Below are 56,448 nucleotides of genomic sequence, written 5' to 3'. Positions count from 1 at the left end.
CCGTCGTCGCGGGTCAGCACGCTGGTCTGCAGCTCGATGCGCCGCCGGTCGCCGTCGCCGGTGAGCCAGTCGACCTCGCCGGGGATGGCCGGGCGGCCGGAGACCACCATCGCCATCGCGGCCCGGGCGAGCTCCACCTCCTCGGGCAGGGTGACCACCTCCCAGAACGGGCGGCCGACGAGCTCCTCGCGGGGGCGCCCGGCGAAGCGCTGCAGCGCCGGGTTGGCCAGCAGGACCCGGCCGCCGTCGTCACAGACGAGGACCAGGGCGGCGGTGGCCTCCAGCGTGGCGCGGGCCAGGCCGTCGAGGGCGGTGGGGGTCACGGAGACCGTCGCCGTCCGCGGGGGGCAGCCCGACGGGGACGGCCGTCGGGATGCGTGCACGGTCGGTCTCCTCGGGAGGGGGTCTGTCCCCCTCTGCATCGGCTCGGGGGACCGGTTCCTCGAGCGCGCATCCCCCGTCGGGGGTGCCCGCGCCCTACGGTGGCGGCGTGCTCGACGGCCCGGTGGGCTTCCGCCCGCTGACCCGCGCCGACCTGCCGCTGCTGGGTCGCTGGCTGGAGGAGCCGCTGATGGCCCGCTGGTGGGTTCACGAGACGACACCGGAGGCGCTGGAGGCCGACTTCGGGCCGTGCATCGACGGCACCGACCCCACCGAGGTGCTGCTCGCGCTGGCCGACGGCCGGCCGTTCGGGCTGGTGCAGCGGTACCGGATCGCCGACTTCCCGGAGTACGTCGACGAGCTCACGCCGGTGGTGGCGGTGCCTCCGCGCGCGCTGTCGATCGACTACCTCATCGGCGAGCCCGGCGTCCGCGGCGGGGGTGCGGGCGCGGCGATGCTGCGGGCGTTCGTGGGGGAGAGCTGGGCGGCGTACCCGGAGGCCGACGCCGTCCTGGTGCCGGTGGCCGCGGGCAACGTCGCGTCGTGGCGGGCCCTCGAGCGGGCCGGGTTCACCCGCGTCGCGGAGGGCCCGCTGACGCCGGACAACCCGGTCGACCCGCCCGACCACGTCGTCTACCTGCTGCGCCGGCCGCCTGGGCTGCGGGGTGCCTGAGCTGAGGGGTGCCTGGGCTGCGGGGTGCCTGAGCTGAGGGGTGCCTGAGCCGGCTGGTGCGGGCGTCGGGGTCCTCAGACGGGCTGGCGCTCCGCGGGCCGGGGTGCGGGGACGGCGGGGGCCACCGGGGACAGGGCCTCCGGCGGGCCCGGGCGGCCGAAGAACCAGCCCTGCCCGAGGTCGACGCCGAGGTCGCGCAGCCGCGCGGCCTCCTCCGCCGTCTCGATGCCCTCGGCGACCACCTTCACGCCGCACCCGTGGCCGAAGTTGACCAGCGACTCGACGAGCTTGGACAGCACCGGGTCGGCGTGCAGGCCGCTGACGATGCTGCGGTCCATCTTGATGACGTCGGGGTTCGTGACCACGATGTGCCGCAGCGAGGAGAAGCCGGCGCCGACGTCGTCGATGGCCAGCCGCATCCCCGCCGCGCGGAACGGCATCAGCGCGGTGGTCAGCGCGTCGTAGTCCTCGACCGGGTCGTGCTCGGAGAGCTCGAGCAGGATGCGGTCCAGCGGCAGGTCGGCCAGCAGCGCCGCGAACCCCGGCGTCAGCAGGGTCTGCGGGGACACGTTCATCGCCACGTAGCCGCCCACCCGGTCCAGGTGCGCGGCCGCGCCGCGGAGCGCGAGCAGTTCGACCTCGTGCCCGCGGCCGACGCTGTGCGCCTCCTCGAAGACGACGTCGGGGCCCTTCCCCCACTCGCGCGGGAAGCGGCTGAGCGCCTCGGCGCCCACCCGGACGCCGGTGTCCAGGTCGACGATCGGCTGCAGGACGACGCTCGGGCCGCCGGCGGCGACCAGCGGGTCGAGCCGGGCGTCGATGTCGTCGCGGCGCTGCTGCTCGCGGATCTCCGGCTCGATGATCACCGAGGCGGCGGACGCGAGGACCTTCATGAGCGCCTCGTCGCGGCCGGTCAGCTCCTTGTCGGAGGTGAAGCCGAAGGCGCAGAAGGTGCCGTAGAGCGAGCCGTCGGACAGCGTCACCGGCGTCGAGACGTAGCTGCGGATGCGCGGGAGGCGCGCCGACGGCAGCGACATCGCCAGCGGGTAGCGCTTCACGTCGTCGATGACGGCGGGCAGCTTCCCGTCGAGGATCGCCTGGCAGAACGAGGTGTCCTGGGCGACCTTCGCCTTCTCCTGCACGAGCACCGGCACCCGGGTGTCGACCACCTCGAGGTGCTGCGTGGTGCCGTCGAGCCGGCTGAGGAACGCCACGCTCATGTGCAGCGACTTCCTCGCCGTGTGCAGCAGGTCGGCGATCTGCTGCTCGGCGTCCGTGCGCTGTCGGGCCATCGGTGCTCCTCGTCCGTGAGGGGTGACGTCCCCCCATCGGCACCGGTTGCGCCCAACTGGAGCGCACGCCCCGGGACCCGCCCGGACCTCACCCGGACCGATGAGTCGCGGCCCCGGCCGCCGTCTGTCCCTCCGACAGCCCCGCTCCCCAGGAGGACCCGATGCGCGCGCTCACCGTCACCACGTTCCTGACCCTCGACGGCGTCGCCCAGGCGCCGGGCGGTCCGGAGGAGGACACCTCCGGCGGCTTCCCGTACGGCGGGTGGCTGGTGCCCTTCTTCGACGAGCGCCTCGGTGCGCAGATGGACGCCTGGTTCGCGCCCGCCGAGGACTTCCTGCTCGGCCGCGGGACGTACGAGATCTTCGCCCAGCACTGGCCGCACGTGGACCCCACCGGCGACGCGGTCGCCACGGCGCTGCAGACCAAGACCAAGCACGTGGCGTCGCGGACGCTGACCTCGCTGGAGTGGTCCACCGCCCGGCTGCTCGACGGCGACGTGCCCGCCGCCGTCCGGGCGCTCAAGGCCGCCGACGGCGGGGAGCTGCAGGTGCACGGCTCGATCGGGCTCGTGCAGACCCTGCTGGCCGAGGACCTCGTCGACGAGCTGCGCACCGTCGTGTTCCCCGTGGTCCTCGGGCGGGGCAAGCGGCTGTTCGAGGGTGGCGCGGCACCGCGGACGTGGCGGACGGTCTCGTCGGAGGTCACGACCACCGGGGCGGTCATGTCCGCGCACCGGCGGGACGGCGAGGTGGCCACGGGCGCCTTCGGGCTCGAGTACGAGGACGCCACGTCGGTTTGATCCTCGTACCGACGGGTGTACGGTCCTGACGCGTCGGTTGGACGGTCCAACCGAAGCCTCAGGAGGAACCGTGGACCTCGCCGCCACCACCGCCCTCGTCACCGGCGCCGACCCGCGGTCCGGCCGGACCGGCGCCGACGTGACCGCAGGCCTCGGCGCGCCGACGTCCGCCCCGGCCGGCGCCGCGGCGGCGCTGGTGGTGGACCCGAGCTGGCGGTCCTTCTCGCAACTGCAGGGCGGGCTCGTCACCGGGCACCTGCTGGCCGCGGCGGCCGACGCCACCGGCGCCGCGCCGCGGACCGTCTCCGCCCACCTTCTGGCCGGCGTCGAGCCGGGCGTGCCGGCGGTCGTGGGGGCGGGGCTCGACCGGGCCGGCACGACCGGGAGCGTGCGCGCCACGCTGCACCAGGCGGGCCGGCTCGCCGCCGTCGCCCAGGTGCTCACGGTCGCCCGGCCGCCGGTCCCGGGGCCGTCCGTGCCGGTCCCGCCGGTGGCCGAGGGGGTGCCGTTCGCGCTGCCGCGGGACCTGGTGCCGATCGCCGACCACACGGCGATCCGCGCGCTGGGGACGTCGCGCCCGCTCGCCGGCGGGGACGAGCCGCGCCTGACCGCGTGGGTCCGCATCGACGGCGACCTCCCGCCGCTGGTGCAGCTCGGCGTCCTGCTCGACGCGCTGCCTCCGTCGCTGTTCGCCGTCCGCACGGCCCCCGCGGCGATGCCGACCGTGGAGCTCACCGCGCACCTGGCCGGCCCGCCGCCGGCGACGGGCGCGTGGGTGCTGGTCGACCAGGTGACCACGTGGGCCGACAACGCCGTCGCCGTCGACGAGGCCGAACTGCGCACGGAGGACGGCGCGCTGGTGGCCCGCGCCCGCCAGACCCGGCGGCTGCTCTCGCGCTGACCGGGCACGCGGTGAGCGGGCTCGCGCCGAGCGGGGCTCAGCCCCCGAGCAGGCCGGCCTCGTGGGCGAGGATCGCCGCCTGCGTCCGGTTGGCCAGGTCGAGCTTGGTGAGGAGCCGCGAGACGTAGGTCTTCACGGTGGCCTCGCTGACGAACAGCCGGCCCGCGAGCTCGGCGTTGGAGCCGCCGCTGCCGAGCAGGACGAGCACCTCGCGCTCGCGGTCGGAGAGGGCGGCCACCCGCTGCAGCGCCTCCGCCCGCCGCGGGGTGGCCCGGCTGCCGACGTAGGAGGCGATGAGCCCGGCGGTGACGGCGGGGGAGAGGGTCGCCGTCCCGTCGGCCACCGCCCGGACGGCGGCCGCGATCTGCCGCGGCGGGGTGTCCTTGAGCAGGAACCCCGCCGCCCCGGCGGCCAGCGCCGCGTAGACGTACTCGTCGACGTGGAAGGTGGTCAGGACGGCGACCTGCGGCGGGTCGGGCAGGGCGAGGATCGCGCGGGTGGCGGCCAGCCCGTCCATGCCGGGCATGCGGACGTCGGTGAGCACGACGTCGGGCCGCAGCTCGCGCGCCGCGGCCACCCCCGCGGCGCCGTCGCCGGCCTCCCCGACGACGTCGATGTCCCCGGCGGCCTCGAGGACCGTGCGCAGGCCGAAGCGCACCAGCTCCTCGTCGTCGACCAGCAGCACCCGGATGCGGCGCCCGTCCCCGGTCACGCGGGCAGCTCCGCCTCGACGCAGAAGCCGCCGTCGAGGCGCGGCTCGGCGCGGAGCCGCCCGCCGAGGGTGCGCACCCGCTCGCCGAGCCCGATCAGGCCGAAGCCGCCTCCGGGCACCGGCTCCGCCGCGCGGGCGGGCGGGCCGTTGACCACCCGCACGTGCAGCCCGTCCGGACGGCGCTCGACGGTGAGCTGCACCGGCGCGTCGGGGGCGTGCCGCCCGGCGTTGGTGAGCGCCTCCTGCACGATGCGGTACGCCGCCCGGCCGACGACGGGGTCGACCGGAGCGGTCCCCTCCGCGGGGCCGGTCCAGCCCACCTCCATGCCGGCCTCCCGCGCGGAGGCCACCAGGCGCGGCAGCTCGGGCAGGCCCGGCTGCGGTCCGAGCGGCGCGGCCTCGTCGACCTCCCCGGCGCGCAGCACCCCGACCATCTGCCGCAGCTCCTCCAGTGCCTGCCGCCCCGCCGTCTGCACCTGCCCGGCCAGCTGCTCCACCCGGTCCGGGTCGGCGGCGGCCACCTCGATCGCGCCGGCCTGCAGCACCATCAGGCTCACCCGGTGCCCGACGGCGTCGTGCATCTCGCGGGCGATGCGGGTGCGCTCGGCCAGCACCGCGGCCGACGCCAGCCGCTCCCGCTCGGCCTCGGCGCGCGCGGCCCGCTCGCGCAGCGCGGCGAGCAGCTGGGCGCGGGTGCGCTGCCAGATGCCGAGCGCCGCGGGCAGCACGAGGGCGATGGCCACCCCGCCGAGGGCGCCCACCGCCTCGTCCGGCGTCCCGATCGCCCAGGGCTGCACGAGCGCGACCGTCCCGAGGACGCCGGCGGCCGCGCGCACCGGCCAGCGGCCCTCGTAGCGGCCGACCGCGTAGGCGGTGAGCAGCATGCCGACCACCAGCGCCGGGACCAGCACCCCGAGGACCGCGCTGACGACGAAGGGCACCACGGGCGCCGACCGGCGGAACAGGAACAGGGTGGCGACCAGCAGCAGGCCGCCGACGAGCAGGACGGCGTCCGCGGTCAGCCGCGCCTCCGGGGTGACGACGCCGACCGTCACCGTGCCCGCGCCCAGCAGCGCGACGAACGCCTCGAAGCCGATGCTGCGCGCGCGCAGGCCCGGCCACACGCGCTGCCGGGACCCCATGGGCGGAGCGTAGGTCGGCCGGTGGCGTCCGCGGGTCGTCCGTCCGGCGCGGTGCCGTGTCCACTTCCGGACGACACGGCGACGCCGTCCGTCGACCCGGATCGGCTGCCTCCGGCCGACGCGGGGACCCGCCCCCGGGCGGCAGGTTCTCCGGTGACCGCAGCGAGAGCCCGGAGGCAGTGATGATCGAGGTCAGCGGACTGACCAAGCAGTACGGCGCCCGGACCGTCGTCGACGACGTGTCCTTCACCCTCGAGCCCGGCACGGTGACCGGCTTCCTCGGGCCCAACGGCGCGGGCAAGACGACGACGATGCGGATGATGACCGGCCTCGTGCCGGCGACCGCGGGCAGCGCCTCCTTCGACGGACGGGCCTACGCCGGCCTGCCGAACCCGGGCGCCGTCGTCGGCACCCTGCTCGACGCCTCCGCCGTCCACCCCGGGCGCACCGGCCGGACGCACCTGCGGCTGCTCGCCTCGGTCGTCGGCGTGCCGGTGGCGCGGGTGGAGGAGGTGCTCGGGATGGTCGGGCTCACCGCGGCGGCCGGCCGGCGCATCGGCGGCTACTCGCTCGGCATGCGGCAGCGGCTGGGCATCGCCGGGGCGCTGCTGGCCGACCCGCCGGTGCTGGTCTTCGACGAGCCGGCCAACGGCCTGGACCCCGAGGGCATCCGCTGGATGCGCGACCTGCTGCGCGGCCACGCGGCGCGCGGCGGCACGGTGCTGCTGTCCTCGCACCTGCTCGGCGAGGTGGAGTCGACCGTCGACCGGCTGCTCGTCATCGGCGCCGGGCGGGTGGTGGCCGACGGCCCGGTCGGCGACCTGCTCGGCGGCGACGGCGCCGCGGTGCGCGCCACCGATCCCGAGGCGCTGGCCCGGGCGCTCGAGACGGCCGGGTTCCACGTGCAACACGGGTCCGACGGCGCCCTCGTGGTGCCGGGCGCCGAGCCGGGCCAGGTCGGCGCGGTCGCCGCGGCGGCCGGCCTCGTGCTCACCGACCTGCGCCCCGTCCGCCGTGGCATCGAGGACCTGTTCTTCCAGCTCACCGCCGCGGCCTGAGCCCTCCTCCCGCCCGTCCCGACTCCTCCCGCGCTGATCCCGACCCCTTCCGCGCCCGACCCGACCCCCTCCCTGGAGACCGTCATGGCCACCGTCCTGCCCGCCGACCTCCCCGCCCGGGGCGCCCCTCCCGCCGCGTCCCCTCCCGCCGCGTCCCCTTCCGGCGTCCGTCCGCCCGTCCGCTCCGGTGCGCCGTCGGCCGCCACGCTGGTCGGCGTCGAGGTCCGCAAGTCGCTGTCCACCCGCTCGGGCCGGTCGCTGGCCGCGGCGGCCGCCCTCCTCGCGCCGGCCGCGACCGCGCTGATCGCGTCCGCCAGCACCGAGGACCTGGGGTCGGTGACCGGACCGATCGGCGTGATGGGGATGCTCACCGGCCTGGTGCTGGTCGCCCTCGGCGTGCTGTCCACGGCGGGGGAGTGGAGCCACCGGACCGTGCAGACCACCTACCTGCTCGTCCCGCGCCGGGGGCGGGTGCTGGCGGCCAAGGCGGCCGTCGGGCTGCTCGGCGCGGTGCTGGCGGCGGTGTCCGCGGCGCTCGTCGCCGGCGCGCTGGCGCTGCTCGCCGGCGACGTGTCCTGGGACGGCGCCGGGCGCGCGCTCGGTGTGGTCGTCGCCGCGGGCGCGGTGTTCGCGCTGATGGGCGCCGGTTCCGGCGCGGCGCTGGCCAACACCCCGGCCGCGCTGACGTCCTTCTACCTGGTCGTCCTCGGCGTGCTGCCGCTGGTGCGCACCTTCAAGCCGGAGGTCGGCTCGAGGCTCGACCCGGCCGAGGCCGTGCTCACCCTCGCGCAGGGCGGGACCCCGACGCAGTCCCTGCTGGTCCTCGCCGGCTGGCTGGGAGTCAGCCTGGCCGCCGGGGCGGTCGTCACCCGCCGCCGCGCGGTGGCCTGACCGACGACGTCCCGTCCAGGGTGGCCGGAGCCGCTGCTCCGGCCACCCTGGACGCGTCCTCGTCCGGGTCCCCGCGGGCTCCGGCGCGATGTGCGAGCCGGCGTTCCCGCGGGAACGCCGGGCGGGTCAGGCCGCCCGTCCGCCGCGTTCGGCTGCGAGCCGGCGCTCCAGGTCGCGGTTGCCGAGCAGCACCCCGACGACGTAGCCCAGGTCCATCCGCTCCCCGCCGACCGCGAGTGTCGCGGGCAGCTGCCGGTCCCCACCGGGCTGCAGCCGCAGGACGGTCCCGTGCCCGGCGTCCGAGGTGGCGACGTCGGGGAGGTCGACGCCCGTCTCGACGCCCGCGGTGAAGGCGGTGTCGCCCCGGGTCCACACGCGGCGGCCGTCCGGTGTGACGGCGACCAGCTCGCCGCCGCGCCGGCTCATCCGCAGGTCGAGGTCGTGCGCGAGGCCGTGGTCGGCGTCGCAGAGGAGCGCCATGTTGTCGATGTCGGTGCTCCCGCCGGCGGACCAGCGCCGCAGATGGTGGGCGTGCAGCCGCTCGGGGCGGGTCTCGGGGCAGCCCGGCCGGATGCACCCGCCGTCGCGCCGCACGAGCGCTCGCCGCTGGGCCCGGGTGGCCAGCCGCCGCGCCCGGCCGACGGCCAGCGGTTCCCGGTCCCGCTCGAGCATCGTGACCACGGTGGCCTCGCAGAGCATCCGGCGGACCTGGCTGCCGTGCAGGGCCGGCCCGTTCTCCAGGTAGGCGCGGCCCGCCGCGGCGTCGTCGGCGAGCACGGCGGCGTCGACGTGCACGACCACCTCCCGCCGTGGCGGGTCGCCGGCCCGGCGGTCGGCCTCCGGTGCGGCGGCGCCCAATCGGGCCACGGCGGCGCACCGGCGCTCGGCCGTCCGCTCCCGCGCCAGCGCGACCTCGTCGAGCGGCTCGTCGTCGGTCCGGCTCCCCGCGCTATCGGAGGTCCCGCCGTCCGGGGTGGCGCCGTCCGGAGTGATGCCGTCCGGAGTGATGCCGTCCTCCGCGGTGGTGGCCGCCGCTGCGGCGGCCGCTCGCTCGGCGGCTTGCTTCGCGGCGGCCCGGTCGCGGCGCGCGTCGCGCTCGGCCAGCGAGTCGATGCCGGTGAGGAAGGCCGCGCCCTGCTCGGGGTCGAGGCGCATGTGCACGACGAGCATCCCGTCGTCGTCCCACCAGTACTCGAAGCGCCGCTTCTCGCGGACGGTGCCGGCCTCGACCGCGTCAGAGCGGCGCCACCCCCGGACCACCCGCTCCACCTGCGCGGCTGTGGCCTCGCGCGCGAGACCGAGCAGGGCCGCCTCGGTCTCGGGGGCCGCGACGCGGGTGATGGCGCGGACCTTGGAGTAGGACAGCCGGCCGGCGGTGAAGGCGCCGCGGATCCCGGGCAGCGTGGTGAGGGCACGGGCGACCCGGACGTGCTCGCGCGCGGTGCCCGGGGACAGCCCGCACTGCCAGGCCAGCCAGTGCGCGCACGACCGGAGACCGTGGCCCGCCCAGCCCTCGCGCCGGTCGAACTGGGCGATGAGCAGCAGCCACTCCGCCGTGGCGGCGGCCAGCCGGACGGCGGCGCCGGTGATGCGCTCGGCGAGCTCGTCGAGCGGCAGTTCCGTCTCGGCGGCGGGATGGTCCTCGGGCACGGCGTCCTCCTCGAACGTGTGTTCGGGACGCTAGACCCGGCCACCGACAGAACCGCAGGTCAGCGGCCTGAGGGCGTTCCCGCGGGAACGCCGTCGGGTGGGACCGTGCTGCGGACAGGCGTTCCCGCGGAAACGCGCTGAGTTCCCGCGGGAACGCGCTGAGCCCCCGACGTCAGGAGGCGAGGGGGCCGAGCGTGGCGGTGCCGGTGATCGACGCCGGCCCGCCGACCGCGCCGGCCGACAGCGACCACCGCTCCCCGTCGGCCCGGCCGGTCGCCCGGACGGCCGCGCCCGCGTACACCGGGCGGGCCAGCCGGTGGGCGAAGGACGTGAGGGACCGGTCCGGAGCGGACCCCTCCGACATGGCGCGGCGCGGGACCTCCAGGAGCAGCAGCGCCAGCAGCGGGCCGTGCACGACCAGTCCGGGATGGCCCTCGACGCCGGTGGCGTACCGCGCGTCGTAGTGGATGCGGTGCGCGTTGTAGGTGAGCGCGCTGAACCGGAACAGCAGCGCCTCGTCGGGGACCAGGTCCACCGAGGCGCCGCCGTCCACGCCCGGCACCCCGGCACCCGCCGGCGCCGGTGAGGACCCGCCCGGCTGGGAGCGGTAGACGACGTCCTGCTCCTCGGTGAGCAGCAGCAGCCCCGCCGAACGGAACTCGCTGCGCACCGTGACCAGCAGCATCTCGCCGCTGCGCCCGGCCTTGACCTCGCAGCGGGCCAGCGACGACGTCCGCTCCACCGTCGAGCCCATGACCAGCGGCGCGGCCACCTCGAACCGGCCACCGGCGATCATCCGGCGCCGGTGCGGCAGCGGCGGGAGGAAGTGCCCGTCGCGCGGGTGGCCGTCCTCGCCGAGGTCGGCGGTGGCCGGCCGCTCCACGAAGGTGAACCAGTGCCAGCCCAGCGGCAGCGGGTCACCCTCCGCGGGCGCGTCGGCGGGGCGGTCGAGCAGCGCCGCGAAGGCCGCCGCGGGCCCGGGCGCGACGACGGCGGTGTCGGTGACCGGGACGGGCGACCAGCCCGCGACGGCGGCGGCGAGCGGGCTCACCGGCCCATCGTGCCGGGTGTGACGCCGCCCGCACCCCGGAAGAACGCGGCCCCGCGCGGTGTCGGAACCTCCCGTGGACCTGTTCTCCCCCGTGACCCTCGGCGACCTCGAGCTCGCCAACCGCGTGGCCATGGCGCCCCTGACCCGCATGCGCTCCGGCAGCTCCGGTGTCCCCGGCGACCTCGTCGTCGAGCACTACGCGCAGCGCGCCTCCATCGGCCTGATCGTCACCGAGGGCACCTATCCCGTCCACGAGTCGCAGGCGTTCGTCGGGCAGCCCGGCATCGTCACCGACGAGCAGGTCGCCGGCTGGCGCCGCGTCGCCGACGCCGTGCACGCACGCGGCGGCCGGATCGTCATGCAGGTGATGCACGGCGGCCGCGTCACCCACCCCGACGTCAACGGCGGCCGCCGCGTCGTCGCCCCGAGCGCGATCGCCATCCAGGGTGAGGGCCACACCGAGAAGGGCAAGCAGGCCTACCCGGTGCCGCACGCGCTCACCACGGACGAGGTCCGCGACGTCGTCCGCGCCTTCGCGCGCGCCGCCGAGCGGGCCCGCGAGGCCGGCCTCGACGGCGTCGAGATCCACGGCGCCAACGGCTACCTGCTGCACGAGTTCCTCTCGCCGCCCTCCAACGTCCGCGACGACGTGTACGGCGGCTCCCCGGAGAACCGCGCCCGGCTCGTGGTCGAGGTCGTCACCGCGGTCGCCGAGGCGATCGGCGCCGGGCGCGTCGGGCTGCGCATCTCGCCTGAGCACGACATCCAGGACGCCCTCGAGACCGACCGCGACGACGTCCTCGCCACCTACGGCGCGCTGCTCGACCAGCTGCGCCCGCTGGGGCTGGCCTACCTCTCCGTGCTGCACCGCGAGCCGACCGGCGACCTGGTGCAGGAGCTGCGCCGCCGCTTCGGCGGGCACCTCATGGCCAACAGCGGCTTCGGCAGCGTGACCACCCGCGAGGAGGCGCTGGCGCTCATCGAGGCCGCGCACGCCGACGTCGTCGCGGTCGGCCGGGCGGCCATCGCCAACCCCGACCTGGTCGAGCGCTGGGCCGGCGAGCACCCGGAGAACGAGATCCGGTCGCACCTGTTCTACGCGTCCGGCGCCGAGGGCTACACCGACTACCCGGCGCTGCGCGCCGGCTGACCTCCCGCCGCGTCGCCACCGTCGCCGGCCCCGACCACCCGGCCGTCCGACAGCCGCACCACCCGGTCGGCCGCCGCGACGACCAGGGGGTCGTGGCTGGCGACGAGCACCCCGGTGCCCGCGTCGGCGCACGCCCGCAGCACGCCGAGCACGTGCACCGACAGCTCCTGGTCGAGCCGGCCGGTCGGCTCGTCGGCGACGAGGAAGGCCGGCCGGAGCACCAGCGCCCGCGCCAGCGCGGTGCGCTGCTGCTCGCCGAGGGAGACCTCGTCGGGCAGCCGGTCGGCCAGGGCGCCGAGCCCCAGCTGCTCCAGCCCGTCGAGCGCGGCGGCCCGCGGGTCGGGGGCGCCCGCGAGCCGGGCGGGCATCGCCACGTTGTCGGCGAGGGTCAGTTCGTCGAGCAGGCCCAGGCGCTGCGGGACGACGGCGAGGGTGCCCCAGTCGGCCTCGCCGGGGGAGCGGGCGCCCGGCACGGTGACCTCGCCCCGGTCGGGGCGCTCCCAGCCGACCAGGCAGTGCAGCAGCGTCGTCTTGCCCGATCCGGAGCGGCCCAGCAGCGCCACGACCTCACCGGGGGCGACGACGACGTCGACGCCGCGCAGCGCGTGCACCTCCTCGCGGCCGCGCCGGTGGGTCCGGTACAGGCCGGTGCCGCGGAGCGCGGCGCCGCCCGCCGCGGGTCCGCCGACAGCGGGAACGCCCGCCGCGGGGACATCGGTCGCCATCACGGCTCCCGCAACAGCACGCCGTGGGCGGTGAGCTCGACGGCGACCCGCCGGTCCGGGAACCGCGCCAGGGCCTCCTCGGGCAGCGGCACCCGGCCCTCGCCGTCGACCACCGCGAGCCGGCGCCCGGCCACCTCCTCGTGCGCCACCGCCCCCGACCGCAGGTGCACCACCCGGTCGGCGGCGGCCGCGGCCTGCGGGTCGTGGGTGGCCATGACGACGCTCGTGCCGTCGCGGGTGAGCTCGGCGACCGCGGCCAGCAGCTGCTCCGTCGTCGCGGAGTCCAGCTCGCTGGTCGGCTCGTCGGCGACCACCAGCGCCGGCCGGCCGAGCACCGCCTGGGCCAGCGCCAGCCGCTGCTGCTCCCCGCCGGACAGCTCCGCCGGCAGGTGCCCCGCCCGGTCGGCGAGGCCCAGCACGTCGAGCAGCTCGGCGCCCTGCCGCGCCGCGTCGCGGCGGCCGATCCCGCGCAGCCGCCCGGCCAGGACCAGGTGCTCGGTGCCGGTGAGGTGCGGCAGCAGGTTCTGCCCGGGCCGCGGGAAGACGTAGCCGATCTCGCGGCGGCGCAGCGCCCGCAGCCGCCGCGCGGACAGGCCGGTCAGCGACGTGCCGGCCACCTCCGCCACGCCCGCGGTCGGCCGGTCCTGGGCGGCGAGGATCCGCAGCAGCGAGCTCTTGCCCGACCCCGACGGTCCGGTCACCGCCGTCAGCCGCCCGGCGGGCACGACGACGTCGACGCCCTTGAGCGCGTGCACCTCCCCGCTCGGCGACGGGTAGATCCGGACCAGCCCCTCGCACCGGGCGGCCGGCGCGTCACGGCGCACCGCGCACCACCAGCCCCGCGTCGGCGGTCCGGCGGGCGCGCGCGGCCAGCACCGCGGACACCCCGGCGACCGCCGCCACCCCCGCCGCCACCACGGCGAGCGTGCCCGCCGGCACCGCCAGCACCGGCCCGGGCAGCACGCCCGGATCGGGGTCGAGCAGCCGCACCACCAGGGCCGACGCCGGCAGCGCCACCGCGACCGCCACCGCGGCACCGAGCCCGGCGAGCAGGCCGGTCTCCAGCGCCACCGCGAGGTCGGCGGACCGCCGCCGCAGCCCGGCCCGCGCCAGCAGCACCGCGGCCACCCGGCGCCGCCGCTGCTGGGCCAGGGCGTGCAGCACCACGCCGAGCAGGCCCAGCGCCCCGGCGGCGAGTCCCACGGCGCGCAGGTACTCCAGCGACCACAGCTGCGCCCGCGCCGCGGGCCGGGCGGCGAAGGCGCCGGCCGTCGTCACGGTCTCGCGGTCGAAGGCGTGCCCGCCGGCCTCCAGCTCGGGCAGCAGCACCCCCGGTGGGGTGCCGGCCCACACCTGCCGGTCGAGCAGCTGCACCGGGTCGCGCCCGCCCGCCGCGAGCACGGCCTCCACCGCGCCCCGGTCGGCGACCACCAGCGGCGTCCGCGACGGCTGCCCCGGGAACGCGGCCACCCGCCCGACCACCTCCAGCGGCAGCGTGTACGACCGCACCCGGGTGAGCACCAGGTCGGTGCCGGGGGCGCCGAGCGCGTCGTCGGGCAGCGGGCCGGCCAGCAGCACCGGCACCCGGTCGCCGCGGTAGCCGGCGAGGGCGTCGAGCACGTCGCGCACGGGCCGGTCGGCCAGGCCGTCGTCCCAGCGCAGGACGCCGGCCACCTCGGCGGGGTCGAGGGCCAGCAGGTCGGTGTCGAGGTCGCCGGGCGAGAGCGTCACGCCGGTCTCGGTGGACACCAGGGCCGTTCCCGCGGGAGCGGGTCCGGGCTCGTCGGTGCGCCGCAGCAGCGGGACGACTGTCTCCGCGCCCGCCGCGACCGCCGCCTTCGCGTCCATCGTGCGCTCGGCCGACCCGGCCAGCGTGGTGGCGTGCACGACCAGGCCGAGCGACACCGCCGTCGTCACCACGACGAGCCGGCTGGTGCCGCTCGCGGCCGCCACCCGGCGCACCGCCAGGAAGGCCGGGGCGGGCAGCCGCCGCCCGGCGCCCCGGCCGACCCGGGACAGCCCGGCGGTCAGCAGCCCCGCCACGACCGCGGCCACCGGCAGCGGCAGCAGCAGCGGGAGGACGCCGAGCCCGCCGCCGTCCCCGCCCTCGCCGCCCGCGGGCCCGGGAGCGGCGCCCGCCACCGCCGGCACCGCCACGACGGCGGTGACCGCGGCGGTGACCGCCAGCCAGGGCAGCCGCGCGGGGGCGGGGCGGCCGCCGCGGTCCAGCCGGGCGACGAGCAGCGCGGTGGTGAGCGCGAGCACGGCGAGACCGGCCAGCGCGCCGGCGCTGAGGACCGCTGCCGCCGGCGGCAGCGTCCCCGCGGGGAACCGCGGCGCCGGCCCGAACTGCCGCACGAGCAGCCACCCCGCCGCCGCGCCCGCCGCCGTCCCGGCGAGCACCGGCAGCAGCGCCTCCCGCACCGCCTGCCCGGCCGCCCGCACGGGGGAGCCGCCCCGCGCCAGCAGCAGCCGCAGCTCGTCCTCCCGGCGCCGCACCCGGTGTCCGGCCCAGGCGCCGACCAGCACCAGCGCGGTCAGCCCCGCGCCCGCGCCGACCGCCCGGACCGGGGAGCGCAGCAGCGCGACGGTGTCGTCGACGGCCACCAGCGCGTCCCCGAGCCCGCTGCGCGGCGTGGGCCGGGCGACGTCCTCCTGCGCGGTGAGCCGCCCGACCGGGGAGGCGGGGTCGGCGAGCGCGTCGCGGAGGCCGTCGACGCGGGCGAGGACGTCGCGGGCGCCGTCGGTACCGATGCTGTCGGGGACCGCCACCCGCCACTGGAGGAAGAGGTCGACCTGCAGCTCCGTCGCGGTGCCGAGGACGACCTCCCGAGGCGCGAGCAGCACCGGCGGGCGGGGGATCGGCAGCCCGGTCACCTTCCGGATCCGCGGCACGAACAGGGACGCCTGCTCCGCCCAGTAGGCGGGCAGCGGCGCGACCGGCTCGGCGTAGACGCCGGTCACCGGCAGCGACACCGGCAGCCCCTGCGCCGACGTCGCCTCGAGCACCCCGCCGGGCACCAGGCCGGTGGCCTCCGCGAGCCGCCGCGGGACGGCGACGCCGTCGCCCGGGCCGCCCGCCACGAAATCGACCTGCTCCTCCCACCCGGTGCGCGAGAGCAGCTCGAGGCCGGTGAGGCCGCCCGGGCCCTCGGCGAGCAGCGGCTCGCGCAGTCGCACCTGCAGCCGCGGGTCGGGCAGCCCGGCGGCGGCGACCGCGGCGGTCACGCCCTCGTCGAGCTCGCCGGCCCGGCCGATCCGGGCGGGGGAGGGCGCGCCGCTGGTGGGCACGGTGGTCGTGTCCAGGACGGCGCCGAGGTCCGCCTCGTCGGTGCGCGCGCGCTCCCCGAGCCAGGCGCCCTCCTCCGCGGCGGCGAGGAACAGCGGTGCCGACACCAGCGCCGCGGCCAGCAGCGCGGCGAGCGCGGCCAGCGCCAGCGCCTGGCCGCCGCCGGGGACGAGCGCCACCCGGAGCCGCCGCAGCAGGCGCCGGGCCGTCGTCATGGGCGGACCGTAGTGGCGGACGCCACACCCCCGTTCCTCCCGACGCGCCACGGCGTGCCGGGAGGAACGGGCGGGGACGGTGGGATCAGAGCGCGTAGACGCCGGCCAGGTGCTCCCGCAGCGTGTCCTCGCGCACCGGCCGGGCGCGGAACCCGACGTGCCCGTCGGGCCGGACGACGTAGGCCGCCGTCCCCGCGCCGGCGATCCCGTAGGCCGCCCGGAAGCGGCCGTCCGGGTCGGTGAGCACCGGCAGCTCCACCAGCGGCGGGATCGGCGTGCCCGGCGCCAGCACCAGGTACGGCCGCACCTGCCCCCGGGTGTCGCGCCGGACCGCCGCGGCCAGCTCCTCGAGCGCGCCGGGGTCGGCGGTGCCGTCCGCCGAGAGCAGCAGCGTGGCGTGCGTCCCGCGGGTGAGGTCGAAGACCCGCAGGTCGTGCGCGACGCCGAACCGGCGCAGCCCCGTCACGTCCGGCGCCCGGTGTCCCGGCTCCGGGCCGCCGTCGAACCCGTCGCGCGCGCCCGGCCGGCCGGCGTCCTCGCCCACCAGCGGGCTGCCGGCGTAGTTCATGGTCATCTGCATCTCGAGCAGGAACTGCGCCTTCTCGTCCTCCATGTCCATCTCGTCGGTGAACGCGATGGCCACGGCGCGGTCGACGATCGCCTTGCCCGCCGGGCGCCGCTCGGCGTCGTAGCTGTCGAGCAGGCCGGGCGAGGCCTCCCCGCGGACGGCCAGCGCCAGCTTCCACGACAGGTTCCACGCGTCCTGGATGCCGGTGTTCATGCCCTGCCCGCCGGCCGGCGGGTGCAGGTGCGCGGCGTCGCCGGCGACGAAGACCCGGCCCTCGCGGTACCGGTCGACGATGCCGTGCTTGATCCGGAAGATCGACGACCAGCGCAGGTTGCTCGCCGTCGTCCCGGCCGGACCGAGGTCGTCGATCGCGGCCTGGATGTCGGCCAGCCCCGGCGGGTCGTACTCCTTCCAGAACCCGGGCGGGACGACGCCGGTGCCGATCGTGTCCTGCAGCCGCTTGGGGGCCAGCGTGGCCACCCGGTAGCGGTTCCGGCCGCGCAGCGGGACGCAGACCAGCATCCCGGTGAAGTCGCCGTCGTCCTCGATGCGCACCCAGCGCACCAGGTGCCCGGGCGGCATCTCCCAGTCGACGTCGACGTCGCCGAGCATGAACAGCTGCGGGAACATCGACAGCCCGCCCTCGAAGCGCAGCCCGAGCTGGGCGCGCACCGCGCTCGACGCGCCGTCGGCCCCGACCAGGTAGGCCGCCCGCGCCGCCTCGACGTCGCCGGAGGGGTGGGTGAGCGTCGCGGTGACGCCCTCGTCGTCCTGGGTGAAGCCGGTGAGCTCGACCCCGCGCTCGACCTCGACGCCGAGCGAGCGCAGCCGCCCGGTGAGGATGCGCTCGGTCTCGTACTGGGGCAGCCCGAGGTGGGCGTAGGGCAGCTCCTCCAGCCCCGACCAGTCCACCTGGTGGGTCCGCTTGCCGTTGACGAACACCGTCTGGCCGTAGAGCCAGCTGCCGGCGTCCATCGCCTCGGTGACGACGCCCTGGTCCTCCCAGATCTCCATCGTCCGGCAGTGGATGCCGATCGCCTTGTCCGCCTGGGTGGAGGCCTCCGGGCGCTTGTCGACGACGCGGACGGCGACGCCGCGGCGGGCCAGCTCGATGCCGGCGGTCAGCCCGGCCGGGCCGGCGCCGACGACCAGCACCTCCGACGCCGCCCGGGTGCGGGCGGCCGGCGGCGCCGGCACGGGGGAGGGCAGCGAGCCGACGTCGATGGGTGCGGTCACCGGCTCGGACACCGCCGCCCGCGGGGCGGGCACCTCCGCCGGGGCCTCCACCGGAGCCGGAGCCGGGACAGGAGCGGGAGCCGGGACCGCCGCCGGGACGGGAGCGGGAGCCGGGACCGGGGGCGCGGACGCGGCCCGGATCCCCCGCACGCCGGCCTCCTGCGGGCGGAACCGGATCTCGTAGAGCTTGCGCTGGAAGAAGACCGACAGCCAGCGGATCAGCGGCCCGCTCTGGTCGGCGTGGGAGGGGTCCTCCACCCAGTTGCGGAAGTCCTCGTCGGACTCCCACTCGGCGAAGATGTGGTAGAGGTCGGAGTCCGGTTCGCGGAGCAGCTCCTCGCGGATCAGGCCCTTCGTCCCGCGCAGCCGGTCGGTGACGACCGCGTAGGCCCGCTCGAACGCCTCCTCCTCGCCGGGCGCCACCTTCGTGCTGATGTCCACCCGCACGTGCGAGGCCTGCTCGCCGCCGGTGATGCCGTAGAGCACCTCGAACGTGCTGCGGTCGGCGTCCTCGCGCAGGTCGCGCAGCGCTGCCGTGAGCGTCTCGCGGGCCTCCGACCGGCCGAAGCCGTCCACCGCCGCCCGGTCGGCCCAGTCCGCGGCGACGAGGAAGGTGCGCGGGTCGGCGGCGTCGCGCAGCAGTTCCTGCCGCACGTTGCCCGGCACGGTCGCGATCTGCGCCGCCGCCTCCCGCCACGCCTCCTCGAACGCCTGCTCGCAGCCCTCCCGCACGCGCATCCGCAGCAGGGTGCGGACCGCGCCGTCGTGCGCGGTGGCCGGCCGCTCCTCCAGGGTGGTCATGACGTGGGTCCTCCCGCGGGTCGGCGCAGCACCAGGCTGCTGTTGAAGCCGCCGGCGCCCCGCGCGAGGACGACGACGGTGGACAGGTCCTGCACGCGCCCGGCGGTGACCAGGTCGACCCCGGGCGGCGCCTCGACCGGATCGGTGAGGAAGGCGGTGCCGGGCACGATCCCGGCCCGCATGGCGAGCAGCGCCGTCGCGACGTCGAGCGCCGACCCGCCGGCCATCAGCCGCCCGGTGAACGACGACGGCGCGGTCACCGGCACCGGGGTGGCGCGCCCGCCGAACACCGCGCCGAGCGCCTCGAGCTCGAGCCGGTCGAGCTCCGGCACGCCGGCGCCGTCGGCGATCACGAGGTCCACCTCGTCCGGGGAGACGCCGGCGTCCGCCAGCGACAGCCGGATCGCCCGCGCGTACTGGACGGCGTCCGGGGCCGGGTCCTCGTGGTGGTGCGCGTCGTGGGTGGCCGCGTAGCCGGCCACCTCGCCCCACACCTTCGTCGCGCCGCGGGCGGCGGCCGCCCCGGGCTCCTCCAGCAGCAGGATCGCCCCGCCCTCGCCGACGACGTGCCCGTCGGCCCGCCGGTCGAAGGGCAGGTAGGCGTCCTCGGGGCGCGTGGCCGACGACAGCCGCCCGCCGGTGGCCTGGCAGAGCACCGCGTACGGGCACAGCCCCGCCTCGGTGCCGCCGACCAGTACCGCGGGCGTGCCGCGGCGGGCCACCCGCCGGGCCCAGCCGATGCTGTCCAGTCCCCCGGCGCCCTCGCTGACGACGACGCCGGAGGGCCCCTTGAACCCGTCGCGGATGGACACCTGCCCGGTCGAGGCCGCGTAGAACCAGGCGATCGACTGGTAGGCGCCCACCGACCGGGGCCCCTTCGCCCACAGCCCCTGGATCTCGTGCTGGCTGAACTCGTTGCCGCCCGAGCCCGAGGCGAGGAACACCGACGTCGCGTAGACGTCCTCCGGCGCGGTGTACCCGGCGTCCTCGGCCGCGAGCGTCGCGGCGGCCAGGGACATCCACGTCCACCGGTCGGTCTGCACCATGAGCTGCGGCGACACGTGGTCGGCCGGCACGAAGTCGCGCACCTGACCGGCCAGCGGGACGCCGTAGCGCTCGGAGTCGAAGCCCTCGACCGGCCGGATCGCCGGCTCCCCGCGGACCAGCGACGCCCAGTGCTCCTCGACGCCGACGCCGGTGGGGGCGACGACGCCGATCCCGGTGACCAGCAGCCCCGTCACGACTCCCTCCGCGTGGGTGCGGCCAGCACGATCGCCGACTGGAACCCGCCGAACCCGCTGCCCACCGAGAGGGCGACGTCGACCTTCTGCTCGCGGGCCGTCCGCGGCACGTAGTCCAGGTCGCACTCGGGGTCGGGCACCTCGTAGTTCGCCGTCGGCGGCAGCACGCCGCGCTGCACCGCCAGCGCCGTGGCGGCCACCTCGATCGCCCCGATCGCGCCGAGCGAGTGCCCGACCATCGACTTGATCGAGCTCATCGCCACCCGACCGGCGGCCGGGCCGAGGCTCTTCTTCACCGCCGCCGTCTCGTGCCGGTCGTTCTGCTTGGTGCCCGAGCCGTGCGCGTTGACGTAGCCGACCTCGTCGGGGTCGGTGCGGCCCTGGCCGAGCGCGACCGTGATCGCCTCGGCCATCTCGGTGCCGTCGGGCTTCAGCCCGGTCATGTGGAAGGCGTTGCAGCGGTTGGCGTAGCCGGTGACCTCGCAGTACACCTCCGCGCCGCGCGCGCGGGCGCGGCCGAGCTCCTCGAGCACCAGCACCGCCGCGCCCTCGCCCATGACGAACCCGTTGCGCCGCGCGTCGAACGGCTTGGACGCGTGCTCGGGGTCGTCGTTGCTGTCGGTGGTGGCCCGGATGGTGTCGAAGCAGGCCATCGAGATCGGCGAGATGGGGGCGTCGCTGGCCCCCGCGATCACGACGTCGGCGTCGCCGTCCTCCACCAGCTGCGCGCCGTAGCCGACGGCGTCGATGCCCGACGTGCAGCCGGTGGACACCACGGTCGCCGGCCCGTGCGCGCCGAAGCGCACCGCGAGCTCCGTGGCGCCGCAGCTCGGCACCAGCGCGGAGGCGAGGAACCGGGAGGCGTAGCGCGGGTCGACCTCCCACAGCCGGCCGGCGTCGCTGACCGACACGTACTCCTGCTCCAGCCGCATCGTCGCCCCGACGGCGCTGCCCAGCGTCACGCCGACCCGGTCGGGGTCGGGCCCGCCGTCGGCGCCGAACGCCAGCCCGCTGTCGGCCACCGCCTCGTCGGCGGCGACCATCGCCATCTGCACGAAGCGGTCGGTGCGGAACACCTCCTGGGCGGTGAGCCCGAGCCTGCGCCCGTCGAAGTCGACCTCCGCGGCCACCTGCGAGCGGAAGCGCGCCGGGTCGAAGAAGGTGATGCGGCGGGTCGCCGTCCGGCCCGCGGTGATCATGTCCCAGAAGCCCTCCCGGCCCATCGACCCGGGGGCGACCACCCCGATCCCGGTGACGACGACCCGCCGCCGGCCGGCGCTCACCGCACGCCCGGCGGCAGCTCGGTGTCCACGTGGCCGAGCTCGGGCCGCGGCGCGAGCGGGCCGCACAGGAAGACGAACTCGGCGGTCGTCGCGGAGTCGTTCTCGATGCGGTGCCGCACCCCGATCGGGATGTGCACCGCCGACTCCGCGACCAGCCGCCGCGGCTCGCCGTCGAGGGTGACCAGGACGTCGCCGGCCGAGCAGTAGAGGAACTCCTCCGAGTAGGGGTGCCAGTGCTCGGTCACCACCTCGCCGGGCTGCAGGGTGAGCGTCCCCATGAAGCCGGCGGTGGAGCCGACGCTGGCCGGGGACAGCAGCACGCGGATGTCCCCGCCGCGCCGGCGGTTGGGCGGGGTGTCGGCGCGGGAGACGGTGGGGCCGCACCGCGTCGGCGTGGCCGGCGCGTGCTGGATGGTCGTCATGGTTCTCCTCGGTCAGGTCACGGAGCCCGCGAGCGCGGGACCGGGGACGGCTTCGGGGGCGGGCGGGAGGGGCCCGCTCACCAGGCGGACGGGCAGCCCCGGGACGGTCTGGGCCGCCCACGGGCCGACCAGCGGCTCGGCGCCGATCTCGAGCAGCGCCGTCGCGCCCGTGCCGGCGAGCGCGTGCGCGGTGGCCTCCCACAGCACCGGCGCGGTGAGGTGGCGGCGCAGGGCCGCGGCCAGCCGGTCGGGGTCGCGGGTGGGCACGGGGTCGGCGTTGGGGACGACGGGCAGCGCGGGCGCCGACCAGTCGAGGTCGGCGAGCGCGGCGGTGAGGTGGTCGGCCACCGGGCGGACCAGCGCCCCGTGGCACGGCGCCCGGCCCGGCAGCCGCACCAGCTCCAGCCCCGCCGCGCGGACCAGCTCGCCGGCGTGCGCGAGCTCGGCCCGCCCGCCGGCGAGCACCGCCCGCTCGGGCGCGTCGAGGGCGGCGATGCACAGCGGCCCGCCGGCCCCGGCGACCGCGACGGCGGCCGCCGCGATCGCCGCGGCACCCGGGCCGAGGACGGCGGCCTGCCCGGCGCAGGAGGGCCGCGGGGCCAGCGAGAGGAGCTCGGCGCGCCAGTGCACCAGCTCCACCACCTGGTCCAGTGGCAGGGCGCCGGCGGCGGCGAGCGCGGCGAACTCGCCGACGCCGTGACCGGCCACCGCGACGGGCTTGAGGCCCCGGGCGGTGAGGCTGCGGTAGCCGGCGACCCCGGCCACGACCACCTCGAGGTGGGCCGCGACGGGGTCCGGTGCGGTCGCGGGGTCCCGCCACCAGGCGGCGACGTCGCGGCCGACGACGGCGTCGACCCCGGCCACGGTGGCCGCGGCCACCGGGTCGGCCAGCCACGGGTCGACCATCCCGGGCCGGGAGCCGTCCTCGCCGGGGAGGACGACGGCCGGACCCCGCGCCGCGGTCACCCCTCGGCCCCCCGCGCGGTGCCGGTCGCGGTGCCGGTCGAGGTGGGGGCGGCCGCCTCCACCTTCTGCTTGATGACCGACATCTGGACCTTGCTGTTGGCGTCGATCCGGCGGGTCATGCCCTCGGTGTCGACCGGCGCCTCCGGCCGCATCCGGAAGTCCTGCACCCAGCGCATCCGGGTGCGGTCGCCCTCGGGCGTGTAGGTCCAGTGGATGTCCATGTGCTCGAACGGGCCGGGCTCCACGCGGCGGGCGCGCACCTCGCGCGCGGCCGGGTCGAGGGTCCGCTCGGACACCCAGCTCCACGTCCGCCCCGACTCGTCGGGGTGCATGGTCAGCCGGAACCGGAACCAGGTGTCGGTGGACTCCAGGATCTCCACCGAGCGGTACTCGGTGAACAGGTCCGGCCACGACGCGAGGTCGTTGGTCATGGCCCAGACGTGGTCGATGCCGGCGTCGATGACGATCTCGTTGTCGGTGTGTCCGACGGTCAGGGTCTGCCGGTGGTCGGTGGTGGTCACGACGCCCGCCTACGCCGGCTGGGAGGCGGCCGCGCGGACGGTCTCGACGATCTCGCCGAAGGTGTACGCCTCCGGGTCGTCGTCGGGCATGGTCGTGCCGAACCGGTCGTGCAGCTCGGTCTGCATGGACAGGAACGCCAGGGAGTCCAGGCCGACGTCGGCGAAGCGGGCGTCGGGGTCGGTGCTGTGCGCCTCCTGCGGCAGGCCCGCCTTCTCGGTGAGCAGCTGCATGAGGTCGGACTGGCTGAAGGGCATGACGGTGTCCTCCTCGGGACGGGGGTGCGGATCGGCCGGCACGGCGGGCTCGCCGTCCGGGACGAGGTGCAGGGGCCCGCGCAGCGCGGGCAGCGACGGCTCGGGGCACGCGGCGATCGCGGCGGCCCGGACCAGCAGGTCGGGCAGCCGGCGGTCGAGGAACTGGACGTCGTGCCGGTCGGCGCGCACGTCGGGGTCGCGCAGCAGGGCGCGGTGCAGGGCGGCGGTGGTGTGCACGCCCGGGCCCTCGACGCGCAGCTCGGCCAGCGCCCGGTCCATCCGGCGCAGCGCCTGCTCGCGGTCGGGTGCCCAGACGACGAGCTTGCCGAGCAGCGAGTCGTAGTGCGGGCTGACCTCGTCGCCCTGCCGGTAGCCGGTGTCGAAGCGGGTCCAGGGCCCGTCGGGCACGCGCAGCACGTCGAGCCGGCCGGGCGCGGGGGCGAACCCGCGGGCCGGGTCCTCGGCGTTGATCCGGCACTCCACCGCGGCGCCCCGCACGACGACGTCCTCCTGCCGCAGCCGCAGCGGCTCGCCGCCGGCCACCAGCAGCTGCTCGCGCACCAGGTCGACGCCGGTGAGCAGCTCGGTGACCGGGTGCTCGACCTGGATGCGGGCGTTCATCTCCATGAAGTAGGCGCGCCCGGCGTCGTCGACGAGGAACTCCACGGTGCCGGCGCCGGTGTAGCCGACCGACAGCGCGCCGCGGACCGCCATCTCGCCGAGCGCGGCCCGCTGTTCCGGCGTCAGGTGCCCGGCCGGGCCCTCCTCCAGCAGCTTCTGGTGGCGGCGCTGCAGCGAGCAGTCCCGCTCGCCGAGGTACACCCCGGCGCCGTGCTGGTCGCACAGCACCTGCACCTCGACGTGGCGGGCGCCGGAGAGGTAGCGCTCGACGTAGACGGCGGGGTCGCGGAACACCGCCCGCGCGACGGTGCGGGTGGTGGTGAAGGCCTCGGCGAAGTCGGCCGGGTCGCGCACCACGGTCATGCCGCGCCCGCCGCCGCCGGCCGCGGCCTTGATGATCACCGGGTAGCCGATCTCGTCGGCGACGGCCTGCCCCTCCTCGGCGGTGCGCACCGGGTCGACGACGCCGGGCAGCAGCGGCAGCCCGGCCGCGGCCATGAGCCGCCGCGCCGTCGCCTTGTTGCCCACCTGCTGCATGACCTCCGGCGGCGGGCCGACGAAGGTCAGCCCCTCGGTCTCGCAGATCTCGGCGAAGTCGGGGTCCTCGGAGAGGAACCCGTAGCCGGGGTGGACGGCGTCGGCGCCGCTGCGCAGCGCCGCCTCCACGACGTTGGGCACGTGCAGGTAGCTCGCCCGCGGGGCGGGCGGGCCGATGTGCACGGCCTCGTCGGCCATCTCGACGACGGCCGAGCGCCGGTCGGCGGTGGAGTGGACGGCGACCACCTCGATGCCGAGCTCCCGGCAGGCGCGGGCGACCCGGACGGCGATCTCGCCCCGGTTGGCGATGAGCAGCCGGCCGATCACCGGGCGCCCCCGGGCGGCGGCCGCAGCAGCAGCAGGACCTGGTCGTACTCGACGGACTCCGCGTCCCCGGCGCGGATCTCGGCGACCACCCCGGCGGCGTCGGCGAGGATCGGGTTCATCAGCTTCATCGCCTCGACGATCCCGAGCGTCTGGCCGGCCTCCACCTCGTCGCCGACCCGCACGAACGGCTCGGCGCCTGGGGAGGGGGCGGCGTAGAAGGTGCCCACCAGCGGCGCGCGGACGGCGACGGTGCCCTCCGGCACCTCCGGCTCCGGCCCGGGGTCGGCCGGCGCGGGGGCGACGGCGGTCAGCCCGCCGGGCTGCGGGGCCGGTACGGGGGCCGCCGCGGGCGCCGGCGTGCCGGCCCACTCGACCTCCACCGCCCGGTCGCCGCTGCGCACGGTCAGCCGGCGCAGCGGTCCGGGCAGCGCGCGGGCGAGGTCGACGACCTCCTCGTGCAGCGGGCGGGACTCGCCCGCCCCGCCGTCGGCCCGCGGCGGCAGCTCAGCGGGCCGCACGTCCGTCACCCCCCGGGGCGACCACGCGCAGCGGCCGGGCGTCCTCGCCGCCGATCCGCGACAGCCGCGCGGCGCGCCGGGCCAGCAGCGTGCCGACGTCGAGCCGGCACAGCTCGTCGAGCTCGGCGGCCACCGCCTCGCGGACCAGCCGGGTGGCCTCCGCGGGGTCGGCGTGCGCCCCGCCGGGCGGCTCGGGCACCACCGAGGTGGCGATGCCGCTCGCCAGCAGGTGGCCCGCGCCCAGCCGCATCGCGCGGGCGGCGGCCGGGGCCGCGGACGCCGTCCGCCACAGGATCGCCGCGCAGCCCTCGGGGCTGATCACCGACAGGTAGGCGTTCTCGCTGACCAGCAGCGAGTCCGAGGTGCACAGCGCCAGCGCGCCGCCGCTGCCGCCCTCGCCGGTGAGGACGGCGACCACCGGCACCCGCAGCCGGCTGCTGCGCATGATCGTCTCGGCGATGGCGTGCGACTGGCCGCGCTCCTCGGCCTCCGGGCCCGGGTGGGCGCCGGGGGTGTCGACGAGGGTGACCACCGGCAGGCCCGCGGCCTCGGCGTGCGCCATGAGCCGCATCGCCTTGCGGTAGCCCTCGGGGTGCGGCATGCCGAAGTTGCGGGTCACCCGCTCGCGCACCGTGTGGCCCTTCTCGTGGCCGATCACCACCACGGTGCGGCCGCCGAGGGACGCGACGCCCCCGACGACGGCCGCGTCGTCGGCGTGCGTGCGGTCCCCGTGCAGCTCGACGAAGTCGTCAAAGCCGGCGAGGTGGTCCAGCGTCGTCGGCCGCTCGGCCACCCGCGCCCGCTGGACGACGTCCCACGGGTCGGCCTCGCGCAGGACCGGCGCGGGGGCGGCGGCCGGGGCGGGCGCGTCCGGCTCGGGCCGGGCGTGCAGGCGCAGCAGCCGGCCCAGCAGCGGGCGCAGCTCGGCCCGCCCCTCCACCCGGTCGACCAGCCCGTGGGCCAGCAGGAACTCCGCCGTCTGGAAGTCGTCGGGCAGCTCGGCGCGGATGGTCTCCTGCACCACCCGGGGTCCGGCGAACCCGACGTGCGCGCCGCGCTCGGCGACCAGGACGGTGGCCAGCGTGGCGAACGACGCCGACACCCCGCCGTACGTGGGGTCGGTCAGGACGCACACCGACAGCAGCCCGGCCTCGCGCAGCCGGGCGTAGGCCTGCCCGGCGCGCGCCATCTGGAACAGCGAGAGGACGCCCTCCTGCATGCGGGCGCCGCCGCTGGCGCACACGGTGACCAGCGGCAGCCGCTGCTCCACCGCCAGGTCGGCCGCGGCGCTGACGCGCCGGCCCACCTCCACGCCCATGCTGCCGCCGAGGAACCCGAAGTCCATCGCGGCCAGCACCACCGCGGTGCCGCCGATGCGCGCGGTGCCGGTGACGACGGCCTCGGTCTCCCCGGACCGGACGGCGGCCTCCGCCAGCCGGTCGGGGTAGTCGCGCAGGTCGCTGAACGCCAGTGGGTCCGCCGGCCCCGGCGGGCAGGCCCGCTCGGTGAAGGACCCGGCGTCGGCCAGCAGCTCGATCCGCGCCCGCGCGCCCAGGCGCAGGTGGTGGTCGCACTCGGGGCAGACCGACAGGTTGCGCTCGAGCCGCTTGCGGTAGAGCAGCCAGCCGCAGCCCGGGCAGCTCACCCAGTCCGCGGCGCGCGGGGCCGCGTCCGGGCGGCGCGCCGGGGTGGTCGCGGTCACGGCCGGTCCGCCGACCACTCGTAGAAGCGCCGCGCCATCGCGTCCTGCGGCGAGCGCCAGCCCGGGTCGTAGGCGGCGATGTAGGGCCGCAGCTCCTCGCTGACCGACCGGAAGGCCGGCAGCTCCTGCGCCACCCGCATCGCCTCGGCCGGCGGGCGGTCGAACTCGATGAGGTGCACGTAGAGCTCGTGGAACGTGAACAGCGAGCGGTGCCGCACCCCGATCTCGTGCGGCATCGACGTCGCGTCGGACCGGGCGAAGACGTCGGCGACGCGCTCGGCGTCGGCCGGGGTCATCCTCGCGATGATCATCGTCTGGTGCACGGGCACTCCAGCGTCGCTGCGGGCCGGCCGCGGACCGGCCGGCCGGGGGCGGATGCCGGGCGACGCTAGGACCGCGCGCCGGGCCCGGGCACCGGCCACGGGTCGGGTTTCGCGCGCCCGCCCGGCGGTGGAGGGGGCCGGTCACCGGGGCGGGCGCTCGGAGGAGGGGTCGCCCGCGCCTCCCGGTCCAGCGCCGGGGGATCGGTGCGCACCCGCCCTGCGGCGCGCGCGGACCGCGACCCGGGTATGAAACGCCGCCCGGTGCACGCCCCACGGGCGCGGCGGTTGTGGCGGACCGTCCCGTTCCGTCGCTAGCGTCCGGGCCCGGCGACAGGCGCGGGGCACCCGACCGAGCGGAGCGGACGCATGGGCGGCGAACCGGACAGCGGGGTCCCCGGCCCCCGGGGGACGACCTCGATCGACGAGGCCCCGGCCTCGGTCCTCGTCTGCGACGACCACGAGGTGCTGCGGCACGGGCTGCGCGCGGTGCTGCGCTGGGCGCCCGACCTGCACGTCGTCGCCGAGGCCGGGGACGCCGGGGAGGCCCTGGCGCTCGCCGCCGACCTGCGGCCGGAGGTCACCCTCGTGGGCCTGGGCACCGGCGGCCAGGGCATCCCCGAGCTGGTGCGGGCGCTCACCGCGACCGGCACCTCCGTGCTGCTGCTCGGCGAGGCGGGCAGCACCGGCGACCTGGTGGAGGCGTTGCGGGCCGGGGCGCGGGGCTACCTGCACACGACGGTGAGCTCCGACCGGCTGGTCGAGGGCGTGCGCGCGGTGCTGCGCGGGGAGACCCTCCTCGACGCGGCCGTGACCGGGGAGCTGCTGACCCGCCTCGACGGCGCCCGCCCCGGCACCCTCGGACCCGGCGGCCACAACCCGCTGACCGCCCGGCAGCAGGCGGTGTCGGAGCTGGTGGCCGAGGGGCTGACCAACGCCGAGATCGCCACCCGGCTGCAGGTCAGCCGCGCCACGGTGAAGGGCCACATCACCGTCGCCCTGCGCCGGCTGGGCCTGCGCGACCGCACCCAGCTGGCCATCCACGTCAACCGCGTCGCGCGGCCGGGGCCGGGCTGGGAGGCCGGGCCCGTCGGCGGCTGAATTCCGTGGCCGTGTCGTCACTCAGCGTGCAGGGCGGGCCAGCGGCCCCGGAGAGTCGCGCGACTCCCTGGCAACTGCCTGGACGCCCGCTGTGACCGCGAGCACGATCCGGTCCGCACGGGGGTGATGCAGGACTGTTCAGGCTGGTCCGTCCCGTCGGGCGGATCCGGTCGGACCGGAGATCCCGGTCCCCGGAGCCGGTCGCCGGCCGGACAGGGGGGAACGACATGGCCGACGACGTCCCGATCCGGCCGGGCCCACGTGTGCACCGGCCGCACGGACCATCCGCCTCCGCACCCGGCGGTGCCGCACCGCCGCGCCCGAGACCGGCGCCGCGGCCCGTCCGGCCGCAGCTCGCCCGTCCGCCGTCGCACCTGGTGCGGGTGCTGCTGTGCGAGGACCAGGAGGTCTTCCGGCTGGGCCTGCGGGTGGTGCTGGAGGCCCAGCCCGACATCGCCGTCGTCGCCGAGACCGCCTCCCTGCCCGGCGCCCTGGCGGCGACCGCGCAGGTGCCCGCCCAGGTCGTCGTCGCCCGGCAGGGGCTGGTGGAGGGCGCCACGCTGCCACTGCTGCGCGACCTGTGCCGGCAGGGGACGGCGGTCCTCGTGCTCGCCGAGCCGCGCGAGGACCCCTGCGGCGACCTGGTCGAGGTGCTGCGCGCCGGGGTGCGCGGCTACCTGCCCCGGCGGGCGTGCGCCGCGCGGCTGGTCGAGGCCGTGCGCGCGCTGTCCCGCCACGAGCCGGCCATCGACTCCACCGCCACCAGCGAGCTGGTGCGCTACCTCGCCGAGCCCGGCGCGGCCGGCGGGCTGCCGCAGCGCCCGTTGGACCGGCTCACCGACCGGCAGCGCGAGGTGGCCGAGCTGGTGGCGCAGGGGCTGAGCAACGAGGAGATCGCCCGGCGGCTGTTCCTCAGCCTGGCCACCGTCAAGAGCCACCTGACGGCGTCGATGCGGCGGCTCGGGGTCCGCAGCCGCACGCAGCTGGCGATCCTGGTCAACCGGGACTCCTCACCCGCCGCGTGAGCGGGCGGCCCGCCGCGGCCTCAGGCGAGGTCGCGGCGGGCCAGCAGCAGCGCGGTGAGCGCGGTGGCGGCGGCGAGGAAGGCGGCCAGCACCCAGGCGGCCTGCCCGCCGTCGACCACCGCGACGACGCCGGGCGTGCGCACGTCGCCCCCGGCCAGCGCGGCCACCAGCGAGCCCGCGTTCACGCCGGGCAGCCCGCGCTGGAGGGCGTCGAAGAACCCGAGCAGCGGCGCGGCCACGTTGACCACCAGGCTCTCGACGGCGAGCACCCACACCAGGCCCAGCCCGATGGCCAGCGCGGTGCCGCGCAGCGCCGTCCCGAGCAGCACGCCCAGGGCGCCCCAGGTGGTGGCCACGAGCAGGCCGCCGCCGAACCCGCGGGCGAGCTCGGCGAGGCCCGGCCAGTCGGCGGGTGCGGACTCCGCCCCGGCGATCGCGGCGCTGACGGCGGCGGTGAGGGCGAAGCTCAGCGCCACGGTGGCCGCGAGCACCGTGACCAGGGCGAGCAGCTGCCCGGCGAGCACGGTCGTCCGCCGCGGCCCCTGCGCCAGCAGGCTCTTGAGCGTCCCCCAGCCGTACTCGCTGCCGGCCAGCAGCGCGCCGAGGGTCAGCAGCAGCGCCCCGCCGAACAGCGGCAGCCCCGACAGCGCGTTGCCCACCAGCCGGTCGGGCAGCGTGGACGCCAGCAGCACCTCCGGCGGGCTGCCCTCGTAGGAGGAGCCGCGGGTGTAGCTGATGTACGGGATGAGCAGGCTGAAGACCAGCTGCAGGGCGGGCCACAGGCCCAGCAGCACCCAGGTGGCCGGCCGGCGGCGCAGCTTGAGGAGCTCCGCGCCCACGATCGCCGGCAGCGACCCCGAGGTGCGGGCCGGACGGGCGCCCGCCGCGGCGACGGCGGCGCTCACCGGGCGCTCCGGAGCAGCCGGCGCGGGCGGGCTGCGGGGGTCTCCGCGGGCGGTGGGTCACCCGGGTCGGTGAGCTGCAGGAAGACCTCCTCGAGCGTGCGCGCCTCCTGGCGCAGCCCGGTGACGTCGACCCCGGCGGTGACCAGCGCGCGGTTGACCGCCGCGGTCTCCCCGGGCGCGGCCTGCAGGTGCAGGGCGCCGTCGACGACGGAGACGCGGTCGGCGCCGAGCAGCCGGCCGGCGACCGCGACGGCGGTCTCCAGCGGGGCGGCGTCGACCACCAGCCGGCCGAGCCCCCGCAGCTCCTCGACGCTGCTCTCCACCAGCAGCCGGCCGGAGGCGACCACGGCCACCCGGTCGCAGATCTGCTCCACCTCGCCGAGCAGGTGGCTGGAGAGCACCACCGTGCGGCCCTCGGCGGCGAGGTGGCGCAGGAGCGTGCGCACCTCGCTGATGCCGGCGGGGTCCAGGCCGTTGGTGGGCTCGTCGAGGACCACCAGCGCCGGGTCCTTGAGCAGGGCCGCGGCGATGCCGAGGCGCTGCTTCATGCCGAGCGAGTAGGTGCTGAAGCGGTCGCCGGCGCGGTCGGTGAGGTCGACGGTGTCGAGCACCGCGGCGATCCGGCCGGGCCCGACGCCGGCGTAGCGCGCGAGCACCCGCAGGTTGTCCCGCCCGGACAGGTACGGGTAGAGCCCCGGCCCCTCGACCAGCGCCCCGACCTGCGCCACGGAGGTGCCGGCGGGCCGGCCGAGCACGGTGGCCGAGCCGCTGGTGGGCCGCACCAGGCCGAGCAGCATGCGCAGCGTCGTCGTCTTGCCCGCCCCGTTGGGGCCGAGGAAGCCGAAGACCTCGCCCCGGCGCACCTGCAGCGACAGGGCGTCGACGACGGTGCGCTGCCCGTAGCGCTTGGTCAGGCGGTCGGTGGTGACCACCGGCTCGGCGTCGGGGGTGCGGGGGCTCGGCGGGGCCGGCGCAGGACGCTGCCCGACGGTCCCCGTGGCGGTCTGCATGGCCGGAGACTGCCCCGACCCGCCCGCGCTGTCGACGCCGCGGATGGAGGACGGTCCGGTTCCGACCCCGGGCGTGCGACCTGGGTCGCGGGTGCCCGCCCCGGGGTGGACGGCGGCCTGCTCCGGCGGTCGCGCGGGCTCCGACCGGAGCCGGTCGTACGACCTCGGGCGGGCGCACGTTCATACCCGCGGCCGCTTGGAGCCCGCGAGGCCCACAGGGAAGGTGTGGCCCGTTGCCAGGCACCTCACAGGTTCCGCCGGTGGGCGTCCCGTCCGCCGCGACCGCACTCACGGGAGAGGGCGACCCATGGACGCGACCACGACGACGAGACCGCGGTCCCGCGGCCGGGCGGTGCGCGCCCTGGCCGTCTCGGGGGCCGGGGCACTGCTGCTGGCGGCACTCCCCGGGGTGGCGTCCGCCGAGGGCGGGGGTGGGCGCACCTGGGACGTGCACCCCGGCCAGTCCATCCAGGCGGCCGTCGACGCGGCGGCCTCGGGGGACACGATCCGGATCGCTCCCGGCACGTACACCGAGGCGGTCTGCATCGAGGACAAGGGGCTGACGATCCAGGGCGCCGGCCGCGAGCGGACGGTCATCCGCTGGGACCGCGCCACGACCAACGCCCAGATCGCGCAGCGCGCCTGCTGGGACCTGACGGACGCCGCCGACGAGGAGGACGCGCCCGGCGTCGCCGACAACGTCTCCGCGCTGTTCTTCCTGAACCCCGACAAGCCGGTCACCGTCCGCGACCTGCAGACCGTCGACCACACCGCCAACGGCATCTCGGCCTGGAACGCGAACGGGTTCACCGTCACCGGGACCAAGGGCGTCGGCCACGACCGGTACGGGATCATCGCCGGCAACTCGCGGAACATCCACATCGTCGGGAACGTCGAGCAGGGCGTCGACCGGGCGGGCACCGGCCAGGCGCCCGACGCCGGTACGGCCGGCATCTCGGTCGGCGACTCGGCGGACTCGCGGTCGTTCATCGCGGCCAACCGGGTGCGCGGCTACAACCTGGGGATCTTCCTGCGGGAGTCCAGCGGCGGCCGGGTGGACGCCAACCACCTGAGCGGCAACTGCATCGGCATCCTGACCTTCGACGACGCCGCGACCGAGATCCCCGGGTCCCCGGCCAACGTCGAGGGCGGCGACTGGCGGATCACGGCCAACGTGTCCACCGCGAACAACCGGTGGTGCCTGCAGGGCCGCGCCGGTGACCAGCGGATCTCCGGCGTCGGGATGGCCGTGGTGAACGCGGCGAACGTGAAGCTGACGGCCAACGTCATCCGGGACAACGTGCCGACGCTCCCGCCGGCGCAGTTCATCCCGCCGATGGCCCCGGCGCTGACGTTCCCCTCGGCCGGGCTGACGCTGCTCACGTTCGCCCCGCCGCCCGGCACCGACCCGAACCCGAATGACGACATCCCGGGTCTGCTGACCGACATCCGGGTGGTCGGGAACTGGTTCGGCGACAACAAGGCGTACGTGCCGGGCCAGGGCGCGCCGACGCGGGTCCAGATGGACGTCTTCCGCGGGGCGCCGACGCCGAACACGCCGTTCGGTCCGACCGGGCCGATCGACTTCCGCGGCAACCGGTGCGACGCGAGCATCCCGCCCGAGTGGTGCGGGGCGCCCTACCCGAGCTGAGGCTCACCGCCCGAGGGCGGTCCCGGCACCCGCCGGGGCCGCCCTCGGCGCGTGTCCGGGCCCGTGCGGGGGTGAGAACGCGTCCAGGGCGGTCCCGGCACCGGCCGGGACCGCCCTGGACGGGACGTCGTCTAGCGCCGGCGGCCGAGCAGCCAGCCGACCAGGACGCCGAGCAGCGTGAGCCCGGCGCCGCCGAGCGCGCCGACGGCGAGCGTCTGCAGGTCCGAGGACGGCGCCGCGGCCGCCGCGGGGGCCTTCCGGAACACCTGCGGCTCCGGCGCGGAGGGCGTTCCCGCGGGAACGCCCGCCGGCGCCGCGTCGGTCGAGCTCACCGCCGCCGACGACGCGCGGGCCGCGGCCGGCGCGGTCTCCACCGGCGCGCCCGAGGTCAGCTCGCCGTCGATCGCGGCGAAGAACTGCCCGGCCATCCGCTTGGCGACGCCGCTGATCATCCGCTGGCCCACGCCCGCGACCGGCCCGCCCACGACGGCGTCGGCCGAGTACGTCAGCGTCGTCCCCTCGTCGGTGGGCTCCAGGGTGATCGTGACCTTCGCCCGCACGTTGCCCGGCGCACCCGCGCCCGAGGCGTGCATGACGTAGGACGACGGCCGCTGCTGGTCGGTCAGCCGCACCTCGCCGGCGTAGGTGCCGCGGATCGCGCCGACCCCCACCGCGACGTCCATCCGGTACTCGTCCTCGCCTGTCCGCTCCAGCGACTCGCAGCCGGGGATCGTCCTGGCGAGCACCGCCGGGTCGGTGATGACCGTCCAGACCTCCTCGGGCGTGCCGTGCAGCACCGCCGAGCCGTCGAGGTTCACGCGGGGACTCCCGTCTGGAGGGACGCCTGCGTCCGCTCCGCCGTCTCGTTCCTCATCAGGTCGTACAGCTCGGTGGGGGAGATCGGCATCGAGGTGATCCGCCGGCCCACCGCGTCCTCGATCGCCGAGGCGATCGCCGCCGTCCCGGGGATCACCCCGGCCTCCCCGGCGCCCTTGATCCCCAGCGGGTTGAGCGGCGAGGGCGTCTCCTGGTGGTCGATCGCGATGTCGGGCACCTCGGAGGCGTAGGGCATGAGGAAGTCCATGAACGACGCGTTCTGCAGCTGCCCGTCGGCGTCGTAGGCCATCCGCTCGTACAGCGCCCCGCCCACGCCCTGGGCGACGCCGCCGTGCACCTGCCCCTCGACGATCATCGGGTTCACCACGTTGCCGCAGTCGTGCACCACCGCGTACCGGACGACGTCGATCTCCCACGTGGCCGGGTCGATCTCCACGACGGCGGCGTGCGCACCCGAGGCGAACGTCGAGCGGATCGGCGAGTAGTAGTCGCGGTGCTCGAGGCCCGGCGCGTCGCCCTCGGCCACCGGCGGCTTGTCGTCCGAGCCGGCCTTGGCGAACTGGGTGGCCTGCTTGGCCGCCTCGTCGAAGGCGTAGCGCAGCGGGTTGGACAGGACGGCGACCGTGCGCAGCGGGATCGACGCGCCCGGCGTGCCCTTGACCTGCACCAGGCCCTCGTCGATCTCCAGGTCCTCGGGGTTGGCCTCCAGCACGTCGGCGGCGATCCGGATCGCCTTCTCCCGCACCCCGCGGGCGGCCAGGGCGACGGCGTTGCCGCTCATCACCGCGGCGCGCGAGGCGAACGTGCCGACGGCGTAGCCGAAGCGGCGGGTGTCGCCGGTGTGCACCTCGACGTCCTCGATCGGCACGCCGAGCTCGGAGGCGACGATCTGCGCGAACACCGTCTCGTGTCCCTGGCCCTGCGAGGTCAGGCCGGTGGAGACCAGCACCTTGCCGCTGCCGAGCACCTGCACGTGCCCGCCCTCGTACGGGCCGGGGCCGGTGCCCTCGACGTAGAGCGCCATCCCGACGCCGAGCATCTTCCCGCGGGAACGCGCGTCGGCCCGCAGCGCCTCGGCCTCGTCCCAGCCCACGAGCGCGACGAGCTTGTCGAGCAGGCCCGGGTAGTCGCCGGAGTCGTAGATGACCGGCCGGCCGTCCTGGAACGTCAGGTGGTGGTCGTAGGGGAACTGGTCGGGCGTGATCAGGTTCCGCCGGCGCACCTCGGCGCGGTCGAGGCCGAGGTCGTCGGCGATGCGGTCCATCGTCCGCTCCATCGCGTAGCAGCCCTGCGGCCGCCCGGCGCCGCGGTAGGGCGTCACGATGACGGTGTTGGTGAAGACGCTCTCCACGACCACCCGGTACACCGGGATCGCGTACGGGCCGACCAGCTGGGTCGCCGTCACGATCGGCACGATGATCCCGTAGGGCGTGTAGGCGCCGTTGTCGTGCCAGACGTGCACGTCGAGCGCGGTGACCCGGCCGTCGTCGTCGTACCCGACGGTGATCTCCTGCCGCTGCTGGCGCTCGTGCGCGCTGGAGATGAAGTGCTCGCGGCGGTCCTCGGCCCACTTGACCTCGCGGCCCAGCCGGATCGCCGCCATCGGCACCAGCAGCTCCTCGGGCCACGGGTGCACGATCTTGACGCCGAACCCGCCGCCGACGTCGGGCGCGATCACCTCGACGCGGTCCAGCGACAGCTCCAGCTTGGCCGCGATCGCCGCGCGCACCGACGTCGAGGCCTGGGTGCTCGAGTACACGCGCAGGCTGGCGTCGTCGGAGTCCCAGCGGGCGTGCACGCCCTTGCCCTCCAGGGGCATGCAGGCGCTGCGCTCGATGTACTGCGTGAACGACAGGGTGTGCGGCGCGGCGGCCAGCGCCGGCTCGACGTCGCCGGTCTCCTGGTGGTGCCGCGCGGCGACGTTGTCGGGGACGTCCTCGTGCACGGCGGCGCGCGCCTCCCGGGCGGCGTCCACGCCGACGACGACCGGCAGCTCCTCGTAGGTGACGACGATCCGTTCGGCGGCGTCCTCGGCCACGTACCGGTCGGTGGCCACCACCATGACCACGGGCTCGCCGACGTGGTTCACCACGCCGTTGGCCAGCGGGTAGGCGGTGCGCGGGGCGTGCAGCTGCGGGTGGGGGATGAGCACCGGCAGCGGCTCGGCCATCGGGCCGGTGAGGTCCTCGTAGGTGTAGACGGCGACGAGGCCCTCGACGTCGAGCGCGGCCTCCACGTCGACGTCGAGCACGCGGGCGTGCGCGTGCGGGCTGCGCACGAAGGCGGCGGCCAGCGCGCCGGAGCCGATGTCGTCGAGGTAGCGGCCCCTGCCGGTGATGAGGCGGGCGTCCTCGCGCCGGCGGACGGGCTCGCCGAACAGCTTGGTGGTCATGCTGCGTCCCCCGGGGCCGATGGCGCTGCGAAGGCCCTCACCGGGCGTCCTCCCGCATGGTGGCGGCGGCGTGCCGGACGGCCTTCCTGATGTTGGCGTAGCCGGTGCACCGGCAGAGGTTGCCGCCGACGAGCTCGTCGACCTCCTCCTCGGTGATCTCCTCGGCGGCGTCGCGGGCCTCCAGCCCGGCGGCGATCGTCACGAGGAAGCCCGGCGTGCAGAAGCCGCACTGCAGGGCGTGGCACTCGCGGAAGGCCTCCTGCACCGGGTGGAGCACCTGCCCGCCCTGGTGGTCGTCGCGGGCCAGGCCCTCGACGGTGGTCACCTGCGCGCCCTGCACCTGGACGGCGAGCACGAGGCACGAGCGCACCGGGTCGCCGTCGACCATCACCGTGCACGAGCCGCAGACGCCGTGCGCGCAGCCCACGTGCGTGCCGGTCAGGCCGAGGTCGTCGCGGAGGAAGTCCGACAGCACGCGGCGCACCGGGACGGTGGCCTCGCGGTGCACGCCGTTGACGGTCACGGAGACGGTCCGCTCGCTGTCGACCTGCGGCGGATCGATCGAGGTGGTCACGCGGCGCTCCTCTGCACGGCCTCGGCGGCGGCGTCGGCCAGGGTGCGTTCGGTCAGGACGCCCACGAGCAGCCGCCGGTAGTCGGCGCTGGCGTGGATGTCGGTGTCGGGGTCGACGAGGGTGCGGGCGAGCGCGCCGGCCGCGGCCCAGTCGGCGCTGTCGACCGGCTCGCCGGCCACCGCCTCGGTGAGGTCGTGCACCTCGGGCACCAGCCCGACGGAGATGTAGGAGGCCCGGACGGCGGACACCAGGCGGTCCTCGTCCAGGGTGACGACGACGCCGGCGCCGCAGACGGCGTAGTCGCCCTTGCGGCGGGCGATCTCGGCGAAGGCGGTGCCCGAGCGCTCGGGCAGGGCGGGGAAGAAGGCGTCGACGACGACCGCGCCGCCGGCGAGCGAGGTCTCCAGCGGGCCGACGAACAGGTCCTGCCAGCCGACGGTCTCCCGGCCGGCCGGCGTCGCGACCGTCACCGAGCCGCCGGTGAGCGCGAGCACCGACGTCATCTCGCCGGAGGGGTCGGCGTGGGCGATCGAGCCGACCGTCGTGCCGCGGTTGCGGATCGCCGGGTGGGCGACGTTGGCCGTCGCCCGGGCCAGCAGCGGCTGGACCCGGGCGGCGGCCTGCGCGTCGGGGGTCTGGCGGAGCAGTCGTGCGTGGCGGACCAGGGCGCCCACCCGCACGCCGTCCCCGGTCGCCTCGATCATGTCGAGGCCGGGCACCCGGTTGAGGTCGACCAGCGTGGCCGGCGCCGCGAGGCGCATGGCCAGCAGCGGGAGCAGCGACTGGCCACCGGCGAGCACCTTGGCGCCCGTCTCGTCCGACAGGAGGTCGAGCGCCTCGTCGAGGGACCGGGGGTCGGCGTAGCGGAAGGGAGCGGGTTTCACTTCTCGAGCATGTCCTTGCGACGGGTACCGGTGCCGGGGCGGCCCACCTCGTCGACCGACGACGGGTCGGTCCCGCCGCGCGGGTCGGCATAGCCGCCGGCAGGGCCGCCGGCCGGGCCGGCGCCGTGGTGGCCCAGGGACGACGCGCTCTCCGGCACCGAGCCCTCGCGCAGGAGCGCGGCCTTCATGTCGGCCGGGGCCAGCGCGCGGGCGATGTGCCAGCCGACGACGGCGACGATCGAGCCCAGCGCGATGCCGTTGAGCGAGAAGTCGTCGGTGAAGGTGAGGGTCACGTTGCCGATGCCGATGATGATCCCGGCCGCGAGCGGGACGAGGTTGACCGGGTTGGCGAAGTCGACCCGGTTCTCCTTCCAGATCTTCGCGCCGAGCAGGCCGATCATGCCGTAGAGGACGACGGTGATGCCGCCGAGCACGCCCCCGGGGACGATGTTGATCAGCGCGCCGAACTTGGGGACCAGGCCCAGCAGGATCGCCACGATCGCGGCCACGTAGTAGGCGGCGGTCGAGTAGACCCGGGTGGCGGCCATGACGCCGATGTTCTCGGCGTACGTCGTCGTCGGGGAGCCGCCGACCGAGGTGGCGAGCACCGTGCCGACGCCGTCGGCGAAGACCGCGCGGCCCATGACCGGGTCGAGGTCGCGCTTGGTCATCTCGGCCACGGCCTTGACGTGGCCGACGTTCTCGGCGACCAGGGCGATGACGGCGGGGATGACCAGCAGGCTGAAGTTCAGCGAGAAGCTCGGCGCGGTGAAGTCGGGCAGGCCGAACCAGTCCGCCTGGCCGACCGAGTCGAAGTTGATCCGGTCGCGGGTGACCACGGCGCCGGTGCCGTCGGGCGAGGTGATCTGGCCGGCGGTCGCGTCGAGCAGGATCGACAGCAGGTAGCCGAAGACGAGACCGAGCAGGATGGCGATGCGGGCGAGGAAGCCGCGCAGCGCCAGCGAGGCGACGATGACGAACGCCATCGTGGCGAGCGCGACCCACTGGTCCTGGGGCCAGTAGACGCCCGCGGCGACCGGGGCCAGGTTGAAGCCGATCAGCATGACGACGGCGCCGGTGACGGCCGGCGGCAGCACCTTGTTGATCAGGCCGAGGCCCGCGAAGTGGATGACCAGGCCGACCAGGGCCAGCACGACGCCGGCGACCAGCAGCGCGCCGACGACGTCGCCGGAGTCGCCGCCGTTGGCGCGGATCGCGGCGACGCCGCCGACGAAGGCCGCGCTGGTGCCCAGGTAGCTGGGTACCCGGTTCTTGACGATGAGCAGGAAGACGATCGTCGCGATGCCGCTCATCATGATCGCGAGGTTCGGGTCCAGGCCCATGATGAGCGGGAAGACGAAGGTCGCGCCGAACATTGCGACCACGTGCTGGGCGCCGATGCCCACGGTGAGCGGCCAGGACAGCCGCTCGTCGGGGGCCACCGCCTCACCGAGCGGTGGCGTCTTCCCGTCGCCGTAGAGCTTCCAACCGAACGCCATGGGGTCCTCCTCGCGAGGCACAGCCGATGCGGCCCGGGAGGTGCCGCCACCCCCGGGAGGCCGTCACAGTGTCACGCGTCTCACGGGCGGGGAAGTGCCTCAGCGCTAAAACTTCCCGGTGCAACAAGATCGTTGCGCAGGCGATATCTCACCGCTGAGGCATCTGCCGGTACGGTCGGCGAGGTGAGCGATCCTGGGCCCGCAGCGGGCGTCCGGCACGTCTCCCTGCGCAGCGGCGTCTACGCCGACTCCGTCCGGTTGATGCAGGTCAGCCGCGACGTCGGCGCGCGCGACGGCGTCACCGCGGTGCTGGTCGCGATGGCCACGCCGCTCAACGTGGAGCTCGCCGAGGGCATGGGCCTGGCGCCGGAGCAGGCGGCCGCACCGGACCAGCTGCTCATCGCCGTCCGGGCCGTCGACGACGACGCGCTGGCCGCCGCGGTGGCCGCCGTCGACGCCGCCCTGGCCGAGCGCGAGCGCACCCGGGCCACCGCCGACGCCCAGCCGGCCCGCACGGTCGGCGCCGGCCTCGACGACCTCGGCCACGACGCCGGCGCGCTGGCCATCGTCAGCGTCCCGGGGCAGTACGCGGCGCTCGAGGCCGCCGACGCGATCGCCGCCGGCCGCAGCGCGCTGGTCTTCTCCGACGGCGTCCCGGTCGAGCAGGAGGTGGCGCTGAAGCGCGCCGCCCGCGCCGCCGGGGTCCTGGTCATGGGCCCCGACTGCGGCACCGCGATCGTCTCCGGCGTCGCGCTGGGCTTCGCCAACGTCGTCCGCCCCGGCCCGGTCGGCGTCGTCGCCGCCTCGGGCACCGGCGCGCAGCAGGTGTCCTGCCTGCTCGACGCGGCCGGCGTCGGCGTCTCGCACGTGATCGGCGTGGGCGGGCGCGACCTGTCCGAGGCCGTGGGCGGCCTCGCGACCCTCGACGCGCTGGCGGCGCTGGACGCCGACCCCGCCACCGAGCGGGTGCTCGTCGTCTCCAAGCCCCCGGCGCCGTCGGTGGCCGCGGAGGTGGCGCGGGTGTCGGGGGAGCTGGCGACGCCGGTGCGCTCGGCCGCCCTCTCGCCGGAGACGCCCGACCTCACCGCCGCCGTCGAGGCGCTGCTCGGCGACATGGGCCTCGACGTCCCGGTGTGGCCCTCCCGCCCCGGGCCGGCCGAGGCCGCGCCGCCCGGCGCGGTGCTCAAGGGCCTCTACTCCGGCGGCACGCTGGCCGACGAGGCGATGCTGCTGGCGGCCCCCGTGCTCGGCGACGTCCGCTCCAACACCCCGCTGCGTCCCGAGCTCGACCTCGCTCTCGACCCGGCCGCCCAGGACCTGTCCGCCCGCGGCCACCTCGTCGTCGACTTCGGCGACGACGCGCTCACCGTCGGCCGCGCCCACCCGATGATCGACCCGACGCTGCGGCTGGAGGCGATCGAGCGGCTGGCCGCCTCGGGCGAGCCCGCCGTGCTGCTGCTCGACGTCGTCCTCGGGTACGGCGCCGACGCCGACCCGGCCGCCGCCCTCGTCCCCGCGCTCACCGCCGCCCGCGCGCGGGCGCACCTGCCGGTCGTCGTCGCGCTGGTCGGCACCGAGGCCGACCCGCAGGGCTGGAGCCGTCAGGCCGACGCCCTCGCCGCGGCCGGCGCCGCCGTCTTCGCCTCCAACGCCGCGGCCACGCGGTACGCCCTCGACCTGCTGGGAGCCGCGCGATGACGACGACCGGGACCTCGACCGGAGCGCTCGGAGGACTGCTCGACGGCCCGCCGGCCGTCGTCGCCGCCGGTGTCGACGTGTTCTCGGGCGCGCTGCGCGCCCAGGGCGTGTCCGTGGCCGACGTCGACTGGCGGCCGCCGGGCCTCGGCGACGCCGCCGACCTGACCGCGCTGGCGCTCGACCCGCGCCGCGCCGCGGCCAACCGGACGGCGGTCGAGCGGGTGCTCGCGGCCGGCTCGGTGCTGGTCGACGTCCGCCCGGCCCGCGAGGTGCTCGGCATGGAGGGGCGCACGCTGCTGCACTCCGGCCCGCCGCTGAACTGGGAGGCCGCGTCGGGCCCCATGCGCGGGGCGCTCGTCGGCGCCTGCCTGTTCGAGGGCTGGGCGTCCACGGTGGAGGAGGCCGAGGCGCTGCTGGCGTCGGGCGGCGTGGAGCTCGAGCCGTGCCACCACCGCTCCGCCGTCGGCCCGATGGCCGGGGTCACCTCGCCGTCGATGTGGGCCTGGTGCCTGGAGGACCCGGTCAACGGCGGCCGGGCCTACTGCAACCTCAACGAGGGCCTGGGCAAGGTGCTGCGGATGGGCGCCTTCAACCAGGAGGTGCTCACCCGGCTGGCCTGGATGCGCGACGTCCTCGGCCCGCTGCTGGCGCGCGCGGTGCGCTCGATGGCCGAGCCGCTCGACGTGAAGGCCGTGCTCGCGCAGATGCTGCAGATGGGCGACGAGGGGCACAACCGCAACCGCGCCGGCTCGCTGATGACCCTGCGCGAGCTCTCGCCGGCGCTGGCCGCGCTCGACGCGCCCTCCGACGACGTCGCCGCGGCGCTGCGCTTCATCGGCGGCAACGAGCACTTCTTCCTCAACCTCGGCATGCCGACGGCGAAGCTCGCGATGGACGCCGCCCGCGACGTGCCGGGCTCCACGCTGGTCACCGTCATGGCGCGCAACGGCACCGAGTTCGGCGTGCAGACGGCGGGCACCGGCGACCGCTGGTTCACCGGCCCGGCGCAGACGCCCGTGGGCCTGTTCCTCGGCGACTACGGCCCCGAGGACGCCAACCCCGACATCGGCGACTCCGCGATCATGGAGACCTACGGCGTCGGCGGGTTCTCGATGGCCGCGGCGCCGGCGATCGTGCGCTTCGTCGGCGGCACCGTGCCCGACGCGCTGGCCACCACCGAGCGGATGTACCAGCTCACCCTGGCCGAGAACCCGGCGATGGCCATCCCGATCCTCGGGTTCCGCGGTGCGCCGACCGGCATCGACGTCCTCGCCGTGGCGCGCACCGGCTGGCTGCCGCAGATCAACACCGGCATGGCCGGGCGGGTGGCCGGCACCGGCCAGGTGGGCGCCGGGCTCGTGCAGCCGCCGCGGGAGTGCTTCGAGGGCGCCCTCGCCGCGCTCGCGCAGGAGGCCCGCGCCGCCGCCCGAGTCGTCGTGCGCTGACCGTTACGCGGGGCCGCAGGTGAGCAGGACGTCCAGCGCCGGGCCCAGGCCCGCGCCGTCGTCCACCGGCTCGCGGAACGGCACCCGCAGGTCGTAGCAGGAGCGGCGGGCCTGCACGCGGAAGCGCACGCCGTGCCGGTCGAGGCCGAGCGGCCGGACGTCGTCGCGCGGCCCGGCCCACGCCTGCACCCGGGCCAGCAGCCGGGTCAGCGCCGCGCCGTGCCCGGCGGCGAGGCCGGCCTCCGCCGCGGCGAGCGGATCCGGGCGGGCGGCCGAGAAGTCGTCGGGGTCCACCTCGGTGGTCGCGCCGCTGTCGGTGAGGACCACCTCGGCGAGGTCGAGGCGCACCAGCAGCGCGCGCAGGCCGACGTCGAGGAGCGCGTCGGACGGGCGCACGTCGGCCAGGTCGAGCAGCGCCGGCTGGACCTCGGCCGGGTGCACCGGCGTCAGCCAGCCGGACAACTCCACCTGCCCGCGCACCGGGTGCTGCAGCGGGAACGGCGACCGGTCGGTGACCGTCAGCCGCGCCGGGAGGTCGCCGAGGGGGGACTTCCGCAGCGCCGTCGCCAGCCGCCCGGCGGCGGGGACGACGACGTACACCTGCCCGGACGCTGTCGTCGCGGCCAGCGACAGCTCGACCGCGCCCAGCCCCACCGCGTGCAGTGCGGCCGACGGGCGGGCGGCCACGGTGCGGGCGCGCTCGGCCGGCGGCGGCTGCGGGATGCCGGTGGTGCCCGGGCCGGTGCGGGGGACGGTCATCGCTCACCTCGGGTCTCGGCGTGTTGGTAAGGTGAACCTAACCTAACTCTCTCGACGGAGGTGCCGGATGAACCCCCGGCGCCCGAAGGTGCGCCTCAGCCGCCGGCTCGGCCTGGCCCTGACGCCCAAGGCGGTCAGCTACTTCGAGCGTCGCCCGTACCCGCCCGGTGAGCACGGCCGCAAGCGCAAGCAGCAGAGCGACTACTCCACCCGGCTGCTGGAGAAGCAGCGGCTGCGCGCGCAGTACGACGTCAGCGAGACCCAGCTGCGCCGCGCGTTCGACCGCGCCCGGCGCACCGGTGGCAAGACCGGCGAGGCCCTCATCCAGGACCTCGAGTCGCGCCTGGACGCCACGGTGCTGCGGGCCGGCTTCGCGCGCACCATCTACCAGGCCCGCCAGTTCGTCACCCACCAGCACGTGCTGGTCAACGGCCGCCGGGTCGACCGTCCCTCCTACCGGCTGCGCCCCGGCGACTGGATCTCCATCGCCGAGCGCTCGCGCGCCAAGGAGCCGTTCCAGGTGGCGGCCTCCGGTGCGCACGCGCAGCCGCCGGCCTACCTCGAGGTGCGGCTGGCCGACCTCACCGCCCGGGTCGAGCGGGTGCCCGCCCGCGACGAGGTGCCGGTGATCTGCGAGGAGCAGCTGGTCGTGGAGTACTACTCGCGCTGAGGGCGGCGGGGTCCGCGCCGGTCAGGAGCTGCGGATGGCCCCGACCGGCGCGACCTCGAGCTGGTAGCCGACGTCGAGCCGGAAGGCGTGCCCGTCGCCGGCGACCACGCGCAGGTGGTGGGTGCCCGGCGCGGGCGCCGGGACGTGCGCCCACAGGCCCCACACGGTCACCGGGATCGGCTTGCGCCGGAAGGTGACCGGGTTGAGCAGGGCACCGGCGACGACGAAGGGCACCGGCGTGGTGATCTCCAGCGGCTCCAGGTCGACGCCGTCGAGGGTCAGCGCGCCCCACGCGTCGCCCGCCCGCTCGGGCGGGCCCACCGCCGGGCTGTTCCAGTAGTTGAACACCGGCAGGAACAGGTCGCGGCCGCCGGGCACGACGCAGCGCCGGTGCAGGACCTTCCCGTAGGACCCGGCGAGGAAGAAGACGTCGTCGGGCTGGTTGTGGCCCGCGTGCTCGCCGGTCGTGTCCTCGATGGGGTCGCGCTCGGTGCCGGCGGAGGCCACCCACTGCACCCAGCGGGCGGCCAGGCCCTCGGCCGAGTCGGACGGGTAGGGCAGCGGCGGCACCTCGTACGGGCCGCCGCGCAGCCGCGACAGGAACGACATGCGACGCAGGGTAGGCAGAGGGCCACCCTCCGCAGGGGAGGCCCGCCGGGTCAGGACGGGTCGAGCACCGCGAGGTCGGCGGCGAACGTCAGCCGCGCCGCCGTCACCCCCTGCAGGTCGTCGGGGCCGAGGCCGGCCACCATCTCGCGGACGAGGAAGCCCTCGGCGGTCACGTCCAGGACGGCGAGGTCGGTGTAGACCCGGTCGACGACGCCGGCCGCCGTCAGCGGGTAGCTGCAGCGCGGCACCAGCTTCGGCTCGCCCGCCTTCGTCGTGTGCGACGTCATGACCAGCACCCGCCGCGCCCCGACGGCGAGGTCCATCGCCCCGCCCACGGCCGGCGGGTGCGAGGCGTCGTCGGTGGCCCAGTTGGCCAGGTCGCCGGCCTCCGACACCTGGAAGGCGCCGAGCACGGTCAGGTCCACGTGGCCGCCGCGCATCATCAGGAACGCGTCGGTGTGGTGGAAGAAGGCCCCGCCCGGCAGCAGGGTCACCGGCTGCTTGCCGGCGTTGATGAGCTCCGGGTCCTCCGCGCCGGGAGCGGGGGCCGGGCCCATGCCGAGGATGCCGTTCTCCGAGTGGTAGACGATCTCCTTGTCGCTGCCGACGCAGTCGGCCACCAGCGTCGGCAGCCCGATGCCGAGGTTGACGTAGGAGCCGTCGGGGATGTCGCGGGCCACCCGCCGGGCGACCGCCCGCATGTCGAGACGCCCGTCGAGGCTCACGCCGCACCCACCCGGACGACGCGGTCGACGAAGATCCCGGGCGTCACGACCACCTCGGGGTCGAGCTCGCCGAGCTCCACGAACTCGTCCACCTGGACGACGGTCAGCGCGGCCGCGGCGGCCATCGTCGGCCCGAAGTTCCGCGCCGCGGTGCGGTAGACGAGGTTGCCCCACCGATCGGCCCGCGCGGCCTTGACCAGGGCGACGTCGCCGGGCAGGGGCTCCTCGAACACGTGCCGCCGGCCGTCGATCACCCGCACCTCCTTGCCCTCGGCGAGCCGGGTGTCGGCGCCGGTCGGGGTGAAGAACCCGCCCAGCCCCGCCGCCGCGGCCCGCATCCGCTCGCTCAGCGTGCCCTGCGGGACCAGCTCCAGCTCGACCTCGCCGGCCCGCCACCGCTCCTCGAACCACACCGACCCGGTCGAGCGCGGGTAGGAGCAGACGATCTTGCGCACCCGGCGCTCGCGCAGCAGCGCGGCGACGTCGGTCTCGCCGGACCCGGCGTTGTTGGTCACCACGGTGAGGTCGGTGGTCCCCTGGTCCAGCAGTGCGTGCACCAGCTCCACCGGCACGCCGGACGCGCCGAACCCGCCGACCAGGACCGTCGCGCCGTCCGGGATGCCCGCGACGGCCTCGGCCAGGGACGCGACCCGCTTGTCGATCACCCGCACCCTCCGTTCTGCCGGCCCGACGCTAACGGGTGGCGACCGCCCCGGCCGACCGGCGAGGCTGGCGGGGTGGAGCGGGGCGACGTCGTCCGGGTGAGCAAGCGGCTCTCGTACGTGCTGCGGCACCGCCCCGACAGCGTCGGGCTGACCCTCGACGGCGCCGGGTGGGCCGACGTCGGCGCCCTGCTGGGCGCCCTCGCCGCGCACGGGCTGCCGCTGTCGCGCGCCGACCTCGATGCCGTCGTCGCCGCCAACGACAAGCAGCGGTTCGCCCTCGACGGCACCGGCACCCGGATCCGGGCCAGCCAGGGTCACAGCGTCCCGGTCGAGCTCGGCTACGCGGCGCAGGAGCCGCCGGACGTCCTCTTCCACGGCACGCCGGTGCGCGTGCTGCCCGCCGTCCTCGCCGAGGGGCTGCGCCCGGGCCGGCGGCACGCGGTGCACCTGAGCGCCGACGAGGCGACCGCCCGCACGGTCGGTCAGCGCCGCGGGCCGGCCGCCGTCCTCGCGGTCGACGCGGCGTCGATGTCCCGCGACGGCGCCGTCTTCACCCGCTCGGCCAACGGCGTCTGGCTGGTCGACGCCGTCCCGCCGCGGTACCTACGGGCGCTCTGAGAGCAGGTCGCGGACGCCGGCGGCCAGGGTCGCGGAGCTCGCCGGGCCACCGTCGAGGTACCCCGCGACCATCGCGCCGTCGCGCAGGACCAGCCAGCGGCGGGCGGCCTCCTCCGGCGCCGGGTGGCCGGCGCGCCGGAACGCCCCGGCGACGGCGGCGGTCAGCCAGGCGCGGTGGGCGAGCACCGCCCGCCGGACCGGGCTGGCCGGGTCGGGGTACTCGGCCGCGGCGTTGATGAACGCGCAACCGCGGAAGCCGTCGCCGCACAGCTGGTCGCCGAGCCGGCCGGTGAGCGCCTCCAGCCAGGCGGCGGCGCCGTCGGCGTCGTCCGGGACCTCGCCGGCCGCCTCGCGCACCGCGCGGTCCACGCCGTCGAGGTAGGCGACGACGAGGTCCTCCTTACCGGGGAAGTGCCGGTAGAAGGTGGCCCGGGTGACCGCGGCCTCCTCGACGACCCGGTCGACGCCCACGGCGCGCACGCCCTCGGCGTAGAAGAGCGCCGACGCGGTCCGGAGCAGGCGGTCCCGGGCCTCGGAGGGGCGCACCGCGGCGGTCATGCCGACGACGGTACCGCCGTGTACGGTCGTCGGAAGAACGACCGTTCTGTCTACCTGCTGGGAGGGCCCATGTCCGCCGTCTACACCGCCGTCGCCACCGCCACCGGGGAGGGCCGCAACGGCCGCACCCGCACCGACGACGGCGGGATCGACCTCGACCTGGCCGTGCCGCAGGAGATGGGCGGCCCGGGCGGCGGGGCGAACCCCGAGCAGCTGTTCGCCGCCGGCTACGCCGCGTGCTTCCACGGTGCGCTCAAGCTCGTCGCCCGCAAGCGCGGGGCGACGTTCACCGACTCCGCCGTCACCGCCGAGGTGGGCATCGGGCCCGACGACGCCGGCGGCTTCGCCCTCGAGGTCACCCTGCGCGTCGAGCTCGGCGGCATCGAGCAGGCGGCCGCCGAGGAGCTCGTCGAGGCCGCCCATCAGGTGTGCCCCTACTCGAACGCCACCCGCGGGAACGTCCCGGTGGCCCTGGAGACCGTCACCGCCTGACCGTCACCGCCTGACCGTCACCGCCTGACCGTCACCGCCTGACCGTCACCGCCTGACCGTCACCGCCTGAGCGTCCCGCGTGCCCGGGCCGGGGATCCCGGTCCGGGCACGCGCACGGCGAGCAGCGCGACGTCGTCGTGCCGGGCGGCGCCCTCGACGCCGGCCAGCAGCCGGTCGCACAGCTCGTCCAGCGGGTCCGCGGCGTGCCGTCCGAGCTCGCCCACGAGCCAGGCGTTGCCGTCGTCGAGCGAGCCGCCCCGCCGCTCCACCAGCCCGTCGGTGTAGAGCAGCAGCGAGTCGCCGGGGCGGAGCACCAGCTCGGCGTCGGTCCGCGGTGCCCCGGCGGTGACCCCGAGCGCCCGCTCCGGGTCCCGCTCGAGCAGCCGCACCGACCCGTCGGCCCGGACCAGCGCCGGGGGTGGGTGTCCCGCGTTCGACCACCGCAGCCGCGCGCCGTCCCCGGCCGGCTCGACCACGGCGACGACCGCGGTCACCATCGCCGGCGCCGCCGGGTGCGCCATCACCCGGTCCAGGGCGCCGAGCAGGCCCGCGGGGGAGGTCGCGTCCACGGCCACCGCCCGCAGCATCCCGCGCACCTCGGCCATCGCGGCCGCGGCCTGCGGGTCGTGCCCGGCGACGTCGCCGATCACCAGCACGGTGCCGCCCCCGGCCGCGGGGAAGGCGTCGTACCAGTCCCCGCCCACGCGGGTGCCGCGCAGCGCCGGCAGGTAGCGCGCCGCCGACGCCAGCCCGGGCACGACCGGCGGCGGGCCCAGCAGGTGCCGCTGCAGCGTCTCGCCGAGCGCCAGGGACGCCCGCGCCGACGCGGCCTCGGCACTCAGCCGCTGCAGGTCGGCCTCCCGGCGCACGCGGAGCGTGCAGGCGCCCAGGGCGACCAGCGCGGCGGCCGTCACCAGCGCCAGCCGGACCAGCTGCGCGGGGACGGCGTCCCCTTCGTACTGACGGTCGTAGACGCCGAGCAGCGCCGCGGTGAGGACGGCGAGGACGCCGTACGCGCCGGTCGTCCGGCGCCCGGTGAGCGTCGCCGCGACCAGCGGCGAGGCGGCCACCAGGCCCAGGATCACCTGCTCCGGCCCGAGCGCCAGGTCGACCGCCGCCGGCCCGAGGAGGAAGAGCAGGGGCAGGCCGTGCGACCGCAGCACCCCGTCCACCCACGCCTCCGACCGCCGTCCCCTGGTCGGCCCAACCTACGGGGCGCCGCCCGATCGGCCGGGCCGTCGCCGCCGAGGACGGCGCGTGGCCGGCGTCGGGAACACGACCGCGTCCGCCGGGAGCTGTTCGGTCCGTACCGCGCGCCGACCGCGCGCTCCCGTCGAGGACCGAGGAGTCCCGTGCGCATCGACCTCTCCGGCCGCACCGCCGTCGTCACCGGCTCGTCCCAGGGCATCGGCCTGGCCATCGCCACCGGCCTCGCCGCGGCCGGCGCCGCCGTCGTCCTCACCGGCCGCGACCCCGCCAGGCTGGAGGACGCCGCGGCGGGGATCGACGGCGAGGTGCGCACCGTCGCCGGCGACGTGACCACCGACGAGGGGACGGCGGCCCTGCTCGCGGCCGTGCCCGACGCCGACGTGCTGGTCAACAACCTGGGCGTCTTCGGCGCCCGGCCGGCGCTGGAGATTAGCGACGACGAGTGGCGCCGCTACTTCGAGACCAACGTGCTCACCGCCGTGCGGCTCACCCGCGCCTGGCTGCCCGGGATGCGCGAGCGCGGCTGGGGGCGGGTGCAGTACATCGCCAGCGACTCGGCGGTCGCCATCCCGGCCGAGATGGTGCACTACGGCGTCACCAAGACGGCGCTGCTCGCGGTCTCCCGGGGCTTCGCGAAGGAGGCCGCCGGGTCGGGCGTGACCGTCAACTCGGTGATCGCCGGGCCCACGCACACCGGCGGCGTCGAGGACTTCGTTTACTCCCTCGTGGGGCGCGAGGTGCCCTGGGAGGAGGCCCAGCGGACGTTCATGCGCGAGCACCGGCCGGCGTCGCTGCTGCAGCGGCTGATCGAGCCCGAGGAGATCGCGAACATGTGCGTCTACCTGGCCTCGCCGCTGGCGTCGGCCACGACGGGCGGCGCGCTCCGGGTCGACGGCGGCTACGTCGACGCGATACTGCCCTGACACGGGACCTGCCCGGACCCCGCTCGGGGCCCGGGCAGGTCCGCCGAGGTCAAGCCTCGATGATCGCGGCGACCGGGCCGCCGCCGGAGGGGCCCTGGTGCACCGCCGCCACCGACACGAACACCGCCGGGTCGCCGGTCACCGACGCCGCGACGCCGCCCACCGTGGCCTTGATCTGCCGGTGCCAGAAGACGTCGGAGTCGTCGAGCATGGCGTTGCGCCGGCCGCGGACGTAGCCGGTCGGGTCGGCCTCGCACTTGAGGAACACGTTGACCAGCCGGCCGCCGAGGTCGCTGACGTGCGGCCGCTCGGGCAGCTCGAGCCCGGCCTGGCGGATGGCGTCCCAGATGCCGTCCTGGTCCAGGGCGTCCTTCATCACCGAATGGCCGATCTTGTACTTCCCGCCGTGGCCGCGGGCGTTGCCGACGACGACGATCTGCGCCCGGTCCAGCTCCACGCCCGAGGAGCAGGAGGCGACGGCGCTGAACAGCGACAGGTCGCGCATGACCTGCGACTGCTCCGGCATCTCGATCTCGCCGAGCGCCACCGCGATGCCCAGCGCCGTCGTGCCGTTGGACAGGTCCATCGAGCCGTGCGGCTCGTCGTAGTACGTGTCCTTGCCGCGGTTCTTCGCGTCGCGGATCGTCTCGATCGTCAGCAGCGGCGTCTTGGTCTGCACGTAGTGGACGTCGGCCGGGTCGGTGATCCCGGCGGCCTCCATCGCGCGGCGCACGCCCTCGGCGACCTTCTCCACCATCGAGATGCGGCCGATGTCCTCGGGCAGCAGGACGTCGCTCATCGCGTAGCCCACGGTCAGCCGCGGCTCGTCGGTCTTCTCGACGGCGTCCTCGGGCAGCGTCGCGAAGATCGTCGCGTGCGGGCTGATGACGCCGTCGGTGCCGCCCGACCACACGATCGGGATCTCGGCGACCTCCTCCTTGCTGCGGGTGCCCTTCTCCATCAGCACCTCGCGGAAGGCGCGGTCGGCGATGATCCGCGTGTAGTCGTTGACGCCGCCGTTGCCCTCGGTCTTGCCGATGACGGCGACGACCCGGTCGGCCTCCATGACGCCGTCGTCGATGAGCTTGGCCAGCTCGCTGGCGTCGCTCACGTTGTGCAGCGGGACCTTGCGGACCTCGATCGGTGCGGGCACGTGCGCTCCTTGTTCAGTCGGTGGTGAGGACGGTGCCGACGGCGTCCCCGGCGACGGCGTCGGCGATGTTCTCGAGCGAGGTGACGACGGCGCGCTCGCCGCCCGCCTCGACGAAGCGGAGGACGGCCTCGACCTTGGGGCCCATCGAACCCCGGGCGAACTGGCCGTCGGCGGCGTGCGCGCGGAGCTCGGCCACCGTGATCCGGCCCAGCGGGCGCTGCGCCGGCGTGCCGAAGTCGACCATCACGTTGGGGACGTCGGTGGCGATGACCAGGGTGTCGGCGTCCAGGTCGCGGGCCAGGACGGCCGCGGTGAGGTCCTTGTCGATCACGGCCTCGACGCCGCGCAGCGCGGCGCCGTCCCCGCCGTCGTCGGTCACCGGGATGCCCCCGCCCCCGGCGCAGACGACGACGAAGCCGGCCGCGGCGAGGGCGTGGATCGCGGGGGAGTCGACGACCGAGCGCGGCTCGGGCGAGGCGACCACCCGCCGCCAGCCCCGGGGGCCGCGGTCCTCCCACACCTGGCCCAGCGCGAGGAACCGCTCGGCCTCCTCGCGCGGGAGGAAGCGGCCCACCGGCTTGGACGGCTCGGCGAGGTGCGGGTCGGCGGCGTCGACCAGGGTGCGGGTGACCAGCCCGGCGGTGCGCTGGGGGAGGCCCCGCGCGGCCAGGGCGGCGTCGAGCTCGTCGGCCACGGTGAAGGCGATGGTCGCCTGGGTCTGCGCGACGTTCCAGTCCAGCGGCACCGGCGGCACGACGTGCGCGGCGAGCTCGTTCTTCACCAGCAGGTTGCCCACCTGGGGGCCGTTGCCGTGGGTGAGCACCACCTCGACGCCGGCGGCCACCACCTCGGCGACGTGACCGGCCGCCTCGCGGATCGCGGTGCGCTGGGCCTCGGGGGTGGCCGAGCCGTCGGGCCCGGTCATGGCGTTGCCCCCGAGGGCGATCACCACGCGGCGGGACGTCACCCCGGCGACCCTAGCGGCGTTTCTCTTAGCGGTGAAGTACCTGGCGGGAGCCGGTACCTCCCGCGGGGCGCCCGGGCGCGGGACCATGCCGGCGGGAGCGGGGCCGTCCGGAGGGAGCCGGCGATGCGCGTCCACTTCGACCTCGACACCCGCGCCACGCCCGCCCAGGTGCTCGACGCCCTCACCGCGGTCGGCGACCGGCGGCTCGAGATCTGGTCCCGCACGCTGGACCCGGGAAGTACGAGGTCCGCGAGGCGGGCGAGGGGTGGGCCGTGCTGCGCGAGGGCAGCGCCGGCGTCCGGCTGTGGGTGCTGCTGCGCTACGAGTGGCCCACCCCCGACCGCGTCACCTGGACGCTGCTCGACAGCGACCACTGCGACCGGGGCAGCGGCGAGGTGCGGATCACCGCGCGGGACGACGGCGGCAGCCACGTCGACGTCGTCTTCCACCACTCCGGCGGCCGCGGGCTCCGCGGGCGGGCCGTGCTGCTCCTCCAGCGCCTCCTCGGGCCCGTCGCGTTCCCCCGGACGTGGCGCGCCGCCCTGGACCGGGCGGCCGCCTGAGCTCAGCGGCGCCAGAAGTCGAAGCGGTCCCGCCCGGGCCGGAAGCCGGCGGCCTCCACGACGTCGACGGCGAGGTCGAAGCGCTGCCCGACCGCGCCGGGCTGGTGGGCGTCGCTGCCGAAGCTGACGGCCTCGCCGCCCTCCTCGCGGAACCAGCGCACCTGGTCGGCGGACGCCAGCGGGCTGCTGGTGTTGACCTCCAGCGCCCGCCCGGTGCCGGCCAGCGCCCGGAACACCGCGCGGTACTCCTCCTCGTAGTCCTTCTCCACGAACCGGTGCGACCCGCCGGGCCAGTAGCGGCGCGGGAAGTCGACGTGGGCGAGGACCTGGAAGACGTCGCTGCTCTCGACCATGTCGACGATCTCGCCGAGGTAGCGGCGCATCGTGGCGTCGGGGTCGGTGTAGAGCAGCTGGCCGACGCCGTAGAGCCGGTCGCCGTCGGACAGCGAGTGCAGCGACCCGAGGATCCGGTCGACGGGTGCGTCCCTCAGGTGCGCGGCGACGCTCGAGGCGAACAGGTGCGGTTCGCCGGCCTCGACGCCGGACCAGATCCGCAGCTCGGGGAACCGCTCGCGCACCTCGGTGAGCTCGGCCCAGTAGCCCTCGCTGTCGATCGGCTCGTGCCGGGAGGCGTGCCGGTCGACCAGGCCGAGGGTGGTGGCGCGGTCGTCGGGACCCCACACGGTGAAGTCGAGGTGCTCGGTGAAGGCGATCGCGGGCAGTCCCTGGGCGACCGCCCGCTCGCACGCGCGGGCCATCGTGACCGAGGCGGGGGTGTCCCACGACCACCCGGTGTGCACGTGGTTGTCCGGCGGTCGCATCGTCCCCATCCTGCCCGCCGTCCCCAGGTCGCGCTCACACGGTCCCGCTGTCGGGGGACGCACCTACTGTCGGGTGCCATGAGCACCGCCGCGCCCTCCGCTCCCGTCGCCGACGAGGCCCTCGCCGTCCTCCGCGAGCTGACCGGCCGCCCGGGCGCGGAGTTCCGCGAGGGGCAGGACGCCGCCGTCGCCGCGCTCGTCGAGCGCTCCGAGCGGGCCCTGGTCGTGCAGCGCACCGGCTGGGGCAAGTCGGCCGTCTACTTCGTCTCCACCGCGCTGCTGCGCCGCCGCGGCGCCGGCCCCACCCTGCTGGTCAGCCCGCTGCTCGCGCTCATGCGCGACCAGGTCGCCGCCGCCGCCCGCGCCGGCATCCGCGCCGTGGAGATCTCCAGTGCCAACGCCACCGAGTGGGACGACGTCGCCGCCCGTCTCGCCTCCGACGAGGTCGACGTCCTGCTGGTCTCCCCGGAGCGCCTCACCAACCCGCGCTTCCGCGAGGAGCAGCTGCCCGGCCTGGTCGCCCGCTGCGGCCTGCTCGTCGTCGACGAGGCGCACTGCGTCTCCGACTGGGGCCACGACTTCCGCCCCGACTACCGCCGCATCCGCGACCTGCTGGGCACGCTGCCCGCCGGCACCCCGGTCCTCGCCACGACCGCGACGGCGAACGAGCGGGTCGTCGCCGACGTGGCCGAGCAGCTGGGCGCCGGCGGCGTCGGGGTGACGACGGTCCGCGGCCCGCTGGCCCGTGACTCGCTGCGCCTGGGCGTGCTGCGGCTGCCCACCGACCGCGCCCGGCTGGCGTGGCTCGCCGCCCACCTCGGCGACCTGCCGGGCAGCGGCATCGTCTACACGCTCACCGTCGCCGCGGCCGAGGAGACGGCGGGGCTCCTGCGCGACGCCGGGCACGACGTGCGCGCCTACACCGGCCGCCTCGACGACGCCGACCGCAAGGAGGCCGAGGAGGCGCTCCGGGAGAACCGGGTCAAGGCGCTCGTGGCCACCTCCGCGCTCGGCATGGGCTTCGACAAGCCCGACCTCGGCTTCGTCGTCCACCTCGGGGCGCCGTCGTCGCCGGTCAGCTACTACCAGCAGGTCGGCCGCGCCGGCCGCGCCGTCGAGCACGCCGACGTGATGCTCCTGCCCGGCCCCGAGGACCTCGCCATCTGGCAGTGGTTCGCCACCTCCTCCATGCCGCGCGAGGACCACGCCGCCGCGGTGCTCTCGGCGATGGCCGACGGCAAGGCGTGGTCGGTGGCCCGCCTGGAGACCGTGGCCGACGTCCGCCGCTCCCGGCTCGAGCTGCTGCTCAAGGTGCTCGCGGTCGACGGCGCGGTCGAGCGGGTGCAGGGCGGCTGGCGGTCCACCGGCCGCCCGTGGGTCTACGACGCCGACCGCTACGCCCGTGTCACCCGCACCCGGGAAGCCGAGCAGCGGGCGATGATCGCCTACGCGAAGCCGGTCGACGAGGCGCGGTGCCGGATGGCCTTTCTCCAGGAGGCGCTCGACGACCCGACGGCCGCCCCGTGCGGGCGCTGCGACGTCTGCGCCGGCCCCTGGTACCCCACCGACGTCCCCGAGGGCGCCGCGGAGGCGGCCTCCGCCGCGCTCGACCGCCCCGGCGTGGAGCTCGCCCCGCGGGCGCAGTGGCCCACCGGCGCCGACCGGCTCGGGGTCGAGGTCAAGGGGAAGATCGCCGCCGGCGAGCAGCTCGACCCGGGCCGCGCCGTCGCCCGGCTCACCGACCTCGGTTGGGGGCAGAAGCTGCGCACCCTGCTCGGCGACGACGGCGTGGGCGGCACGGTGACCCTCGACCTGGAGGCGCCCGGCCTCGAGGAGGACCCGGACGCCGCCTTCGACGTCCCGGTGCAGCGCTCGGTGTCCGACGTGCCGCCCGACGACGAGCTGATCCGCGCCTGTGCCCGCGTGCTCGGCGCCTGGGACTGGGCCGAGCGCCCGGCCGCCGTGGTCGCCGTCCCGTCGCGCCGGCGCCCGCGGCTGGTGTCCGGGGTGGCCCAGGGCCTGGCGCGGATGGGGCGGCTGCCCTACCTGGGGGAGATGTCGCTCGCGCACGGCGGTCCCACGGGCGGTCCCGGCGGCAACAGCGCCTTCCGGCTGGCCGGGGTCTGGCAGCGCATCGTCGTCGGCCCGGAGCTGCGGTCCCGGCTGGCCGAGCTGGGCCCCGTGCCGGTGCTGCTCGTCGACGACCTGGCCGACTCCCGCTGGACGATGACCGTCGCCGGCCGGGAGCTGCGGCTGGCCGGCGCGTCCCGGGTGCTGCCGTTCGCCCTCGCGCTCGCGGCCTAGGGGCTCGTACACACGTTCGAACAAGGCTAGCCTCCTCGGCATGACGCTCGCTCACCAGCCGTCGATGTTCGACGTCGCCGAGGCAGCCGCGCTCACCCCGCTGCGGGGGAGGGTGCGGCGGCACGTGCTCGGTCGCGGGGCCTGGGTCGACCACCTCCCCGGGTGGGTCGCCGGCTCCGACGAGGTCCTCGAGGTCCTGCTCGGCGACATCGGCTGGCGGGCCGACCGCCGGCAGATGTACGACCGCGAGGTCGCCGTCCCGCGGCTGCTGCGCTGGTACGGCCGCGGCGAGACGCTGCCGCACCCGCCGCTCACCGAGGCGCGCACCGCCCTCGACGCGCACTACGCACACGAGCTCGGGGAGCCCTTCGTCACCGCCGGCATGTGCCTCTACCGGGACGGGCGGGACAGCGTCGCGTGGCACGGCGACCGGCTGGGACGCAGCCGCACCGAGGACACGATGGTGGCGATCGTGTCCTTCGGGTCGCCGCGGCCGCTGCTGCTCCGCCCGGCGGGCGGGGGCGGCGAGACGCTGCGCTTCCCCCTGGGGCACGGCGACCTCGTGGTGATGGGTGGCTCCTGCCAGCGCACGTGGGAGCACTGCATCCCCAAGACGACCCGCCCCGTCGGGCCGCGCGTGAGCGTCCAGTTCCGCCCGGCCGGCGTCGCCTGACGCCCTCCGCCCCGCTGCAGGGGCGGGCCCGGGGCACCGCTCCGCGGCTCCTCCGCACGGTCTCCGGGGGCGTGGCGAGGGCCACGGGGACCCCCCCTGCACGACCCCCTGGAGGGCGTGTAATGTTCTCCCTGCACCGAGCGAGAACGGACCGGGCCGCAAGGCCTGGGAAACCGCCGGGAAGGCCCCCGAGGCCGGACCGCTGCGGAGCCGGTGTTTGGTGAGGACACCGCCTCGAACGAAGGCCGACAAGGCCGGGGTACGAGCGCGTCCGCTCCTTGAGAGCTCAACAGCGTGCCGAAAGTCAGTGCCAAGTAATACCCCGTCCGCACCTGTGGGTGCGGTGGGATTCCTTTGGTTGATGACATCGAGAGTGCTAGCTCTCGGTTCTCGGCCGGTATCGAATGCATCTACGGAGAGTTTGATCCTGGCTCAGGACGAACGCTGGCGGCGTGCTTAACACATGCAAG

53 protein-coding genes and 1 rRNA gene (1 of these 54 only partly in view) are annotated in these 56,448 nt (G+C 76.4%); 19 read left to right on the top strand and 35 right to left on the bottom strand.

Annotation, left to right across the window (positions count from 1 at the left end; genetic code table 11):
• Window positions 1-323, bottom strand: partial view of a sensor domain-containing diguanylate cyclase gene (locus WA616_RS23890; protein ID WP_336033796.1) — the beginning only. It extends 544 nt beyond the left edge of the window; only the first 323 of its 867 coding nucleotides appear in the window; the start codon lies at window positions 321-323; the stop codon falls past the left edge of the window.
• A gap of 167 nt (window positions 324-490) precedes the next feature.
• Between WA616_RS23890 and WA616_RS23885 the strand changes: the two genes are divergently transcribed.
• Window positions 491-1,054 (top strand): GNAT family N-acetyltransferase, encoded by a 564-nt coding sequence (locus tag WA616_RS23885; RefSeq protein WP_336033795.1) that lies wholly within the window; start codon window positions 491-493, stop codon window positions 1,052-1,054.
• A gap of 74 nt (window positions 1,055-1,128) precedes the next feature.
• Here the strand turns inward: WA616_RS23885 and WA616_RS23880 are convergent, their stop codons facing one another.
• On the bottom strand, window positions 1,129-2,346 hold the full coding sequence (locus tag WA616_RS23880) for an EAL domain-containing protein (protein WP_336033793.1): 1,218 nt from the start codon (window positions 2,344-2,346) through the stop codon (window positions 1,129-1,131).
• A 161-nt stretch (window positions 2,347-2,507) separates the two neighbouring features.
• Between WA616_RS23880 and WA616_RS23875 the strand changes: the two genes are divergently transcribed.
• A complete protein-coding gene (locus WA616_RS23875) occupies window positions 2,508-3,146 on the top strand; it encodes a dihydrofolate reductase family protein (protein ID WP_336033791.1) in 639 nt (212 codons plus the stop codon).
• Window positions 3,147-3,216: 70 nt separating this feature from the next.
• A complete protein-coding gene (locus WA616_RS23870; RefSeq protein ID WP_336033789.1) occupies window positions 3,217-4,047 on the top strand; it encodes a thioesterase family protein in 831 nt (276 codons plus the stop codon).
• Between the two features lie 37 nt (window positions 4,048-4,084).
• Here WA616_RS23870 and WA616_RS23865 read toward each other — a convergent pair whose 3' ends face one another.
• Window positions 4,085-4,759, bottom strand: a complete 675-nt coding sequence (locus WA616_RS23865) for a response regulator transcription factor (RefSeq protein WP_336033787.1) — start codon at window positions 4,757-4,759, stop codon at window positions 4,085-4,087.
• Entirely contained in the window at window positions 4,756-5,901 is a 1,146-nt protein-coding gene (locus WA616_RS23860) for a sensor histidine kinase (protein WP_336033785.1), read from the bottom strand. The genes WA616_RS23865 and WA616_RS23860 overlap by 4 nt, the downstream gene beginning before the upstream one ends.
• A gap of 182 nt (window positions 5,902-6,083) precedes the next feature.
• Here WA616_RS23860 and WA616_RS23855 point away from each other — a divergent pair, with 182 nt between their 5' ends.
• Both WA616_RS23855 and WA616_RS23850 read left to right on the top strand, forming a co-directional pair.
• Entirely contained in the window at window positions 6,084-6,959 is an 876-nt protein-coding gene (locus WA616_RS23855) for an ABC transporter ATP-binding protein (RefSeq protein ID WP_336033783.1), read from the top strand.
• A gap of 84 nt (window positions 6,960-7,043) precedes the next feature.
• A complete protein-coding gene (locus WA616_RS23850; RefSeq protein ID WP_336033782.1) occupies window positions 7,044-7,850 on the top strand; it encodes a hypothetical protein in 807 nt (268 codons plus the stop codon).
• Between the two features lie 126 nt (window positions 7,851-7,976).
• Here WA616_RS23850 and WA616_RS23845 read toward each other — a convergent pair whose 3' ends face one another.
• Both WA616_RS23845 and WA616_RS23840 read right to left on the bottom strand, forming a co-directional pair.
• Window positions 7,977-9,500, bottom strand: a complete 1,524-nt coding sequence (locus WA616_RS23845) for an HNH endonuclease signature motif containing protein (protein WP_336033780.1) — start codon at window positions 9,498-9,500, stop codon at window positions 7,977-7,979.
• A 172-nt stretch (window positions 9,501-9,672) separates the two neighbouring features.
• On the bottom strand, window positions 9,673-10,551 hold the full coding sequence (locus WA616_RS23840) for a hypothetical protein (RefSeq protein WP_336033778.1): 879 nt from the start codon (window positions 10,549-10,551) through the stop codon (window positions 9,673-9,675).
• Window positions 10,552-10,624: 73 nt separating this feature from the next.
• Between WA616_RS23840 and WA616_RS23835 the strand changes: the two genes are divergently transcribed.
• On the top strand, window positions 10,625-11,701 hold the full coding sequence (locus WA616_RS23835) for an alkene reductase (protein WP_336033777.1): 1,077 nt from the start codon (window positions 10,625-10,627) through the stop codon (window positions 11,699-11,701).
• On the opposite strand, the gene WA616_RS23830 is transcribed toward WA616_RS23835, so the two are convergent.
• The 13 genes from WA616_RS23830 to WA616_RS23770 form a co-directional block, all read right to left on the bottom strand.
• Window positions 11,677-12,426, bottom strand: coding sequence for an ABC transporter ATP-binding protein (locus WA616_RS23830; protein ID WP_336033776.1), 750 nt, complete (start codon window positions 12,424-12,426; stop codon window positions 11,677-11,679). The genes WA616_RS23835 and WA616_RS23830 overlap by 25 nt on opposite strands.
• Window positions 12,426-13,250, bottom strand: coding sequence for an ABC transporter ATP-binding protein (locus tag WA616_RS23825; RefSeq protein ID WP_336033774.1), 825 nt, complete (start codon window positions 13,248-13,250; stop codon window positions 12,426-12,428). The genes WA616_RS23830 and WA616_RS23825 overlap by 1 nt, the downstream gene beginning before the upstream one ends.
• Window positions 13,240-15,930: a hypothetical protein gene (locus tag WA616_RS23820; RefSeq protein ID WP_336033772.1), complete on the bottom strand. Its 2,691-nt coding sequence runs from the start codon at window positions 15,928-15,930 to the stop codon at window positions 13,240-13,242. Before WA616_RS23820 ends, WA616_RS23825 begins: the two co-directional genes overlap by 11 nt.
• Before the next feature lie 85 nt (window positions 15,931-16,015).
• Window positions 16,016-18,535 (bottom strand): FAD-dependent monooxygenase, encoded by a 2,520-nt coding sequence (locus WA616_RS23815; RefSeq protein WP_336033770.1) that lies wholly within the window; start codon window positions 18,533-18,535, stop codon window positions 16,016-16,018.
• A complete protein-coding gene (locus tag WA616_RS23810; RefSeq protein ID WP_336033768.1) occupies window positions 18,532-19,776 on the bottom strand; it encodes a beta-ketoacyl synthase N-terminal-like domain-containing protein in 1,245 nt (414 codons plus the stop codon). The genes WA616_RS23815 and WA616_RS23810 overlap by 4 nt, the downstream gene beginning before the upstream one ends.
• Window positions 19,773-21,059 carry a beta-ketoacyl-[acyl-carrier-protein] synthase family protein gene (locus WA616_RS23805; RefSeq protein WP_336033766.1) on the bottom strand — a complete coding sequence of 429 codons (1,287 nt, stop codon included), beginning with the start codon at window positions 21,057-21,059 and terminating at the stop codon, window positions 19,773-19,775. Before WA616_RS23805 ends, WA616_RS23810 begins: the two co-directional genes overlap by 4 nt.
• Window positions 21,056-21,481, bottom strand: a complete 426-nt coding sequence (locus WA616_RS23800; protein WP_336033764.1) for a cupin domain-containing protein — start codon at window positions 21,479-21,481, stop codon at window positions 21,056-21,058. Before WA616_RS23800 ends, WA616_RS23805 begins: the two co-directional genes overlap by 4 nt.
• A 12-nt stretch (window positions 21,482-21,493) precedes the next feature.
• Entirely contained in the window at window positions 21,494-22,447 is a 954-nt protein-coding gene (locus WA616_RS23795; RefSeq protein ID WP_336033762.1) for an ACP S-malonyltransferase, read from the bottom strand.
• Entirely contained in the window at window positions 22,444-22,968 is a 525-nt protein-coding gene (locus WA616_RS23790) for an SRPBCC family protein (RefSeq protein WP_336033761.1), read from the bottom strand. The genes WA616_RS23795 and WA616_RS23790 overlap by 4 nt, the downstream gene beginning before the upstream one ends.
• A 9-nt stretch (window positions 22,969-22,977) precedes the next feature.
• Window positions 22,978-24,708 carry an acetyl-CoA carboxylase biotin carboxylase subunit gene (locus WA616_RS23785; RefSeq protein WP_336033760.1) on the bottom strand — a complete coding sequence of 577 codons (1,731 nt, stop codon included), beginning with the start codon at window positions 24,706-24,708 and terminating at the stop codon, window positions 22,978-22,980.
• Window positions 24,705-25,226 carry an acetyl-CoA carboxylase biotin carboxyl carrier protein gene (gene accB, locus WA616_RS23780; RefSeq protein ID WP_336033759.1) on the bottom strand — a complete coding sequence of 174 codons (522 nt, stop codon included), beginning with the start codon at window positions 25,224-25,226 and terminating at the stop codon, window positions 24,705-24,707. Before accB ends, WA616_RS23785 begins: the two co-directional genes overlap by 4 nt.
• A complete protein-coding gene (locus tag WA616_RS23775; protein WP_336033757.1) occupies window positions 25,213-26,928 on the bottom strand; it encodes an acetyl-CoA carboxylase carboxyltransferase subunit alpha/beta in 1,716 nt (571 codons plus the stop codon). Before WA616_RS23775 ends, accB begins: the two co-directional genes overlap by 14 nt.
• The gene (locus WA616_RS23770) at window positions 26,925-27,251 is read right to left on the bottom strand and encodes a TcmI family type II polyketide cyclase (protein ID WP_336033755.1); all 327 of its coding nucleotides are present in this window, start codon (window positions 27,249-27,251) and stop codon (window positions 26,925-26,927) included. Before WA616_RS23770 ends, WA616_RS23775 begins: the two co-directional genes overlap by 4 nt.
• Before the next feature lie 366 nt (window positions 27,252-27,617).
• On the opposite strand from WA616_RS23770, the gene WA616_RS23765 reads away from it, so the two are divergent.
• Both WA616_RS23765 and WA616_RS23760 read left to right on the top strand, forming a co-directional pair.
• The gene (locus tag WA616_RS23765) at window positions 27,618-28,349 is read left to right on the top strand and encodes a response regulator transcription factor (protein WP_336033754.1); all 732 of its coding nucleotides are present in this window, start codon (window positions 27,618-27,620) and stop codon (window positions 28,347-28,349) included.
• Window positions 28,350-28,726: 377 nt separating this feature from the next.
• On the top strand, window positions 28,727-29,374 hold the full coding sequence (locus tag WA616_RS23760; protein WP_336033752.1) for a response regulator transcription factor: 648 nt from the start codon (window positions 28,727-28,729) through the stop codon (window positions 29,372-29,374).
• A 20-nt stretch (window positions 29,375-29,394) separates the two neighbouring features.
• Here the strand turns inward: WA616_RS23760 and WA616_RS23755 are convergent, their stop codons facing one another.
• Both WA616_RS23755 and WA616_RS23750 read right to left on the bottom strand, forming a co-directional pair.
• Window positions 29,395-30,279 carry an ABC transporter permease gene (locus WA616_RS23755; RefSeq protein ID WP_336033751.1) on the bottom strand — a complete coding sequence of 295 codons (885 nt, stop codon included), beginning with the start codon at window positions 30,277-30,279 and terminating at the stop codon, window positions 29,395-29,397.
• Complete coding sequence (locus WA616_RS23750) at window positions 30,276-31,289, bottom strand: ABC transporter ATP-binding protein (protein WP_336033750.1); 1,014 nt, start codon at window positions 31,287-31,289, stop codon at window positions 30,276-30,278. Before WA616_RS23750 ends, WA616_RS23755 begins: the two co-directional genes overlap by 4 nt.
• A gap of 307 nt (window positions 31,290-31,596) precedes the next feature.
• Here WA616_RS23750 and WA616_RS23745 point away from each other — a divergent pair, with 307 nt between their 5' ends.
• Window positions 31,597-32,940: a right-handed parallel beta-helix repeat-containing protein gene (locus tag WA616_RS23745; protein ID WP_336033748.1), complete on the top strand. Its 1,344-nt coding sequence runs from the start codon at window positions 31,597-31,599 to the stop codon at window positions 32,938-32,940.
• 131 nt (window positions 32,941-33,071) lie between these two features.
• Here WA616_RS23745 and WA616_RS23740 read toward each other — a convergent pair whose 3' ends face one another.
• Genes WA616_RS23740 through WA616_RS23720 form a run of 5 tightly spaced genes read right to left on the bottom strand, consistent with a single transcriptional unit; the run spans window position 33,072 to window position 39,126 of the window.
• Window positions 33,072-33,758, bottom strand: a complete 687-nt coding sequence (locus tag WA616_RS23740; RefSeq protein ID WP_336033747.1) for an SRPBCC family protein — start codon at window positions 33,756-33,758, stop codon at window positions 33,072-33,074.
• Window positions 33,755-36,169 (bottom strand): aerobic carbon-monoxide dehydrogenase large subunit, encoded by a 2,415-nt coding sequence (gene cutA / locus WA616_RS23735; protein ID WP_336033745.1) that lies wholly within the window; start codon window positions 36,167-36,169, stop codon window positions 33,755-33,757. The genes WA616_RS23740 and cutA overlap by 4 nt, the downstream gene beginning before the upstream one ends.
• Window positions 36,170-36,206: 37 nt before the next feature.
• The gene (locus tag WA616_RS23730) at window positions 36,207-36,743 is read right to left on the bottom strand and encodes a (2Fe-2S)-binding protein (RefSeq protein WP_336033744.1); all 537 of its coding nucleotides are present in this window, start codon (window positions 36,741-36,743) and stop codon (window positions 36,207-36,209) included.
• Window positions 36,740-37,627, bottom strand: a complete 888-nt coding sequence (locus WA616_RS23725; protein ID WP_336033743.1) for an FAD binding domain-containing protein — start codon at window positions 37,625-37,627, stop codon at window positions 36,740-36,742. Before WA616_RS23725 ends, WA616_RS23730 begins: the two co-directional genes overlap by 4 nt.
• Window positions 37,624-39,126, bottom strand: coding sequence for a uracil-xanthine permease family protein (locus WA616_RS23720; protein WP_336033742.1), 1,503 nt, complete (start codon window positions 39,124-39,126; stop codon window positions 37,624-37,626). Before WA616_RS23720 ends, WA616_RS23725 begins: the two co-directional genes overlap by 4 nt.
• A 183-nt stretch (window positions 39,127-39,309) precedes the next feature.
• Here WA616_RS23720 and WA616_RS23715 point away from each other — a divergent pair, with 183 nt between their 5' ends.
• Complete coding sequence (locus tag WA616_RS23715) at window positions 39,310-40,824, top strand: FdrA family protein (RefSeq protein ID WP_336033740.1); 1,515 nt, start codon at window positions 39,310-39,312, stop codon at window positions 40,822-40,824.
• A complete protein-coding gene (locus WA616_RS23710; RefSeq protein WP_336033738.1) occupies window positions 40,821-42,269 on the top strand; it encodes a DUF1116 domain-containing protein in 1,449 nt (482 codons plus the stop codon). The genes WA616_RS23715 and WA616_RS23710 overlap by 4 nt, the downstream gene beginning before the upstream one ends.
• A gap of 3 nt (window positions 42,270-42,272) precedes the next feature.
• Here the strand turns inward: WA616_RS23710 and WA616_RS23705 are convergent, their stop codons facing one another.
• Window positions 42,273-43,028, bottom strand: coding sequence for a DUF2470 domain-containing protein (locus tag WA616_RS23705; RefSeq protein ID WP_336033737.1), 756 nt, complete (start codon window positions 43,026-43,028; stop codon window positions 42,273-42,275).
• A gap of 67 nt (window positions 43,029-43,095) precedes the next feature.
• Here WA616_RS23705 and rpsD point away from each other — a divergent pair, with 67 nt between their 5' ends.
• Complete coding sequence (rpsD, locus tag WA616_RS23700; RefSeq protein ID WP_336033736.1) at window positions 43,096-43,698, top strand: 30S ribosomal protein S4; 603 nt, start codon at window positions 43,096-43,098, stop codon at window positions 43,696-43,698.
• A gap of 21 nt (window positions 43,699-43,719) precedes the next feature.
• Here rpsD and WA616_RS23695 read toward each other — a convergent pair whose 3' ends face one another.
• Genes WA616_RS23695 through WA616_RS23685 form a run of 3 tightly spaced genes read right to left on the bottom strand, consistent with a single transcriptional unit; the run spans window position 43,720 to window position 45,697 of the window.
• Window positions 43,720-44,307: a hypothetical protein gene (locus WA616_RS23695; RefSeq protein ID WP_336033735.1), complete on the bottom strand. Its 588-nt coding sequence runs from the start codon at window positions 44,305-44,307 to the stop codon at window positions 43,720-43,722.
• Between the two features lie 50 nt (window positions 44,308-44,357).
• The gene (locus tag WA616_RS23690; protein ID WP_336033734.1) at window positions 44,358-45,032 is read right to left on the bottom strand and encodes a 3-oxoacid CoA-transferase subunit B; all 675 of its coding nucleotides are present in this window, start codon (window positions 45,030-45,032) and stop codon (window positions 44,358-44,360) included.
• The gene (locus tag WA616_RS23685; protein WP_336033732.1) at window positions 45,029-45,697 is read right to left on the bottom strand and encodes a 3-oxoacid CoA-transferase subunit A; all 669 of its coding nucleotides are present in this window, start codon (window positions 45,695-45,697) and stop codon (window positions 45,029-45,031) included. The genes WA616_RS23690 and WA616_RS23685 overlap by 4 nt, the downstream gene beginning before the upstream one ends.
• Before the next feature lie 72 nt (window positions 45,698-45,769).
• On the opposite strand from WA616_RS23685, the gene WA616_RS23680 reads away from it, so the two are divergent.
• Complete coding sequence (locus tag WA616_RS23680; RefSeq protein ID WP_336033731.1) at window positions 45,770-46,315, top strand: RNA 2'-phosphotransferase; 546 nt, start codon at window positions 45,770-45,772, stop codon at window positions 46,313-46,315.
• On the opposite strand, the gene WA616_RS23675 is transcribed toward WA616_RS23680, so the two are convergent.
• Window positions 46,301-46,873: a TetR/AcrR family transcriptional regulator gene (locus WA616_RS23675; protein ID WP_336033730.1), complete on the bottom strand. Its 573-nt coding sequence runs from the start codon at window positions 46,871-46,873 to the stop codon at window positions 46,301-46,303. The genes WA616_RS23680 and WA616_RS23675 overlap by 15 nt on opposite strands.
• Before the next feature lie 69 nt (window positions 46,874-46,942).
• Here WA616_RS23675 and WA616_RS23670 point away from each other — a divergent pair, with 69 nt between their 5' ends.
• Window positions 46,943-47,365: an organic hydroperoxide resistance protein gene (locus WA616_RS23670; RefSeq protein WP_073422219.1), complete on the top strand. Its 423-nt coding sequence runs from the start codon at window positions 46,943-46,945 to the stop codon at window positions 47,363-47,365.
• Window positions 47,366-47,424: 59 nt separating this feature from the next.
• Here WA616_RS23670 and WA616_RS23665 read toward each other — a convergent pair whose 3' ends face one another.
• Window positions 47,425-48,537: a PP2C family protein-serine/threonine phosphatase gene (locus WA616_RS23665; RefSeq protein ID WP_336033728.1), complete on the bottom strand. Its 1,113-nt coding sequence runs from the start codon at window positions 48,535-48,537 to the stop codon at window positions 47,425-47,427.
• 180 nt (window positions 48,538-48,717) lie between these two features.
• Between WA616_RS23665 and WA616_RS23660 the strand changes: the two genes are divergently transcribed.
• Window positions 48,718-49,497, top strand: a complete 780-nt coding sequence (locus WA616_RS23660; protein ID WP_336033726.1) for an SDR family NAD(P)-dependent oxidoreductase — start codon at window positions 48,718-48,720, stop codon at window positions 49,495-49,497.
• A gap of 49 nt (window positions 49,498-49,546) precedes the next feature.
• On the opposite strand, the gene WA616_RS23655 is transcribed toward WA616_RS23660, so the two are convergent.
• Window positions 49,547-50,650, bottom strand: a complete 1,104-nt coding sequence (locus tag WA616_RS23655) for a ring-opening amidohydrolase (protein WP_336033724.1) — start codon at window positions 50,648-50,650, stop codon at window positions 49,547-49,549.
• 13 nt (window positions 50,651-50,663) lie between these two features.
• On the bottom strand, window positions 50,664-51,617 hold the full coding sequence (locus tag WA616_RS23650) for a carbamate kinase (RefSeq protein WP_336033722.1): 954 nt from the start codon (window positions 51,615-51,617) through the stop codon (window positions 50,664-50,666).
• A gap of 272 nt (window positions 51,618-51,889) precedes the next feature.
• Here WA616_RS23650 and WA616_RS23645 point away from each other — a divergent pair, with 272 nt between their 5' ends.
• Window positions 51,890-52,180: a hypothetical protein gene (locus WA616_RS23645; protein WP_336033720.1), complete on the top strand. Its 291-nt coding sequence runs from the start codon at window positions 51,890-51,892 to the stop codon at window positions 52,178-52,180.
• 2 nt (window positions 52,181-52,182) lie between these two features.
• Here WA616_RS23645 and WA616_RS23640 read toward each other — a convergent pair whose 3' ends face one another.
• Complete coding sequence (locus WA616_RS23640; RefSeq protein WP_073422224.1) at window positions 52,183-53,001, bottom strand: PHP domain-containing protein; 819 nt, start codon at window positions 52,999-53,001, stop codon at window positions 52,183-52,185.
• Window positions 53,002-53,079: 78 nt separating this feature from the next.
• Here WA616_RS23640 and WA616_RS23635 point away from each other — a divergent pair, with 78 nt between their 5' ends.
• The 3 genes from WA616_RS23635 to WA616_RS23625 all read left to right on the top strand — a co-directional run.
• Window positions 53,080-55,305 carry a RecQ family ATP-dependent DNA helicase gene (locus WA616_RS23635; protein WP_336033718.1) on the top strand — a complete coding sequence of 742 codons (2,226 nt, stop codon included), beginning with the start codon at window positions 53,080-53,082 and terminating at the stop codon, window positions 55,303-55,305.
• A gap of 40 nt (window positions 55,306-55,345) precedes the next feature.
• Window positions 55,346-55,978: an alpha-ketoglutarate-dependent dioxygenase AlkB gene (locus WA616_RS23630; RefSeq protein WP_336033717.1), complete on the top strand. Its 633-nt coding sequence runs from the start codon at window positions 55,346-55,348 to the stop codon at window positions 55,976-55,978.
• 409 nt (window positions 55,979-56,387) lie between these two features.
• Window positions 56,388-56,448: ribosomal RNA gene (locus tag WA616_RS23625) — 16S ribosomal RNA — on the top strand; the annotation flags it as partial.

The organism is Geodermatophilus sp. FMUSA9-8 (genome assembly GCF_037034165.1).
GTDB classification, from domain to species: domain Bacteria; phylum Actinomycetota; class Actinomycetes; order Mycobacteriales; family Geodermatophilaceae; genus Geodermatophilus; species Geodermatophilus nigrescens.
Note: the sequence above shows the minus strand (reverse complement) of the source record. Positions and strands in the feature narration are given on the sequence as shown.

Excerpts from the sequence above, each read along its gene's own strand:
- WA616_RS23745 (WP_336033748.1), top strand. The coding sequence starts at position 31,597 with ATGGACGCGACCACGACGACGAGACCGCGGTCCCGCGGCCGGGCGGTG.
- WA616_RS23635 (WP_336033718.1), top strand. The coding sequence starts at position 53,080 with ATGAGCACCGCCGCGCCCTCCGCTCCCGTCGCCGACGAGGCCCTCGCC.
- WA616_RS23830 (WP_336033776.1), bottom strand. The coding sequence starts at position 12,426 with ATGGCGACCGATGTCCCCGCGGCGGGCGTTCCCGCTGTCGGCGGACCC.
- WA616_RS23850 (WP_336033782.1), top strand. The coding sequence starts at position 7,044 with ATGGCCACCGTCCTGCCCGCCGACCTCCCCGCCCGGGGCGCCCCTCCC.
- WA616_RS23880 (WP_336033793.1), bottom strand. The coding sequence starts at position 2,346 with ATGGCCCGACAGCGCACGGACGCCGAGCAGCAGATCGCCGACCTGCTG.
- WA616_RS23675 (WP_336033730.1), bottom strand. The coding sequence starts at position 46,873 with ATGACCGCCGCGGTGCGCCCCTCCGAGGCCCGGGACCGCCTGCTCCGG.
- WA616_RS23820 (WP_336033772.1), bottom strand. The coding sequence starts at position 15,930 with ATGACGACGGCCCGGCGCCTGCTGCGGCGGCTCCGGGTGGCGCTCGTC.
- WA616_RS23710 (WP_336033738.1), top strand. The coding sequence starts at position 40,821 with ATGACGACGACCGGGACCTCGACCGGAGCGCTCGGAGGACTGCTCGAC.
- WA616_RS23750 (WP_336033750.1), bottom strand. The coding sequence starts at position 31,289 with ATGCAGACCGCCACGGGGACCGTCGGGCAGCGTCCTGCGCCGGCCCCG.
- WA616_RS23670 (WP_073422219.1), top strand. The coding sequence starts at position 46,943 with ATGTCCGCCGTCTACACCGCCGTCGCCACCGCCACCGGGGAGGGCCGC.
- cutA (WP_336033745.1), bottom strand. The coding sequence starts at position 36,169 with ATGACCACCAAGCTGTTCGGCGAGCCCGTCCGCCGGCGCGAGGACGCC.
- WA616_RS23875 (WP_336033791.1), top strand. The coding sequence starts at position 2,508 with ATGCGCGCGCTCACCGTCACCACGTTCCTGACCCTCGACGGCGTCGCC.
- WA616_RS23640 (WP_073422224.1), bottom strand. The coding sequence starts at position 53,001 with ATGCGACCGCCGGACAACCACGTGCACACCGGGTGGTCGTGGGACACC.
- WA616_RS23705 (WP_336033737.1), bottom strand. The coding sequence starts at position 43,028 with ATGACCGTCCCCCGCACCGGCCCGGGCACCACCGGCATCCCGCAGCCG.
- WA616_RS23720 (WP_336033742.1), bottom strand. The coding sequence starts at position 39,126 with ATGGCGTTCGGTTGGAAGCTCTACGGCGACGGGAAGACGCCACCGCTC.
- WA616_RS23815 (WP_336033770.1), bottom strand. The coding sequence starts at position 18,535 with ATGACCACCCTGGAGGAGCGGCCGGCCACCGCGCACGACGGCGCGGTC.
- WA616_RS23855 (WP_336033783.1), top strand. The coding sequence starts at position 6,084 with ATGATCGAGGTCAGCGGACTGACCAAGCAGTACGGCGCCCGGACCGTC.
- WA616_RS23695 (WP_336033735.1), bottom strand. The coding sequence starts at position 44,307 with ATGTCGTTCCTGTCGCGGCTGCGCGGCGGCCCGTACGAGGTGCCGCCG.
- WA616_RS23860 (WP_336033785.1), bottom strand. The coding sequence starts at position 5,901 with ATGGGGTCCCGGCAGCGCGTGTGGCCGGGCCTGCGCGCGCGCAGCATC.
- WA616_RS23630 (WP_336033717.1), top strand. The coding sequence starts at position 55,346 with ATGACGCTCGCTCACCAGCCGTCGATGTTCGACGTCGCCGAGGCAGCC.
- WA616_RS23765 (WP_336033754.1), top strand. The coding sequence starts at position 27,618 with ATGGGCGGCGAACCGGACAGCGGGGTCCCCGGCCCCCGGGGGACGACC.
- WA616_RS23800 (WP_336033764.1), bottom strand. The coding sequence starts at position 21,481 with ATGACGACCATCCAGCACGCGCCGGCCACGCCGACGCGGTGCGGCCCC.
- rpsD (WP_336033736.1), top strand. The coding sequence starts at position 43,096 with ATGAACCCCCGGCGCCCGAAGGTGCGCCTCAGCCGCCGGCTCGGCCTG.